53 protein-coding genes, 3 tRNA genes and 1 pseudogene (2 of these 57 running past the window's edge) are annotated in these 56,114 nt (G+C 70.0%); 21 read left to right on the top strand and 36 right to left on the bottom strand.

From position 1 onward, the window contains the following. A protein-coding gene (locus AC1DX8_RS08055; RefSeq protein ID WP_477629391.1) for a TIGR03619 family F420-dependent LLM class oxidoreductase crosses the window boundary here: on the bottom strand, positions 1-514 show its 5' portion. The gene continues 449 nt to the left of window position 1, outside the view; the window shows 514 of its 963 coding nt (coding positions 1-514); the start codon lies at positions 512-514; the stop codon falls past the left edge of the window. Positions 515-627: 113 nt separating this feature from the next. Here AC1DX8_RS08055 and AC1DX8_RS08050 point away from each other — a divergent pair, with 113 nt between their 5' ends. From AC1DX8_RS08050 to cofC, 3 genes are read left to right on the top strand one after another with little or no spacing between them, the layout of a single operon-like run. Beyond that, positions 628-1,362: a response regulator gene (locus AC1DX8_RS08050; protein ID WP_477629390.1), complete on the top strand. Its 735-nt coding sequence runs from the start codon at positions 628-630 to the stop codon at positions 1,360-1,362. Further along, complete coding sequence (locus AC1DX8_RS08045; RefSeq protein WP_477629389.1) at positions 1,359-3,080, top strand: sensor histidine kinase; 1,722 nt, start codon at positions 1,359-1,361, stop codon at positions 3,078-3,080. The genes AC1DX8_RS08050 and AC1DX8_RS08045 overlap by 4 nt, the downstream gene beginning before the upstream one ends. 47 nt (positions 3,081-3,127) lie before the next feature. Then, the gene (cofC, locus tag AC1DX8_RS08040) at positions 3,128-3,754 is read left to right on the top strand and encodes a 2-phospho-L-lactate guanylyltransferase (protein WP_477629388.1); all 627 of its coding nucleotides are present in this window, start codon (positions 3,128-3,130) and stop codon (positions 3,752-3,754) included. A gap of 9 nt (positions 3,755-3,763) precedes the next feature. On the opposite strand, the gene AC1DX8_RS08035 is transcribed toward cofC, so the two are convergent. Then, entirely contained in the window at positions 3,764-4,195 is a 432-nt protein-coding gene (locus AC1DX8_RS08035) for a PNPOx family protein (RefSeq protein WP_477629387.1), read from the bottom strand. A gap of 134 nt (positions 4,196-4,329) precedes the next feature. Between AC1DX8_RS08035 and AC1DX8_RS08030 the strand changes: the two genes are divergently transcribed. From AC1DX8_RS08030 to fgd, 4 genes are all read left to right on the top strand, one after another. Then, positions 4,330-5,877, top strand: coding sequence for an AMP-binding protein (locus AC1DX8_RS08030; protein WP_477629386.1), 1,548 nt, complete (start codon positions 4,330-4,332; stop codon positions 5,875-5,877). Between the two features lie 132 nt (positions 5,878-6,009). Continuing rightward, positions 6,010-6,996, top strand: a complete 987-nt coding sequence (locus tag AC1DX8_RS08025) for an LLM class flavin-dependent oxidoreductase (protein WP_477629385.1) — start codon at positions 6,010-6,012, stop codon at positions 6,994-6,996. 53 nt (positions 6,997-7,049) lie between these two features. Beyond that, entirely contained in the window at positions 7,050-8,012 is a 963-nt protein-coding gene (locus AC1DX8_RS08020; protein WP_477629384.1) for a DMT family transporter, read from the top strand. 35 nt (positions 8,013-8,047) lie between these two features. Next, the gene (gene fgd, locus AC1DX8_RS08015) at positions 8,048-9,100 is read left to right on the top strand and encodes a glucose-6-phosphate dehydrogenase (coenzyme-F420) (protein ID WP_477629383.1); all 1,053 of its coding nucleotides are present in this window, start codon (positions 8,048-8,050) and stop codon (positions 9,098-9,100) included. A 467-nt stretch (positions 9,101-9,567) separates the two neighbouring features. On the opposite strand, the gene AC1DX8_RS08010 is transcribed toward fgd, so the two are convergent. The 5 genes from AC1DX8_RS08010 to AC1DX8_RS07990 form a co-directional block, all read right to left on the bottom strand. Continuing rightward, on the bottom strand, positions 9,568-10,074 hold the full coding sequence (locus AC1DX8_RS08010; protein WP_477629382.1) for a DUF4232 domain-containing protein: 507 nt from the start codon (positions 10,072-10,074) through the stop codon (positions 9,568-9,570). Positions 10,075-10,581: 507 nt separating this feature from the next. Next, entirely contained in the window at positions 10,582-10,866 is a 285-nt protein-coding gene (locus AC1DX8_RS08005; protein WP_477629381.1) for a GGDEF domain-containing protein, read from the bottom strand. 115 nt (positions 10,867-10,981) lie between these two features. After that, positions 10,982-11,653 (bottom strand): hypothetical protein, encoded by a 672-nt coding sequence (locus tag AC1DX8_RS08000; RefSeq protein WP_477629380.1) that lies wholly within the window; start codon positions 11,651-11,653, stop codon positions 10,982-10,984. A gap of 310 nt (positions 11,654-11,963) precedes the next feature. Next, entirely contained in the window at positions 11,964-12,470 is a 507-nt protein-coding gene (locus tag AC1DX8_RS07995; protein ID WP_477629379.1) for a hypothetical protein, read from the bottom strand. A 372-nt stretch (positions 12,471-12,842) separates the two neighbouring features. Beyond that, a complete protein-coding gene (locus tag AC1DX8_RS07990; protein WP_477629378.1) occupies positions 12,843-17,042 on the bottom strand; it encodes an nSTAND1 domain-containing NTPase in 4,200 nt (1,399 codons plus the stop codon). Positions 17,043-17,224: 182 nt separating this feature from the next. Here AC1DX8_RS07990 and AC1DX8_RS07985 point away from each other — a divergent pair, with 182 nt between their 5' ends. From AC1DX8_RS07985 to AC1DX8_RS07975, 3 genes are all read left to right on the top strand, one after another. Then, on the top strand, positions 17,225-17,593 hold the full coding sequence (locus tag AC1DX8_RS07985; protein WP_477629377.1) for a hypothetical protein: 369 nt from the start codon (positions 17,225-17,227) through the stop codon (positions 17,591-17,593). Positions 17,594-17,972: 379 nt separating this feature from the next. Further along, on the top strand, positions 17,973-18,473 hold the full coding sequence (locus tag AC1DX8_RS07980; protein WP_477629376.1) for a hypothetical protein: 501 nt from the start codon (positions 17,973-17,975) through the stop codon (positions 18,471-18,473). Between the two features lie 87 nt (positions 18,474-18,560). Then, entirely contained in the window at positions 18,561-19,526 is a 966-nt protein-coding gene (locus AC1DX8_RS07975) for a proline iminopeptidase-family hydrolase (RefSeq protein ID WP_477629375.1), read from the top strand. A 92-nt stretch (positions 19,527-19,618) separates the two neighbouring features. Here the strand turns inward: AC1DX8_RS07975 and AC1DX8_RS07970 are convergent, their stop codons facing one another. The 10 genes from AC1DX8_RS07970 to AC1DX8_RS07925 form a co-directional block, all read right to left on the bottom strand. Continuing rightward, the gene (locus AC1DX8_RS07970; protein ID WP_477629374.1) at positions 19,619-20,164 is read right to left on the bottom strand and encodes a transposase; all 546 of its coding nucleotides are present in this window, start codon (positions 20,162-20,164) and stop codon (positions 19,619-19,621) included. Positions 20,165-20,173: 9 nt separating this feature from the next. Continuing rightward, positions 20,174-20,932 carry a hypothetical protein gene (locus AC1DX8_RS07965; protein ID WP_477629373.1) on the bottom strand — a complete coding sequence of 253 codons (759 nt, stop codon included), beginning with the start codon at positions 20,930-20,932 and terminating at the stop codon, positions 20,174-20,176. Next, positions 20,929-21,672 carry a hypothetical protein gene (locus tag AC1DX8_RS07960; RefSeq protein ID WP_477629372.1) on the bottom strand — a complete coding sequence of 248 codons (744 nt, stop codon included), beginning with the start codon at positions 21,670-21,672 and terminating at the stop codon, positions 20,929-20,931. The genes AC1DX8_RS07965 and AC1DX8_RS07960 overlap by 4 nt, the downstream gene beginning before the upstream one ends. Further along, positions 21,669-22,529 carry an ABC transporter ATP-binding protein gene (locus AC1DX8_RS07955; protein ID WP_477629371.1) on the bottom strand — a complete coding sequence of 287 codons (861 nt, stop codon included), beginning with the start codon at positions 22,527-22,529 and terminating at the stop codon, positions 21,669-21,671. Before AC1DX8_RS07955 ends, AC1DX8_RS07960 begins: the two co-directional genes overlap by 4 nt. After that, positions 22,526-23,116, bottom strand: a complete 591-nt coding sequence (locus AC1DX8_RS07950; protein ID WP_477629370.1) for a hypothetical protein — start codon at positions 23,114-23,116, stop codon at positions 22,526-22,528. Before AC1DX8_RS07950 ends, AC1DX8_RS07955 begins: the two co-directional genes overlap by 4 nt. Before the next feature lie 224 nt (positions 23,117-23,340). After that, entirely contained in the window at positions 23,341-23,877 is a 537-nt protein-coding gene (locus AC1DX8_RS07945; protein ID WP_477629369.1) for an RNA polymerase sigma factor, read from the bottom strand. A 304-nt stretch (positions 23,878-24,181) separates the two neighbouring features. Continuing rightward, a tRNA-Val gene (locus AC1DX8_RS07940) sits at positions 24,182-24,256 on the bottom strand. Between the two features lie 31 nt (positions 24,257-24,287). After that, positions 24,288-24,358: transfer RNA gene (locus AC1DX8_RS07935), tRNA-Cys, on the bottom strand. Positions 24,359-24,380: 22 nt separating this feature from the next. Further along, positions 24,381-24,453 (bottom strand) — tRNA-Gly (locus tag AC1DX8_RS07930). A 32-nt stretch (positions 24,454-24,485) separates the two neighbouring features. Continuing rightward, entirely contained in the window at positions 24,486-25,655 is a 1,170-nt protein-coding gene (locus tag AC1DX8_RS07925; RefSeq protein WP_477629368.1) for a YihY/virulence factor BrkB family protein, read from the bottom strand. A gap of 32 nt (positions 25,656-25,687) precedes the next feature. On the opposite strand from AC1DX8_RS07925, the gene AC1DX8_RS07920 reads away from it, so the two are divergent. Further along, complete coding sequence (locus tag AC1DX8_RS07920; protein WP_477629367.1) at positions 25,688-27,334, top strand: acyl-CoA dehydrogenase family protein; 1,647 nt, start codon at positions 25,688-25,690, stop codon at positions 27,332-27,334. A gap of 6 nt (positions 27,335-27,340) precedes the next feature. Here AC1DX8_RS07920 and AC1DX8_RS07915 read toward each other — a convergent pair whose 3' ends face one another. The 3 genes from AC1DX8_RS07915 to zapE all read right to left on the bottom strand — a co-directional run bounded on the left by AC1DX8_RS07915 (position 27,341) and on the right by zapE (position 29,772). Beyond that, a complete protein-coding gene (locus AC1DX8_RS07915) occupies positions 27,341-27,721 on the bottom strand; it encodes a VOC family protein (protein WP_477629366.1) in 381 nt (126 codons plus the stop codon). A gap of 77 nt (positions 27,722-27,798) precedes the next feature. Further along, the gene (locus tag AC1DX8_RS07910; RefSeq protein ID WP_477629365.1) at positions 27,799-28,755 is read right to left on the bottom strand and encodes a polyphosphate kinase 2 family protein; all 957 of its coding nucleotides are present in this window, start codon (positions 28,753-28,755) and stop codon (positions 27,799-27,801) included. 12 nt (positions 28,756-28,767) lie between these two features. Beyond that, positions 28,768-29,772 (bottom strand): cell division protein ZapE, encoded by a 1,005-nt coding sequence (gene zapE / locus AC1DX8_RS07905; RefSeq protein ID WP_477629364.1) that lies wholly within the window; start codon positions 29,770-29,772, stop codon positions 28,768-28,770. Positions 29,773-29,822: 50 nt separating this feature from the next. Between zapE and AC1DX8_RS07900 the strand changes: the two genes are divergently transcribed. Continuing rightward, a complete protein-coding gene (locus AC1DX8_RS07900; RefSeq protein WP_477629363.1) occupies positions 29,823-30,539 on the top strand; it encodes a dihydrofolate reductase family protein in 717 nt (238 codons plus the stop codon). Positions 30,540-30,563: 24 nt separating this feature from the next. On the opposite strand, the gene AC1DX8_RS07895 is transcribed toward AC1DX8_RS07900, so the two are convergent. Continuing rightward, on the bottom strand, positions 30,564-31,733 hold the full coding sequence (locus tag AC1DX8_RS07895) for an alpha/beta hydrolase family protein (RefSeq protein WP_477629362.1): 1,170 nt from the start codon (positions 31,731-31,733) through the stop codon (positions 30,564-30,566). Then, positions 31,733-33,913 (bottom strand): ATP-dependent DNA ligase, encoded by a 2,181-nt coding sequence (locus AC1DX8_RS07890; protein WP_477629361.1) that lies wholly within the window; start codon positions 33,911-33,913, stop codon positions 31,733-31,735. Before AC1DX8_RS07890 ends, AC1DX8_RS07895 begins: the two co-directional genes overlap by 1 nt. Positions 33,914-34,052: 139 nt before the next feature. Between AC1DX8_RS07890 and msrB the strand changes: the two genes are divergently transcribed. Continuing rightward, positions 34,053-34,475, top strand: a complete 423-nt coding sequence (gene msrB, locus AC1DX8_RS07885) for a peptide-methionine (R)-S-oxide reductase MsrB (RefSeq protein ID WP_477629407.1) — start codon at positions 34,053-34,055, stop codon at positions 34,473-34,475. An 89-nt stretch (positions 34,476-34,564) separates the two neighbouring features. Here msrB and AC1DX8_RS07880 read toward each other — a convergent pair whose 3' ends face one another. From AC1DX8_RS07880 to hemG, 3 genes are all read right to left on the bottom strand, one after another. Next, the gene (locus AC1DX8_RS07880; RefSeq protein ID WP_477629360.1) at positions 34,565-35,503 is read right to left on the bottom strand and encodes a cytochrome c oxidase assembly protein; all 939 of its coding nucleotides are present in this window, start codon (positions 35,501-35,503) and stop codon (positions 34,565-34,567) included. Between the two features lie 93 nt (positions 35,504-35,596). Then, a complete protein-coding gene (gene hemQ, locus AC1DX8_RS07875) occupies positions 35,597-36,310 on the bottom strand; it encodes a hydrogen peroxide-dependent heme synthase (RefSeq protein WP_477629359.1) in 714 nt (237 codons plus the stop codon). Positions 36,311-36,314: 4 nt separating this feature from the next. Further along, positions 36,315-37,802, bottom strand: a complete 1,488-nt coding sequence (gene hemG, locus AC1DX8_RS07870) for a protoporphyrinogen oxidase (protein WP_477629358.1) — start codon at positions 37,800-37,802, stop codon at positions 36,315-36,317. Positions 37,803-37,962: 160 nt separating this feature from the next. Between hemG and AC1DX8_RS07865 the strand changes: the two genes are divergently transcribed. Next, a complete protein-coding gene (locus AC1DX8_RS07865) occupies positions 37,963-38,952 on the top strand; it encodes a DUF4349 domain-containing protein (protein WP_477629357.1) in 990 nt (329 codons plus the stop codon). Positions 38,953-38,994: 42 nt separating this feature from the next. Here the strand turns inward: AC1DX8_RS07865 and hemE are convergent, their stop codons facing one another. Then, entirely contained in the window at positions 38,995-40,041 is a 1,047-nt protein-coding gene (hemE, locus tag AC1DX8_RS07860; protein ID WP_477629356.1) for a uroporphyrinogen decarboxylase, read from the bottom strand. 18 nt (positions 40,042-40,059) lie between these two features. Next, entirely contained in the window at positions 40,060-40,884 is an 825-nt protein-coding gene (locus AC1DX8_RS07855; protein ID WP_477629355.1) for an EamA family transporter, read from the bottom strand. 79 nt (positions 40,885-40,963) lie between these two features. Here AC1DX8_RS07855 and AC1DX8_RS07850 point away from each other — a divergent pair, with 79 nt between their 5' ends. Next, positions 40,964-41,551, top strand: coding sequence for a DUF3000 domain-containing protein (locus AC1DX8_RS07850; protein ID WP_425564830.1), 588 nt, complete (start codon positions 40,964-40,966; stop codon positions 41,549-41,551). 57 nt (positions 41,552-41,608) lie between these two features. After that, positions 41,609-42,859, top strand: a complete 1,251-nt coding sequence (locus AC1DX8_RS07845; RefSeq protein ID WP_477629354.1) for an HRDC domain-containing protein — start codon at positions 41,609-41,611, stop codon at positions 42,857-42,859. 10 nt (positions 42,860-42,869) lie between these two features. Here the strand turns inward: AC1DX8_RS07845 and AC1DX8_RS07840 are convergent, their stop codons facing one another. Continuing rightward, complete coding sequence (locus AC1DX8_RS07840; RefSeq protein ID WP_477629353.1) at positions 42,870-44,330, bottom strand: MFS transporter; 1,461 nt, start codon at positions 44,328-44,330, stop codon at positions 42,870-42,872. Positions 44,331-44,574: 244 nt separating this feature from the next. Between AC1DX8_RS07840 and AC1DX8_RS07835 the strand changes: the two genes are divergently transcribed. Further along, on the top strand, positions 44,575-45,678 hold the full coding sequence (locus tag AC1DX8_RS07835) for a flavin-containing monooxygenase (protein ID WP_477629352.1): 1,104 nt from the start codon (positions 44,575-44,577) through the stop codon (positions 45,676-45,678). 137 nt (positions 45,679-45,815) lie between these two features. On the opposite strand, the gene AC1DX8_RS07830 is transcribed toward AC1DX8_RS07835, so the two are convergent. The 3 genes from AC1DX8_RS07830 to AC1DX8_RS07820 all read right to left on the bottom strand — a co-directional run bounded on the left by AC1DX8_RS07830 (position 45,816) and on the right by AC1DX8_RS07820 (position 48,461). Further along, positions 45,816-46,016 (bottom strand): hypothetical protein, encoded by a 201-nt coding sequence (locus tag AC1DX8_RS07830; RefSeq protein ID WP_477629351.1) that lies wholly within the window; start codon positions 46,014-46,016, stop codon positions 45,816-45,818. A gap of 52 nt (positions 46,017-46,068) precedes the next feature. Beyond that, complete coding sequence (locus tag AC1DX8_RS07825; RefSeq protein ID WP_477629350.1) at positions 46,069-46,728, bottom strand: hypothetical protein; 660 nt, start codon at positions 46,726-46,728, stop codon at positions 46,069-46,071. Positions 46,729-47,090: 362 nt separating this feature from the next. After that, positions 47,091-48,461 carry an alpha/beta fold hydrolase gene (locus AC1DX8_RS07820; RefSeq protein ID WP_477629349.1) on the bottom strand — a complete coding sequence of 457 codons (1,371 nt, stop codon included), beginning with the start codon at positions 48,459-48,461 and terminating at the stop codon, positions 47,091-47,093. 342 nt (positions 48,462-48,803) lie between these two features. Here AC1DX8_RS07820 and AC1DX8_RS07815 point away from each other — a divergent pair, with 342 nt between their 5' ends. The 4 genes from AC1DX8_RS07815 (at position 48,804) to AC1DX8_RS07800 (ending at position 52,972) form a co-directional block, all read left to right on the top strand. After that, positions 48,804-49,568: an HD domain-containing protein gene (locus AC1DX8_RS07815; protein ID WP_477629348.1), complete on the top strand. Its 765-nt coding sequence runs from the start codon at positions 48,804-48,806 to the stop codon at positions 49,566-49,568. Positions 49,569-49,666: 98 nt separating this feature from the next. Continuing rightward, positions 49,667-50,632: an NAD(P)-dependent alcohol dehydrogenase gene (locus AC1DX8_RS07810; RefSeq protein ID WP_477629347.1), complete on the top strand. Its 966-nt coding sequence runs from the start codon at positions 49,667-49,669 to the stop codon at positions 50,630-50,632. Positions 50,633-50,853: 221 nt separating this feature from the next. Then, positions 50,854-51,720 (top strand): CPBP family intramembrane glutamic endopeptidase, encoded by an 867-nt coding sequence (locus AC1DX8_RS07805; RefSeq protein WP_477629346.1) that lies wholly within the window; start codon positions 50,854-50,856, stop codon positions 51,718-51,720. Positions 51,721-51,823: 103 nt separating this feature from the next. Continuing rightward, the gene (locus AC1DX8_RS07800; protein WP_477629345.1) at positions 51,824-52,972 is read left to right on the top strand and encodes an MFS transporter; all 1,149 of its coding nucleotides are present in this window, start codon (positions 51,824-51,826) and stop codon (positions 52,970-52,972) included. A gap of 174 nt (positions 52,973-53,146) precedes the next feature. Here AC1DX8_RS07800 and AC1DX8_RS07795 read toward each other — a convergent pair whose 3' ends face one another. The 5 genes and pseudogenes from AC1DX8_RS07795 to AC1DX8_RS07775 form a co-directional block, all read right to left on the bottom strand. Next, the gene (locus AC1DX8_RS07795; RefSeq protein WP_477629406.1) at positions 53,147-53,668 is read right to left on the bottom strand and encodes a cold-shock protein; all 522 of its coding nucleotides are present in this window, start codon (positions 53,666-53,668) and stop codon (positions 53,147-53,149) included. 283 nt (positions 53,669-53,951) lie between these two features. Continuing rightward, positions 53,952-54,092: pseudogene (locus AC1DX8_RS07790) on the bottom strand (cold-shock protein); the annotation flags it as partial. Positions 54,093-54,582: 490 nt separating this feature from the next. Beyond that, complete coding sequence (locus AC1DX8_RS07785) at positions 54,583-54,837, bottom strand: hypothetical protein (RefSeq protein ID WP_477629344.1); 255 nt, start codon at positions 54,835-54,837, stop codon at positions 54,583-54,585. A 192-nt stretch (positions 54,838-55,029) separates the two neighbouring features. After that, positions 55,030-55,530, bottom strand: a complete 501-nt coding sequence (locus AC1DX8_RS07780; RefSeq protein WP_477629343.1) for a hypothetical protein — start codon at positions 55,528-55,530, stop codon at positions 55,030-55,032. Positions 55,531-55,757: 227 nt separating this feature from the next. Continuing rightward, positions 55,758-56,114, bottom strand: partial view of an HNH endonuclease signature motif containing protein gene (locus AC1DX8_RS07775; protein ID WP_477629342.1) — the 3' portion only. 1,140 nt of this gene lie beyond the right edge of the window; 357 of the gene's 1,497 nt are visible here — the last part of the coding sequence; its start codon lies beyond the right edge, outside the window — the gene reads right to left on this strand; the stop codon is at positions 55,758-55,760.

The following is a 56,114-nucleotide window of genomic DNA, read 5'->3' as shown; positions in this document are numbered from 1 at the left end:
GGACCGGGCGCGGCCCGACATACGACCGCGGCACCGTGTAGAACTCGCCGCTGAACGCGACCGGCTCCTGGGTCCACAGCGCGTGGAGGCAGTGGAGGTACTCCTCGAACCGGGCGCCTCGACGCTCCATCGGCACCCCGGCGGCGAGGTGCTCCTCCGGGAGCCACCCCATACCGATGCCGACGGTCAGCCGCCCGCGGGAGACGACGTCGAGTGAAGCCATCGCGGTGGCGAGGAGCGCAGGTGCGGTGAAGGGCGCGCAGATGGTGGCGGTGCCCAGCCCGATGCGTTGCGTGTGACCGGCCGCCAGCGTCAAGGCGACGACCGGGTCGAGGACACTGCGGTGGGACGGTCCGAGTCGACCGTCTGCCGGCCAGAGCGTCCGCTGGAAGGCCCAGAGTGAGTCGTAGCCGAGCTCCTCGGCCCGGACGGCGAGGTGCACCAGCGTGTCCGGCGTCGCCCAGCTGCCTGACACCGGCAAGCCGAACCCGAGCAAGGGCATCGAACCGGTCACCGCCCCACTGTTGCACTGGCGGTATGCCGGCGGCTGCCCGCTGTCCTCAACGGTGCCTCAACGCCGGTGAGCGACAGGTGACGAGCGCCCGCTCCGTGTGGTAGCCATCGACGATGGACCAGACCCTGGCACGGCGGCCCGCCGACGCCAAGGCCCCGATCGTGCTTGTCGTCGACGACGACGAGGCGATCCGCACCGTCGTGCGCTGGCAGCTCGACGACGACGGTTTCCGGGTGGTGGAGGCGGACGACGGCCCCTCGGCGGTGCGACGGATGCGCGACGACAACCCCGCCCTCGTCGTCCTCGACCTGTCGTTGCCCGGGCTCGGCGGGCTCGACCTCCTGCGAAAGGTGCGCGGCGGGGAGATCGGTCGCTCCGACACCCCCATCATCGTGCTGTCGGGGCGGAGCGGGGAGACGGACCGCATCATCGGCCTCGACCTCGGCGCCGACGACTACCTGGTCAAACCCTTCTCCCCCGGTGAGCTCGCCGCACGGGTGCGGACGGTGCTGCGCCGCACCAGCCCCGAGCTGTCCGGTGAGGCGATCGTCATCGGTCGCGTGCAGATCGAGCCCGCCGCCCGCCGCGTCGTGGTCGACGGCGCGGAGGTCGACCTGACCCCCAAGGAGTTCGACCTCCTCGCCTTCCTGGCGACGCACCCCCGCCAGGTGTTCACCCGCAGCCATCTCCTCGACCGGGTGTGGAACTCGTCGTCCGCGTGGCTGGGCGAGGCGACCGTGACCGAACACGTGCACCGGCTGCGGCTCAAGCTGGAGCGCGACCCGGCGCAGCCGGCGATGTTGCTCACGGTGCGTGGCATCGGCTACCAGCTGAGCGACCGCGGATGAGCGCCGCCGAGGCCCGAGACCGCGAGCCCGACACCCGCGAAGCCGAGCACGCACTGCGGCTCGACGACGCACGAGAGCTGCTCGACCGGCAGACGGAGGTGCTGGAGCTCATCGCCGGAGCAGCGCCGTTGGCCGAGGTGCTGACGCGGATCCTCGCCTCGCTGGAGCGCCTCATGCCCGACGCCCGGTGCTCCGTGCTCCTGCTGGACCGCGACCACGGGACCCTCCACCACGGCGCCGCTCCGAGCCTGCCACCACGCTACGTCGGGGAGATCGACGGCATGGCGATCGGCGACGGTGCGGGATCCTGCGGCACGGCTGCCGCCCTCGACAAGCCGGTCGTCGCGGTCGACGTGCGCACCGACCCACGGTGGGTGGACTTCCGGGACGCCGCCGACGCGGCGGGGCTGCGCAGCTGCTGGTCGACGCCGATCGAGGGACGTCACGGTATGCCGGTCGGCACCTTCGCGGTGTACCACCCCTACCCACATCGCCCGAGCGGTCGCGAGCAGCTGCTCGTCGACCGGTTCACCCACCTGGCCTCGGTCGCCATCGACCACACCGGTCTCATCGGTGACCTGGTCGAGAGCGAGGAGCGCTTCCGGCGATCGTTCGACGCGAACTCGCTGGGGATGGCGATCGTGGGCCCCGACCGGGCGATCGCCACGAGCAACCGTGCCCTGACGACGCTGGCTGGTGGCCGGAGTGAGGTGGTCGGCCGCAAGGTCGCCGACCTCGTTTCGCCCAAGGTCGGTTCCCTGGAGGCGAGGCTCGACGCCCTGGACCGTGACGACGAGGCCACCATCGTCTTCGAGGCACGGCTCCAGCGCGAGCCCCTTCCCGAGGTCGAGGTCGAGGTGTCGGTTTCCCGGCTCCATGCCCGTGACGGATCCCCTGCCCGCTACATCGTCAACGTCCTCGATCTCACCGAGCGGCGAGCAGCGGAGCAGCACCGTCGAGCTCGGCTTGAGGCGGAGACAGCCCGCCGCACCGCGGAGCAGCTGTCCCACGCCAAGTCCGAGCTGCTCGCTGCGCTGGGACACGAGGCGCGCACCCCCATCCAGGCCATCGTCGGGTTCACCGAGCTGCTCGGCACCATGGAGCTGGACGAGTCCCGCCGCAGGGAGGCGCTCGCCCACATCGACGCCGCCGCCGGGCACGTGATGGATCTCCTTACCGACGTGCTCGACCTGAGCCGGCTCGAGGCCGGCGCCCTGCCCCTGGTGCTCGAAGCAGTCCGGGTCCGCGCGGTCGTGGACGAGGTGTTCGGCCTCCTGTCGGCAGCTGCGGCGCGCCGGCAGGTCGCGCTGTCCCAGGCACTGGACGACGACGTCGTCCGGGCCGACCGGCGCCGCCTCCGGCAGGTGCTCCTCAACCTCGTGGGCAACTCCATCCGACACGGGGTCGTGGGTGGCCGCGTCGAGATCCGCTCCCGCTCCTCGAACCGTCAGGACTCGGTGCTCGTGTCCGTGGACGACGACGGCCCCGGCATCCCGCCAGACTTCCTGCCGAGGGTCTTCACGGCCTTCGCCAGGCCGGAGGCAGCGGCTCGACCGCCCACTCCGGTCGAGGACCTCACTGAGGAGAGCATCGGCCTCGGTCTGGGCCTCGCCCACGGTTTGATGGATGCCATGGACGGCGAGCTGTCCGTGGGTGCGTCCTCGCCGACGGGCACCTCCATGCTCATCCGGATGACGCGCGCGGCCCCGAACCCGTGACCCGGCAGCGGCGGCCCCCCCGAGCCCCGGGCCAGCAGGTGACGGCCGTGGTGCCGGTCAAGGCCCTCGCGCGCGCGAAGTCGCGCCTCTCGCTGCCCGACCGCCAACGGCAGGCGCTTGCCCTCGCCATCGCCCTCGACACGGTGACGGCGCTGCACTCGTGCCCCGAGGTGGCTGCGGTAGTCGTCGTGACCGCGGACCCGACGGTGGCCTCCGTCGCACGCCGGCTCCCGGTCCAGGTCGTCCCAGACGACACCGACGGCCTGGACGCTGCTGTGGCCGCCGGCGTCGCGGTCGCCACGACGCAGCGACCGGGCGACGGCGTGCTCGTCGTCCCCGCCGACCTGCCCTGCCTGCGCGCGGTGGACGTGACCGAGGTGCTCGCCCTCGCGTATGGCGCGTCCAGCGGCGCCTTCGTGCCGGACCGCCCGGGGACGGGCACCACCATGGTGGTCCAGGGGGCGGGCGGGCACGCGATCACTCGCTACGGCCCGGGATCCGCCGCTCGCCACGCCGACCTGGGGATGCGGGCCCTCCACGACGCACCCCTTCGGGCACGACACGACGTGGACACCGTGGACGACCTCCATCGCGCCACCGCGCTGGGCCTCGGGGCGAGCACCACCGCAGTGGTCGCGGCCGGGGGTGGGTGGTCGGGGTGGCTGGCTGGATGACAAGCGCCGTCACCCGTGGTCAGCGGCTGCCCACCCGGTGACGCCGACGATGCGACACACCAACACCCGGTGGAAGGGCTTGTCGGCGTACTGCGGCACGGTGCGAGCCAACCGGTCGGCGAGCTCCTCGGTCAGCGCGGCCGGCGGGTCCGGCACGTGCTCCAGCTGAGCACGCACCCACCACAACCTCGACCAGTCCTCGGTCTCCCAGTGCTCGACGAGGAGCGACCCACGCGGGTCGGCCGCCAGGTTGGCCTCGCGTTGCAGGCGCGAGGAGGTCTTGGGCTTGACCCGGTCGATCGGCACGCCGACGTGCCCGTCGGCGCTCACGGCATACACGACCGGCTGGGGGTCGGGTCCCCGTTCCTGGTGAAGGGTGCACAGCACGCCGTGCACCTGCGCCTCCAGGCGGGTGCGGGCCTCGTCCTCGCTCAGTCTCATCGCGGTCTCCCAGCGTCTGGCGGGCGGTGGTCGCTCGCGCCTCGGCCGGTCATGCTAGGCGGCGTCGATCATGGTGCGCTCAACGCGGACGGCACTGCCTTGACTCCCCGTCCGTCGACGGAGAAGTTGGCGGCATGAACCTCGCGACCTGGGTCGAGCGCAACGGACGACGGCTGAGGGGTCGACCGGCCCCGGCTGTGGGCCACGACGTGCGGACCAGCTGGGACCAGCTCGCCCTGCGCGTCGCGTCACTGGCGGCGGGCCTGCGCGACCAGCTCGCGCTCACGCCGGGAGACCGCGTGGCCATCGTCATGAGCAACCGACCGGAGTACCTAGAGGCCCAGTTCGCGGCCTGGCACGCCGGGCTGGTCGCCGTACCCGTCAATGCTCGGCTGCACCGCGAGGAGGTGGCGTACGTCCTGGAGCACAGCGGAACCTCGGTGGTGGTCACCGACGACGAGCACGCAGAGGTCGTCGGTCCCCTCGTCGACCGGGTGCAAGGTCTTCGGACGATGGTCGTCGCGCCCGGACCCGAGTGGGATCGGCTCGGGTCGACGAGCCCCATGCCCTTGGTCGACAGGGCGGCCCACGACCCCGCCTGGCTGTTCTACACGAGCGGGACGACGGGCCGGCCCAAGGGCGCGACCCTGACCCAGGGGAACCTGCTCATGGCCTCCCTCAGCTACTTCGCGGACATCGCGTCGGTGTCCGCGCAGGACAGCGTGCTCCACGCCGCCCCGCTCTCGCACGGGTCCGGTCTCTACGGCCTCCCCCATGTGGCCAAGGGAGCTGTCAGCGTCTTCCCGGCCTCCGGCGCCCTCGACGGACCCGAGCTCGTCTCGCTCCTGGCGCAGTGGCCCGGGATGTCGTTCTTCGCCGCGCCCATCATGGTCAAGCGGCTCGCCAGCGACCCTGCCCTCGCCGGCGCCGACCTCGCCGGCCTGAAGACCATCATCTACGGCGGGGCGCCGATGTACCTGCCGGACCTCGAGCAGGCCCTGGCCACCTTCGGACCACGACTCGCGCAGATCTACGGGCAGGGCGAGACGCCGATGACCATCACGGCGCTGAGCACCGCCGACCACGCGGAGCGAGACCACCCCCGGTGGCGGGCCCGCATGCAGGGGGTCGGCTTCCCCCGCACCGACGTCGAGGTGCGGGTGGTGGACGACGACGACCGGGTGCTGCCTCCGGGCGAACCGGGCGAGGTCGTGGTGCGCGGAGGTGTGGTCATGGCCGGCTACTGGAAGCAGCCGGCCGAGACACACGAGACGCTGYGCGGCGGGTGGCTGCACACCGGTGACGTCGGCAGCTTCGACGAGGACGGCTACCTGACGCTGCACGACCGGTCCAAGGACCTCATCATCAGCGGGGGCATGAACATCTACCCGCGCGAGGTCGAGGAGGCGCTGATGACCCATCCCGGCGTCCAGTCCGTCGCGGTGGTGGGGCGGCCGGACCCCGAATGGGGCGAGTCCGTGGTCGCCTTCGTCGTCCTGGCCGAGGGTGCCGACGTGCCGGTGGCCGAGCTGGACCGCACGTGCCTGGAGAGGATCGCCAGGTTCAAGCGGCCCAAGGAGTACCACGTCGTCCAGACGCTCCCGACGAACAACTACGGCAAGGTCCTCAAACGCGAGCTGCGCGGACAGCTGACTGACGGGACCCTTCCCGCACAGCGTTGAGCAAACCATGAGGAGGGCAGCTCTTGTCCGCGGCGGGGCCACCTTGTTGGGTGTTCCCAACGGCCGGATCGGAACTCGCACAAGGGTTTCCGTCAGACCGGGCCACGACCGACCCGAGGAGATGTGTGACCGATGAAGCTCGCCCTCTACCTGCCCACCTTCCGCAACCACGTCACGGTCCAGGAGCTCGCTGACCTCACCGACCTGGCCGAGGAGCTGGACTTCGACTCCGTGTGGACGCTGGACCGCGTCGTCGTCCCCGAGGCGTCCGACCGCGGGGAGCTGCAGTACTCCTTCGGCATGATGAAGGAGTTCCCCACCCAGCTCCCGGTCGAGGCGCGCGGAAAGTGGTTCCAGGGGTGGCCGGTGCTGCCGTGGCTCGCAGCGCGGACCGAGAAGGTGCGGATCGGGATGAGCATCACCAACACCCCGTTCCGCGGCCCGGGCGTGTTCGCGGCGGAGTGCGCGACCATCGACCAGCTCTCGAACGGGCGGCTCAACGTGGGCATCGGGTCGGGCTGGATGCCGGAGGAGTTCGCGGCGGCGAGTGCCGCAGACAAGTTCCCTCGACGACACGCCCACGTGCGCGAGACGATCGAGATCTGCAAGGGGATCTGGACGAACGAGCTCTTCGAGTACCACGGTGAGTTCGCCGACTTCGAGCCGTGTGGCTTCGGGCACAAGCCGGTGCAGGACCCGCACCCGCCGATCTACTTCAGCGGCCTGCGGGACCCCAAGCGCTCAGCGAACCGCGTCGCCAAGTACGGCTTGGCCGGCTGGATCGGCATCCAGGACACGCCGCGCGAGTTCACCGAGTGGCGCACGGCGATCGCGCGTGAGCTCGAGGAGCTGGGCAAGTCGATCGACGACCTCGACATGTGCAGCATGATCTGGTTCACGATCACCGACAGCGAGGTCGACCAGAGCGACAACGGCAAGGTGTCGAACATCCTCGTGGGTACGGCAGACCAGATCACCGACATGCTGAAGCGCTACAAGGAGGCCGGCCTGACGATGCCCCTCCTGTGGCCGCCGTTCGCGGACGTGCCGGTCTCGAAGACCCTGGACGACCTCAAGCGCCTCAAGGAGGAGATCATGCCCAAGGTCGAGGCCGCCTGACCGGACCGCGCTGGCACCGACGCCCGAACGACCCCCTGAGGAGTCAGGACACCATGACCACCCCTTCCACCCGAGACGGTGACCGCACCTGGCTCGTCGCCCTCGCCGCGTCCCTGTGGGGCATCTCGTCGCTGTGGCGCGGACCGCTCGCCCGGGAGTACCCGTCCCTGACGATCGTGTTCTGGGAGCACCTCGTGCTGACGCTGCTGACCCTGTGGTGGCTGGTGCCAGCCCTGCGACGCCTCGCCGCCTCGTCGGTGCGCACGCAGGCGAGTGTCCTCGTCATCGGCGCAGGCTCGTCGGCTCTCGCCACGGTGATGTTCACGGCCGCGTTCCGGCTCGGCGACCCCATCACCCCCCAGGTGCTGCAGAAGCTCCAGCCGCTGATCGCCATCGCGCTGGCCGCGGCCCTGCTCGGGGAACGCCTGCGACGCAGCTACCTCTGGTTCGCCCTGCCGGCGCTGGTCGGGGCCTGGCTGCTCGCGTTCGCGGATCCGCTGTCGGTCAGCGTCTCGAGCGCCCAGGCCGCGCTCTTGGCACTCGGGGCGGCGGCCCTGTGGGCCGCGGGGACGGTGCTGGGCCGGGCCGCCAGCGCAGAGCTGCGCTTCTCGGACCTCACCTCGCTGCGTTTTGCGGTGGGCTTCGTGACGCTGTCGGTGACCGCGATGGTCACCTCCACTCCCCTCGCGATCGGGGGCGACGCTGCCCTGAACATCCTCCTGCTGGCGCTCTTTCCCGGCCTCATCGCGCTGGCCCTCTACTACCGCGCGCTCGGCCGCACGCCTGCGTCCCGGGCGACGCTGGCGGAGCTCGCGTTCCCCCTGTCGGCAGTCGTCGTGGGGATCGCAGCCCTCGGCGCACGCCCCACCAGCTCCCAGTGGGTCGGCTTCGTCCTCGTGCTGGCCGCCGTGCTCGGCCTGGCGCTGCACGAGCACCGCAGCCCGCGACCGGCCGTCGCGGTTCCGAATGATGCCCGCCGGGCCCTCGAGGGTGCGCCAGCTGCCGCAGGTTCCTGAGGCTGCCGCAGGGCCCTGAGAGCGAGGAGCAGGTCGTGACGGAGTCGGGGTCGCCGAGAGGGCTACGGGTCGGGTACAAGGCATCAGCCGAGCAGTTCGCGCCCGGGGAGCTCGCGGGCTATGCGGTGCTGGCCGAGGAGTTCGGGCTCGACTCGGTCACGATCTCCGACCACTTCCAGCCGTGGCGACTCGAGGGCGGGCACGCACCGAACTCGCTCGCCTGGATGTCGTGGGTGCTGGCTCGCACCGAGCGGGTGCTGGTCGGCACCTCGGTGATGACGCCGACCTTCCGCTACAACCCGGCGGTCGTGGCCCAGACCTTCGCCACGATGGCGTGCCTCGCCCCAGGTCGGGTCCTGCTCGGCGTCGGGACCGGTGAGGCCCTCAACGAGGTGGCCGTCGGTTCGGTCAACGACGGCGACTGGCCCGACTTCAAGGAGAGGTTCGGCCGGCTGCGTGAAGCGGTCAGCCTGATGCGCGAGCTGTGGACCCACGACCGGGTGACCTTCGAGGGCGAGTTCTACCGCACCGAGGACGCCGCGATCTACGACCGCCCCGACCACCCGGTGCCGGTCTACGTTGCCGCGGGGGGGCCGGTGGTCGCCCGGTATGCCGGCCGCGTGGCTGACGGCTTCATCTGCACCTCGGGGAAGGGTCGCGAGCTCTACGCCGACCAGCTCGTGCCAGCGGTCGCCGAGGGACTGGACAAGGCGGGCCGCCGCCACGACGAGATCGACCGGATGATCGAGATCAAGCTCTCGTGGGACCCCGACCCCGCACTCGCGCTGGAGAACACCCGGTTCTGGGCGCCACTGTCACTGACCGCCGAGCAGAAGCACTCGATCCACAGCCCGGCCGAGATGGAGAAAGCCGCTGACGAGCTGCCGATCGAGCAGGTCGCACGACGCTGGGTCGTGGCGTCACGCCCCGAGCAGGTGGTCGAGGCGCTGCGCGTCTACACCGACCTGGGCTTCGACCACCTGGTCGTCCACGGCCCCGGCGCCGACCAGGAGCGGTTCCTCAGCACGTTTGCGGAGCAGGTGCTCCCCGGCCTGCGCGAGCTCACCCCCGCGGCCCCGAGCACCTAGACCACCGTGGGCCGCTCCCTGCGCAGGGCCCTCGCGGGGCGAGCAGACCTGGCGCCCCACAGAGACAGGCGCCGCCCACCCAGACAGGCGCCGCCACAGACAGACCGGCCCTGGCCCGCGTTCAGCGGGTCAGGGCCGGTCTACCGAGGGTGGGCGATACTGGGTTTGAACCAAGTGACATTTCCGTGTCAAGCCTTCCCAGACCATCCGTTGACGTGCCCGGACGTCCATCTGAGCACGAAACCAATCCCCCGACGTTCGCCCGCATCCACCCGGACACGCCCCCGTTGTCAAGCAGTGCGTCAAGCATGCCCACTCCCCCACCAGGACGCTTGATCTGTCCGCGCCCGAGGATGTTGCCTGGCTCGATAATACCGTCGCCCTGGCTCACGACCCCCGCGTCCAACGCCGCATACGCCATGGCCGGGGCGGTCGATCGACGGTCGCCGCCACTTCCCACTGCGCTGCTAGCGAGCCAGCGGGCTGACGAAGATCGTCGTAACGTTCGTGGCGCGGCAGCCGGTCGTGCGGAACGGGATGAACTTGGCGAGCCGGGAGCCGGGCACGTAGACGCGCAGCCCGTCCACTGGCGTGGGGCGGCACACTGAGGCGGGGTAGTTCTGGACGTTGACCATGCGGATCGGTGCGTCCGCGTGCTGCTTGGGCGCAAGGTTGATCGCCCTGACCGAGCCGGCGATCCAGGTGGCGGCATGCCCGATCTGGGTGCCGTTGCCAAAGCCGACATAGGAGACACCTGGGTGGCCACGAGTCCAACAGGAGCCTCGGGAGGTGTTCGTCAGGCGCAGGTCGCCGATCCGGCTGCCGGCGGTGCCTTGGAGATTGACGAGGCTGGCCGCCAGCATTGAGTTGGTGCAGTGCGGCACGGAGGCCAGTGCCGACTCCGATGTTGCGGCCAGTGTGGCGACTGCCAGTCCGGCGGCACACGTCAGAGTGAGGATCGATTTCCTGGTCATGTGAGTGACCCCCTTGTCGGTTGCGGTGGGCAGCAGCCCGCCACCCTTTGTGACGCTGGAGACGGGGACAGGGTTGTATCGTCGCTAGCCAGCCCTCAGGCGCCTGGATGCAGAGCCCCGAAGCCGTCACCGCCAGGTGCGTCCTAGCGCCACCTTTCTGCCTCATTAAGCCCCCGGCCCACTCCTCGGTTCCGAGTTGCCCGAGGCGCAGGGCCAAGCCGGCAGTGGTCAGACTGTGGATCGGATCGTCACGAACCCAATTGCTCGACCGAGTTGCCGCCGAGTTCTTTCGCCCTCATGCACGCTGAGTCAGCCCGTTGGATCATGGCGTCTGGCCCGTCATTGCTTTGACCCAAGTCGGTCACACCGCAACTGATCGTTAGGCGTTCGCGCGCCGGCGCGGTCCGATCCACGAGGAACTGCCAGTCATCTACTTCCCTTTGGAGCGGCGAGCAAAGGCCTACCCGTTAGACAGGACGCCTTCGGGTTGCCCGAGCTTCGTCACGATCAGAAACTCATCGCCCCCAAATCTAAAGAGCAGGTCATGGGGGAACGCGGTCGGATGACTTCGCCGAACTGCGTAAGAACGAAGTCGCCGGTCTCGTGGCCATGCGTGTCGTAGATCCGCTTGAACTTGTCAATATCAATGAAGATCACCGACAGGCTCTGGTTCGACTTGTGCGCCTCAACGCAGCGGTCGGCGAGGACGCGATCGATCTCCGCCTTTCGGGGTGCCTTGGTCAGAGGGTCTATGCGCGTGTCCTGCTGCAGGTTGACGACCTTCTGCCTCAAGCGCCGCAGGGATGATGCTTGGAGGTGGTGGAGGGCGCTCCGGGCATGACGACATCGTCCATGGATCGTCGGCCCACGAGCGGGACGTCCCGGACGCGTCCGCGGGCGCGGCGCGTCACGTCGGGGGCACCTCGCCTGGGGACCCTTTGCCTAAGGGATGCCCCGGAGCGACTGGTTCAGACCGGGTATCGATGATTGCTTTGGCGATCACGAAGACCAGCTCGACGTTCCTCACCGGTTCCCACCCTCGCGTCGTCGCCGACAGTGTTGCGAACATGACAATGATGTACAGGGCGAGAAATGCGACCCCGAAAGCCAGAATGGTTCGATACATCCCGTAGCCGGTCCATTGCATGGTCGCGAAGACGTCTTCGTTGAAAAACTGCCCTGCAAAGGCAGCTACCGCAATCACCGCCGCGACGTTGCGTCGCCAGGAACTCTCTTGATGCCGGTCCCAATGAAGCCTGTGGATCTCAGCGAGGGCCTGGACGTCGGGGGTTCGCAGCCACGGATGGTCCGAGACGAATGAAGAGGCGAGAGATTCGTAGGGATGGCCGGACACGAGCGCTCCGAAGAACGGGTTTGCTCGATCTTTCTCAGTGGAAATTCGGCGGTACGCGTCAATAAGCGGCTGCGGTCGCGAGAACGGAGAACGCAACTCTCGAATATTTGCGATTCCACCTGATGTGGCCAGCTTGACCACCGACCGTGCTCCGAACGATGCTGCGAATTTCTCGTACCCGCGAACGAGTTCCACAAGATCGTCGTAGTCCCTCGTCAGCCCCATGGCGACTGTCTAGACGTTGGGCGCGGGTGGGTCAAGCACCTGAATTCCTGCGATGGTGTTGCGCGGCGTTCACGGCAGTCCGACCCACGACTTCCTTCGGCGATGCGGTGGCGATCTCGCTGGCGCGGAATACGGAATCACCGCGTAGAACCGTGAGCTGCGGAGTCCGGATCTGCCGCGATCCGCTCGCTGCGGCTTTCCGCCGCCAGTCGGCTGACCTAATCGGACCGACGGTAGCCCGACCCGAGGAACACGGTAGGTGTGATCACACAAGCAACACAGCAGGCGTGATCACACCCCGCCCATGTAGCTACCCAAGCTGAACGATCCCCGTTGTCGTTCCAGCGCCGACGCCGGTGCCCAAGTCCGTGCCTCCGCTGGTGAAGCCGTGCCCCGTGATCCCCGCATAGGCTCCGGTGCCCCCAAGGATCTCCTCCGGGCCGGAATCGGTGAAGCCGGTTTCATTGAACGTGAGTGACAGGTGCTTGAGCATGAAGAACGAGCCGCTGCCGTCGTCACAAGTCAACGTCGTCCTTATGAGGATGATGCCCCCGGCGGTGGGGTTGGCGTGATCGGACACCGGGAACAACCCCAGCTTCACGTCATCCACGAACGTTCCAGAGGAGCACAGGGGCCCCGTGGTGGTGAAGGTGTAGACCCCCGTGACGTTGTTGACATAGTCAGTCAGCGTGAAGGGCGCAGGGGCCGCGGCGTTGGCCGGGCTGGCGATCCCCAGCGCGCAGAGCGCGCTGGCACCCGCCAGCATCGCCCTGGTGGTCGTCCTCCTGCGAGTGGGTGCTGTGGTCTTTGCGGACATGGCATTCTCCTTCCCTTTGTCCCTTCGATGGAGTTGCCTCGTGTGCGGCGAGGTGCGGGCCTCCGCTGGTGGCGTCTGCACCGGACGAGCGGGAAGACGCAACCGTTCGTCGCTACGTCCGACGCGTCGACTTGGGACAGCCTTGACCGGGTCCGCTGCTATCGGGACCCCCCCCGCTAGATCCCAACACTCGAGGTCGCCCTGCCGAGTGGAGTCCTGCCAGACTTGCCCGATTCCCTGGATCCGTCCTCATGCGTTTGACCTACGTCTTAGCGCCGCCTTACGGCTGCGCCAATACATTTCCCCAATGCGGCTGAGCGGACATTCGCCATCTGCGCATAGCGGGAAGTGTGGCTTCTTGCGCTCCGCACGTCAGGAGCTTGCCGGGCACACGCGTTGAGGACTGCGTGCGGGCAGGACGGTGGTCCACTCTGGCGCGGTCAGGTCGCGCCCGGCGATGGCGCACGCAGCCTGGATCCACGAGTCGGGGCGCAGGTTCCACGTTCGGACGGATCCGTCGATACCGGCGATGACGAGGGTGGAGTCGTCCGTGGTGAACCCGACGGCGACGGAGCCGATGGCGGGGACGCTGCCGACGAACGTTCCTGTTCGGGCGTTCCACAGGGCGACTTGGCCGTTCCGACTGCTGGCGAACCAAGTGCTGTTGTGCGAGTAAGCGGAGGCGCCGCCACCGTAGGCCTGCGAGGGGTCGGGGGTGGTGTTCCACCTGGTGCCGCGGTCGGATTGGAACCCGACGGCGCCGTTGTTATCGACCACGGCGTTGGTCGACCCGTCGGGGGCGAAGAACGTCAGGTACGGCAGGGTGCGGAGCGGGTGCATGGTTCGGTAGTCCACAAGGACTCGTTGCGTGTTTCCTTCGAGGGCGACGGCGTGTTCGGCGGGGTCGAGGGCAAGGGTGAGGATGCGTTCGTTGATCAACGGCTTCAGGACGCCGGACTTGAAGTTCAGGGACGTCGCGTCGAGCACCTGCATGGTTCCCTGGTTGGTAACGACGATGAGCTGGCCGTCGTTGGTGTACAGAGCGGCTGACACGCCGTCACCGAAGCCATGGCGCTCCAGGAGGGCGCCGGTGTCGGGATCGCGAACCTGCACGCTGTAGTCGCCGGACGCCTCGAGGACCGCACGCCCGTCGGGGCGCCACGATATCTGTCCTCCGAAGACGTTGCTGCCCTCCGGCAGGGTGCCTGTGGTCAGGCGTCCGGTGGCGATGTCGCGCACGTCGATGCGGGCGTCGATGTTGGCCAGATAGGCAACCTTCGTCCCGTCCTGGGAGACCTGGACCGCGACGGCGTCGTTGCGCAGCGCACTCCCGGGTCGGGTCGTGACGAACCCGTGGGAGCCGGTCAGGTCCCAGCTGAGCATGAGGCCGTTGGTGCTGGCGGAGTAGACCATGTCCCCGGTCGGGCTGAGCGCGGCTACCTCACCGCCCCAGGTCTGGCTGCGGAACACCTCGACCGGGCGCGGGTCGTCGCTGTCGGGTGAGGGGAAGACGTGGACGGGTCGCTTGCCGACCAGGTCCCACACGCTCACCTGGCCGTCGGTAAGCGCGAGGCGTTTGTTGTCGGCTGAGAACGCCATGCTGGTGATGCGCCCGTGGGCCGTGATGCGCGCCTTCRGTGTGAGCGTGGCAGCGTCCAGGAGCGCCAGTTCGGTCTCGCTCGTCACGGCGAGGGTGGTGCCATCGGGGCTCATCACGACTTGGGGGGTCCAGGCCTGGTCGTGGAATGGCAACGGTCCGAGCCCCAGCTGTGACCCGGTACGGGTCATTCGTAGCCTGCCTGTGGTCACGTCGAACACGCGAAGGAAGTAGTCGCCCCCGGTGAACATGGTGCGCCCGTCGGCACTGAGGGCAACCGCCGTCATGTGCGCGTTGTCAGGGTGGAGGACTGTGACGGGCGTGCTGGGGTCGTCCACGTCCCACACGGGCAGCTCGACCTGACCTGCCGAAGTCCCGGGCAGCACGGCGGTGAATCGTCGCCCATGCGGGCTGAACGCCAACGACCAGAATGAGCGAGACGCTGGCCGGATGCCTCCCAGCTGCGCCGGCCACGACTTCCCGGTGGGGCTGAGCAGGTGGATCGGTTGGGGGTCTGGCGCCAGGCTGACGTCGTGGGGGGTGTCGTTGGCCGCCAGGAGCCGCCCGTCGGGGCTGTACTCGATGGCGTAGCCACCGCCTTGCGTGGCGTGCCCGACCTCTCGCAGGGTCTTGCCGTCGTACAGGTTGACCCCACCTCCGGTGAGGGAGACGGCGACTTGGCCTGTTGTGGGGCTGACTGCGATCGCGCCCGCTGCCGGCGTTCGGGTGACGTGCGCCAACAGCGGTGACCGGTCAAGAGCTGCTGCGAGGTTGCCTTTGGCGGCGTCGGAGTTGTGCTCCAGCCGCATCCCCGCGGCGGCGAGCAGCAGGGAGGTGTCTGGCATGGGCGCGGTGAGCGCCTCGGTGCCCACGCGTCGGGCGTCGGCGGTCACGGCCTGGGTTTCGGCCCGTCGGGCGGACGTGGACGCGACCAAGCCCAGTACCGCGGCGACGAGGGCGAAGGCGACAGCGGCGGTGAGCAGCACCCGAAGCCGGCGGTTCGTCAGCTTCTGCCGGTGGGCGTCCTCCTGCGACTTCTGGCGGTCGGCGTCGGCGGCGGCCTGTGACGCGTCGAGGAACGCCGTCTCGATGGTCGACAGGGCAGGAGCGTTGCCCGTGCGCCACTCCAGCGCGCGGTCCAGGCGAACGCCGCGGTACAACTCACTGCTCGGGCGCCCCATGCCATCCCAGGTGTCGGCGGCGACAGCCAGGTGCCGCAAGATCAGCTGGCCCTCGACGTCCTCATCGAGCCACGCTCGCAAGCGGGGCCATTCGCGGGCCAGGGCCTCATGTGCGATCTCGACCGATTGCTCGTCGGCCGAGACGAGGCGGGCGGCGACCAGCTGCTCGACCAGCGCCTCGCGGTTGCGGTCAGCGGCGAGTAAGGAGCGCCGCAGTCGAGCCCGCATCGGTTCCCCGTCAGGAGCGAGGGCGACCAGACGCAGCATCAGGTCGCGCAGCAGCGCACGTTGCGGGCCGTCGAGTCGGTCGTACAGCCCGTCGGCGGACTGCGCTACAGCTTGTCGCACGCCCCCGGAGGCTTGGTATCCCTGGACGGTCAGCGTGGCGCCTTCGCGTCGCAGCCAGGTCTGGCGCATCACGTGCGACAACAGCGGCAGAGCTCCTGGTTCGCCCCGCACGTCACGGACCACCAGGTCCGTCAGTCCCGGCTCCAGCCGTAGCCGTGCCTGCGCAGCGGGGCCCTCGATGGCGGCACGCAGGTCCGGCTCTGTCATGGCGCCGAGCAGGTAGAGACCTCGCTCCACGAGCCGTGACAGGCCGGGGTATGCCGCCAACGCACCGACCCGATCCGACCGCAGGCCCAGCACCAGGGCGCCGCCGCGCGCCGCGTGCTCCAGGAGGCCGCCAACCCACGAGTCCCGGTCCTGGCGGTCAACGTGCTCGCTCAGCCCTTCCTCGAACTGGTCGACGACGAGTACGACTCGGTCAGCCGGCGGGCTGGACGGCTCGCCGTCCGAGATGTCCCCAAGATGGAGTCCAGGAGTCATCACGACGACCCGGCGGCCTTCGCGACGCAGCCGTGCGGCCACACCGGCGCGGACCAGGGACGACTTGCCGCACCCCGACGGACCCACCACGGCCAGTACCTGCGTGGTGTCCAACAGGTCCAGGCACGCGGCTACGTCGCTCTCACGGCCAAAGAAGGTGGCCTCGTCCTCGACACCGAACGCCAACAGACCGGGGTAGGGGCACTGGGAGCTGGGGTCGGCGGCGGCCGGGGCAGTGATCAGGGCCGGGTCCTGGTTGAGGACTGCCCGTTCAAGCTCGGCGAGGTCCGGTCCCGGGTCGAGTCCGAGCTCGGTGGCCAGGACGACCTTGGCCCGCCGTAACGTCCGGAGGGCGTCACCCTGCCGGCCGCAGCGGTACTGCGCGAGAACGGCCAGCTCCCACCGTCGCTCCCGCAACGGCGCCTGTTCCGCCCGCAACAGTGCCTCGCCCAGGACCTCGCGGTGCCGGCCCAGCTCCAACGCGGCGTGCGTCTGGATGTCCTGCGCGTCCAGGCGGAGCTCGGTCAGCCGTTCCCCCTGCAGTCGTCCCGGTTGCCACTCCTCCAGGTCGGCCAGCGGGTCCCCACGCCACAGCGCCAGCGCCTGGTCGACCAGGTACGCGGCTCGGTCCGGCTCGCCGTCGCCGAGGCGGTCGCGCGCTTGGGAGACCAGTCGTTCGAACCTGGCACTGTCCAAGGCGTCGGCGTGCAGTCGCAGGACGTACCCGGACTCGGTCGTCTCGATGGCGGCCGGCCCGAGAGTCCTGCGCAGTCGCAGCACGCACCCCTGCACGACCTTCGGGGCGGACTCGGGCACCTCCTCACCCCATAGTGCGTCCGCCAACGCGTCCCTGCTCAGAGGCTGGCCTGCGTGCGTCGCCAGGGCGGCGAGTACCACCCTGTCGCGGTGTGCCAGCCCAGCCGGCTCGCCGTTCACCAAAAGAGGACCCAGGACAGCAATGTCCATGGCCCCCACTATCAGCCCGCGCCACCTCGGGGTCCTCCCTCATCAAACGTAGGTGGTCGCAGGTGAACGCCCGCTGATACCGCGGTGATACCGCCGCGAACCCGAACCGATACCCCGCCGCGGGGCACTGGGGTCATCGACCGCCGCGCCGCCCCGGCGCCCCACTCACAAGGAGGCCCCACATGAACACCGCGACAGCCATCCGCAAAGCGACCATCGCTGGCGCTACCCGCCGCCCCCGCGGCCGACTGGCCCTCGCCGCAGCCGCCGGCATCACCGGTCTCGTCCTGACATGCACGGCGGCGGGGGTCGCATCCGCCCGCCCCGACTCAGGCATCGACACAAGCCCTACCAGCGTGTCGGCGACCGTCCCGGCCGTCGGTCGCATCGGTGCCCAGATCGTCCGCTGCGACACCGGCGAAGGCAACCTCTCCGGAGCCGGCGCCCTTGCACCGCGCACCCTGCCCGACATCACCACCTGCAGCCCCGCCACCCCGACCCCGCCCTCTGCTGCGCAGGCGAGGCAGCTCGAGCACGACCCGTTGCGGTGACCCCGATGCCTGACACCGATGCCCGCGAGCGCCGCTCCGCTCCCGATGCAGGTTTCTCTGCTCCGGAGGCGGCTGCGCAGCCCGCAGCCGACACCACCTGGCCGTCAGCCCGCGGGCACCGCGGATGCCTCACCTCCTTGGCGGTACTGGTGGCCGCCGGGGTGCGGGGAGGGGGTGCGGTCGCGACAGGGGCTTTCGCGACCGCACCCCCGTTAGCCGATTAGCACCACACCACCTGGCGAAGACAACACCGACGCACGCCCTCCGGGGAAACCGGGTCAGGCTCCAAACGCTTCAACCACATCCTGCTCGAGGAGTGAGCCAACTCCCAGCCAAGACTGGCCCTACCGGGGCCACTTCAAGAAGGAGGAGGAACGCCATGTTCCGCACGACCACACCATCACCCCGCAAGATGACCGTCCGAGCCATCGTGGCCGCCGTGACCGTCCTGACCACTATGGGGCTCGCGGGACCGGCCAGCGCCGCAGCTCTCCAACGGTTCACGATGACCGACCACGTCGACAACAACACTGGCATTTTCACGTTCGCCACCACCGGGCCCCTCTGCTCCTCGGGCACGTTCGTCGACGACGTGAAGGTGGCAGCCATAGCTCAGTCCGCGCACGCTCGGTCCGGCATCGCCGTAGTGCTGATCATGAGCACGTACACCTGCGCCGACGGAAGCGGCACCTTTCAGGAGTTCAAGCACCTGAACCTCACGTTCAACGACACCGGGTTCACCGACTCCGGGCCCGTGGAGATCCTGGGCGGCACCGGCGTCTACGCAGGAGCCACGGGGCACGGCTTCACCACCGGAGCGACGAATGCGGACGCTGGTGTCGGTGGTGGAACGACAACCGGAGTCGTCCAGCTGCATTAGCCCAGCAACCATGAGTGATTCAAACGACGGCTCCGGCAAGTACTCAAGGGCGAGCACACATGGTGATCGCGTGGGAGAGTGATCGGCGTGGGGGGTTACCTCGACTACAGCGGACTCGCGGATCGCATCGCTGGCGGCGTGCGAATGATTCCTGTTCGGACATCGGCCGGGGACTTCCGGGTGTGGACCAAACGGGTCGGCAAGAATCCGCACATCAAAGTGCTGCTCCTGCACGGCGGGCCAGGCGCAACCCACGAGTACTTGGAGTCGTTCGATGGCTGGATGCCCCACGCGGGCGTCGAGTACTACTACTACGACCAGCTCGGCTCGCACTACAGCGACCAGCCCGACGACTCCTCGTTGTGGGAGGTGGAGCGCTTCGTCGAGGAGGTCGAACAGGTCCGAGCCGCACTTGAGCTGGGCCCCGACAACTTCTTCCTTTACGGCCATTCCTGGGGCGGGCTGTTGGCGCTCGAGTACGCGTTGGCCCACCAGGAGCAGCTGAAGGGTTTGATCATCTCCAACATGATGGCCAGCACCCCGGCTTACAACACGTACGCCGAACGAGTTCTAATGCCGGCGATGGACCAGGATGCGTTGAGGGGGATCAAGCATCTTGAATCGACTGGCCAGACTGATGATCCCGCCTATGAGGCGCTCCTGATGGAGCATTTCTACGTCCACTACATCTGTCGGTTGCCGCTCGACGCGTGGCCCGAACCGCTGATGCGCTCGTTCGCTCACCTCAACCAGCCGGTGTATGCGCTGATGCAGGGACCGAGCGAGCTCGGAGCGAGCGGCAAGCTCGCCCAATGGGACCGTACTGGCGAGCTGCCCCGGGTCAAGGTGCCGACCCTGGTGATTGGAGCTGAGCACGACACCATGGACGCCCACCACCTCGAGTGGATGGCCTCCCAGTTCCCCAACGGGACCTACCACCACTGCCCCGACGGCAGCCACATGTGCTTCGTGGACGATGCTGAAACGTACTTCGCGGGACTGGCAGCGTTCCTCCACCGGGTCGACGCTCAGGCCCGCGGAACGAGATCTTGATCATGGGCTCGATCGCCCGACAACTCGCACGGGGACCTAAGCCGTAACCCTAGGCATTCGCGTCGGCGTGTCATTCCGGCTCCCTTCTGTTGTCAACGGGCGTGTCTGAGGGACCTTCGCGTTGTGGTCTTCCAGCCTGGGTCGGTGCGGCGTAGCGTCGGTGTTGCGGGTCCGGGAAGTGGCTGATCCGAAGTGTCGATGTGCGGGGGCAGGTCGACCGCGCTGGATTGAAGTGACGCCACGCAGTGCCCTCCCGTGCCCGCCTCAAGTGCCATCGCTCGTGCTGGCTGGGCGGCGCGGCGGGCGTCGGCGACCAGCTGGCGGTACACGGCGTCGGAGATTCGTCGCTTCAGGCAGGGCATGGCTTCCATCGGCGTCTTGCCCGCGGCGCGCTTGCGTCGGCAATAGGCCCGGCCGGGTGTGTCGAGCCGGATCTGGCTGGCCGCGGCGATGTGCAGCATGTGGTTGACCTTGCGGTTGCCGGCGCTTGAGAGGCGGTGACGGATCTGCTCACCGGAAGAGGCGTCCAGCGGTGCGGTGCCGGTCCAGGACGCGAAACGGTTCCGGTCCGCGAATCGGGCGATGTCACCGACGTCGGCCAGGATCCGGGCTGCTACGACTGGGCCGACGCCGGGCAAGTCTCACGGTCATCGACGACCTCGATGGTCGCCGACAGCTTGTGGGGGTCGACCCCGATGAACACCCTCGCCACACCCAACACCTCGCTTCGTCGCAACAACGGAGGAACGCGAGGTGGGCATGGCTATTACGAGCAGGGCAGTCCCTTCTTGAGCCACGCCTCGATCGGCGGAGGCGAGCCGGAGCGCCACGAGCCCGATGAGCGCCGCGACGGCCCAGCGTGCGCAGATCACCGGAAAGCCGCCGGGGACGTCACCCGTGGGGAGGGGTCGCCACGCTGGTGGCAAGGTCGAGGACAGGATGACGGTCACGACGAGCGACGGGCCGGCAATAGTCCCGCCTAGAGTCCACCCGGCTACTCGGCACCCGGCGGCGGCGGCGCCGAGTCCGAGCCCTAGGAAGCCCGCCGAGGTCGCCGTTAACGCGAGGCCATCACCCACGCTTTCCGGTGGGTCGGCGAGCAGTGCGAGGAACCACATGATCCCGGTGACGGGCACGACGACAGCCAGCCGGACGACTCGTCTGGACCAGAGGCTGCGCGGGGACACCGCCAGACTTTCGCCGGCTGGATCGTCGACGGCGAAGGCAGCGGCCGCCCCGAGGAGGAAGGCCGTCATCTGCAACGGCAGGGTCGAGGCGCCGCGGCCGAGCGCCGTGATCAGCACGCTGCTCGCCGCGACTGCACCCCCCATCGGGCCCCAGCGGACGGCCCTGGCCGTGTGCCGCCACTCGGCAGCAGCCGCCGAATCGGCCAGCGTCGTCCTCATGCGACCAGCACCACGGCGGCGGCGCTGGTGACGGCCGCTCCGATCAGTGCCCCGACCACTGCTCCGACGCGTGGGTGGGACCTGGCACCGGCAAGAGCCGCGAAGAGAACCGCAAGTCCGAGCAGGTACACGGCGTGCCAGCCGACGGTCCGAGCATCGTCGCCCGGGTTGAGCGGCATCAGGGCCTGCCAGGGCGTCTGGGGATCGGATGGCACCCAGAAGTACAGGCCGAGGGCAAGCGCCGGCGCCACGAATGGGCTGGGCGCCCACCGGGCGACGGCGACCCCCAACGCTCCGAGCGTGAGCATCAGTGGCAGGACGGAAAGCAGTACGGCGACTTCTGTGCCGGGCACAGGTGCGCGAGAGGAGGCATAGGCGATCACCAGTGACAGGGACACGAGTGTGACGCCAAGCGGCGCGACGAGCCCCACGAGCACTCCTGCGTCACGGCGGGTCGGGGTGGTCGGCACCGCGTCGTGCTGCTCGGTGAGGCCGTACCTGCGGTCCCTCGTTGCGATTCGGTTGGCGGCAACCATCACCAGGTCCGCCAGCAGGGCGAAGGCGGAGTAGATCACCCATCCGTGGTCTGTCAGGCCTCGGGTGTCCGATCGCGAGCCGTCGGCGACGATGGCGCAGCCGAGGGCGGCGATGCCGAAGCCGGCCAACGATGCCGGGTGGATGACCAGACGTCGGCCCTCGATCCGGGCAAGTTCTCGGACCAACGGCACGGCCCGGCTCATGGGACGCCCCTGCCGACGTGGGCGCCCGCCATGAGGAGGTAGGCGTCGTCGACCGTGGGGCTGGTGGTCTGTGATCCCGCCGGCGGATCTCCTATGTGGCGGTAGATCCCGTCGGCGGTCCGCCAGGACAGGACCGCGGCTGGGTTCTGGTCTTCATCGACCCAGACACGTCCGTCGGCCTGTGCGGCGAGCTGGGCGGGCGCGCCGTCGAAGCGGACAGCGCCGTCGAGCAGGACGACGACACGTTGGCACAATGCTGCGACGTCGTCGGTCTGGTGCGTCGACAGCAGGATCGTCGGCCGGTTCGCCAAGGTCGAGACGACCTCTCGGAAGCGAAGCCGCTGCTCCGGGTCCAGACCGGCAGTCGGTTCGTCGAGGACGAGCAGCTCGGGGCCGCCGAGCAGGGCCTGGGCCAGGGCAAGTCGGCGCCGCATGCCTCCCGACAGTGCCTTGACCCGGTGGTGTGCGACGTCGTCGAGGCCGACGAGTCCGAGGACGCGGCTCACCTCCTCATGGCGGGCGTGGCGGTCGGTGAGGTCCTTGAGTACGGCCACGTAGTCGACGAAGTCGAAGGCCGTGAAGTGCCGATAGAAGCCCGGCTCCTGTGGGAGGTAGCCGAGGCGGCGACGGATCTCCACACGGTCAGTGGTCTTGCGGGGGTCCCGGCCGAGGATCCTCACCTGTCCGGAGTCAGGGGCAAGGATCGTCGCCGCCATCCGCATGATGGTCGTCTTCCCTGCCCCGTTGGGGCCGAGCAGGGCCGTGACCGACGGCTCCACGCAGAGCGTCACGTCTCGCACAGCCCGGGTCCGACCGTAGCTCTTGGCCACGCAACCCAGCTGGAGCGTGGTGCTCACCAGACACCTCCGCGGCCGTCGACGGAGTCGCGCCGGGCCATCAGGACGACGCTTCCCGCGATGAGGACGGAGCCCGAGAGGAGCTGGCCGACGGCGCCGAACGCCACGCCGGGGTCGGCCGTGATCCAGCCCGACCAGGCAACCGCTGCAACCCAGGCGATGCAGACCGCGCTCGAGACCAGGGGCAACGCCGCCCTGGAGGTGGACAGGGCCAAGGTCAGTGCCGTCAGGGCCAGGGAGGGGAGCAGCCAGCCGACCGCAAGCAGCCCTGGCTCGAAGGCGAGGGAGAGCGCGGCGCCAACACCGGTGGAGACCGAGAGCACCGTGGCGGCGCGCACCAGCAGCAGCGGCAGTCCGCCGAAGGGAGTTGCCTGCGCGACCTCCCACGCGGGATCCCCGCCCCGTCCGTAGCACAGGGCCACGCCCAGAACCGGGACCGTCGGGGCGAGCAGCACGAAGGTCAGGTGTCCGTATGCAAGGACTTGTGACGCAGCCATCGCACCGATGAGCGTGGTGAGCACGGCCGCGAGCCATCCCGCATGACCGGACGCTGTCGCAGCGGCGAGCCGCGCCACCTGTGCGTCCACGCCGCATCGGGTGAGCAAGCGCTCAGTCCGGGGCACGCGGGCGTCGCTGACCAGCTGACTGACACCGGCCCAGACGCTTCGGAGCCGGTCCGGGTCGACCTCAGTGGCCAAGCCCAGACGACACTGCCCACACGCGACGAGATGGGCCTCCGCGGAGTATGCCCAGCTGCCACCGAGCCGCCCCGCCGCATACCGGCGCAAGAGTTCCCCGTCGAGATGGGTCGTCATGCCAACGCCTCCCTGAGTTCTCGACGAGCCCGCATCAGCCTCGTCTTCACCGTCCCTTGCGGTATACCGAGCAACCGGCCAGCCTCCCTCGTGGTCAGACCGTCGAGCGCGGTGGCCTGTAAGACGGCCCGCAACTCGGGAGACATCCGTTCCAGCGCTCCGCTGAGGTCACCGTGCTCGATGCCCAGCAGGACCAGGTCCTCAGCGGACGGCTCAACTTGAGCGGCCCCCTGCAAGACGAACCGCCTGTTGCGGCGCCGGAGGTGGTCGACGAGTCGCCGGATGCCGATCCCCCAGATCCACGCGGGCACCTCACCTCGTCCCGCGAAACCCCCCGCACCACGCCACACAGCAAGAAATGTGTCCTGGACGACCTCGTCAACAACACCTGGGTCACCGAAGCGACGGGAAAGGCGCGCCATAAGCCATGGCGCATGCCGTTCATAGAGGACCCGAAGGGCGGGCTCACATCCGTCGGCAACCGCGGCGAGGAGCTCCTCGTCGGACCGGTCACCAAGCGTCTCACCGCCCATATCCATACTGTCGCATCGCGCTCGCTCAGCGGTTCACGACATCGGAAGATCGGAGCCATCGGTGCACGCCTCCAGCCGCCACTCGGGATCCGGTGTCACCGCGCCCAACAGGTGACTTCTTCCCTGAATGGGAAGTGACTGGCCCTGCTTCGGACGTCCACGCACGTCACGGGACGTGCAGGGAGCGACACCCGGGTCGAAGCGCGACTCCTTGGTCACGCAGCTAGTCACGCAGGCGTCCCGGACACGACCCAACGACGAAGCCCCTGATCTGCGTTTCCGCAGGTCAGGGGCCATACATCGATGGTGGGCGATACTGGGTTTGAACCAGTGACCTCTTCCGTGTCAAGGAAGCGCGCTACCACTGCGCCAATCGCCCGGGGTGGTGCTTTTCGGGTTCGTACGTGTCGAGGTGGAGACGGGATTTGAACCCGTGTACGCGGCTTTGCAGGCCGCTGCCTCGCCTCTCGGCCACTCCACCGTGAAGGCGGTCAAACCCTCCGAGCGGATGACCGGGCTCGAACCGGCGACCTCAACCTTGGCAAGGTTGCGCTCTACCAACTGAGCTACATCCGCATACACGCGCTATTGGTGTTGAACGGGGTGTTTCACCCGCTGCGCGTGCGTGCAGACATTATCCGATCATCGGCGTCGTCTCCAAATTGGGTGTCGTCCGTGTCGGTTCCGGGCGTCCGCGGCATGGGGGTCAGCGGCTTTCGGGCCTCGTCGCGCAGAGCCTGGACCGACGACGAGAGCTCCTCGTCGGCCTCGTCCGCACCCGGGGAGCCGGTGCGGTCGGAGGACTCAGGACCGTTCAGAGGCCCCCCTACGGCCTTGCGGCGCTTCACCCAGCTCTTGACCCACTCGACGCCCTTGGCCCGCAGGGAGAGCCGGTCCTCGACCGGCCACATGGTGCGGATGGCCGCGTTCAGGGCCGCACCGATGAGCACCGCGATGGCCAGCGCGTAGAGAAAGATCAGCAGCACGATCGGCGTCGAGAGCGGGCCGTAGATCGACGTGCCCCCGCTCACGGACGCGGTGAGGGTGCCCCGCAGGATGAACGACGCGAGCACCCAGATCACCAGTGTCAGGACGGCGCCCGGCACGTCGCGCAGCCAGGGCGAACGCCTGGGGGTGGAGATGTGGAACAGCGTCGCGATGCTCGCCACGGCCAGCACACTCACCACCGGCCAGTAGAGGTAGGTGAGGAAGTGCACCTCCGCAGGCAGCAGGTCGCCGAGCCACGACGGTCCGATCACGACCAGCGGGATCACGACGATGCCGACGAGCAGCGACAGGAAGTAGAGCGTCAGGGACAGGGCGCGGGTGCGGACGATCCCGCGCTCCCCCGACTGGCCGTACATGATCGAGATGGTGTCGACGAAGACGTTGAGGGCGCGCGACCCCGACCAGATCGACAGCACGAAGCCGAGCGAGATGAGGTCGCCGCGGCCGTTCTTCAACACGTCGTTCGCAGTCGGCAGGATGATCTGGTCGACGACGTTCGCCACGAGGAACTCCGACGAGAAGTTCTGGATCCCCTTGATGAGGTCCTCGACGATGTTGTTGCCGAGCCACCCGCCGACGTAGCCCACGCCACCGAACAGCCCCAGCACGAGGGGCGGCAGCGACAGCAGCATGAAGAACCCTGCCTCCGAGGCGAGACCGGTCACTCGATAGCGCAGGCAGACCCTGATCGTCTCCACCGTGAGCCTCGCCACGGGCATGGCTCCGGGCACGCGGAGCAGCGCGCGTCGTACCCGGGCCTTGGGAGTCACCCCGTCACGGTATCCCGGCATAGTGTGCCCCCGTGCCCACCCACGCCGTGACCAACCAGGTACCCCCACTGCCCGACGTCAACACCGTGACGTCCCAGCCCGCCCTCGAGGAGGGGTTGCGACGCTGGGCCGGCCCGGCGGCATACGACGAGGTCTGCGCCCTGGGCGCCCGCGCGGGCAGCGCACAGGCCCGCCAATGGGCCGTGCAGGCCAACGAGAACGAACCGGTCCTGCGCACCCACTCCCCCACCGGCGAACGCCTCGACGAGGTGGACTTCCACCCCGCCTGGCACGAGCTGATGACCGTCGCCGTGGGCGCCGGGCTCACCGCGGAGCCGTGGACCCAGCCGTCCGGCAGCGGCGCCCACGTGCGCCGGGCTGCGGGGTTCATCGCGTGGTCCGAGAACGAGCAGGGGCACCTGTGCCCCATCTCCATGACGTATGCCGCCGCGCCGGCGCTCGCGGCCAACCCCGCCCTCGCCCAGCGCTGGCTTCCCCAGCTCGCCTCCCGCACCTACGACTTCGGTCTCCGGCCGCTCGACCAGAAGCGCGGCGCACTGGTGGGCATGGGGATGACGGAGAAGCAGGGCGGCTCCGACGTCCGCGCCAACACCACCCGCGCGGTCCCCACGCCAGGCGGTCCGGTCGCGGGCGGTGAGACCTACCGGTTGACCGGTCACAAGTGGTTCTGCTCGGCACCGATGAGCGACGGGTTCCTCGTGCTCGCCCAGACCGAGGCCGGCGTGGGCTGCTTCCTCGTCCCCCGCGCCCTTGACGACGGGACCCGCAATCCCTTTGCGCTGCAACGACTCAAGGACAAGCTGGGCAACCGGTCCAACGCCTCGTCGGAGGTCGAGCTCGACGGCACCTGGGGAGTGCGGGTCGGCGACGACGGGCGTGGCATCCGCACGATCCTCGACATGGTCGCGGCCACCCGGCTCGACTGCATCCTCGGGTCGGCCTCCACCATGCGCGCGGCCCTGGTGCGGGCGATCCACCACGCCCGTCACCGTTCGGCCTTCGGTGCGCTGCTCGTCGACCAGCCCTTGATGCAGAACGTCCTGGCCGACCTCGCGCTCGAGGTCGAGGCCGCCACGACCCTCGCGCTGCGCCTGGCGCACGCCGTCGACGAGGGCGACACCGCCCTGTCGCGGCTCGGCGTGGCCGTGGGCAAGTACTGGGTCTGCAAGCGCACCTCGCCCATGGTCGCCGAGGCCCTGGAGTGCCTGGGGGGCAACGGGTACGTCGAGGAGAACGGCCTGGCCCGCCTCTACCGCGAGGCCCCCCTGAACTCGATCTGGGAGGGCTCGGGCAACGTCAACGCCCTCGATGTCCTGCGCGCCATCACGCGTGAGCCCGTGTCGGTGGAGGCGTTCCGCAAGGAGCTCGCGCTCGCCCACGGGCACAGCGCCGTCCTCGACGACGCCATCGCGCGCGTCGACGACGTCGTGCGGTATGCCGCGGAGCCGGGGGCCGGCGCCGGCGCCCGCCAGGTCGTGGAGCACCTCGCGGTGACCCTGCAGGCTGCCCTGCTCGCGCGGCACGCCCCCACCGAGGTGACCGACGCGTTCGTCGCGAGCCGGCTCGGCGGCCAGCACGGCGTGACGTTCGGGACCCTCGACGCCGGCCTGTCGGCGACCCATGCCCGGGCGATCATCGACCGGGCCTTCAGCGGGTAGCGCTCGTCAGCCGGCGTCCTCGATCACCGCCATGACGTTGCCTGCCGGGTCGGTGAACCACGCGATGAGCGGGCCGCCCTTGCGGAAGATCCCCTTCGCGTCGGTCTCCATCTGGGTGCCCTCGTACTTCTCGAACACCACGCCCCGAGAAGTCAGCTCGTCGACGGTCGCCTCGATGTCGGGGACCGGGAAGTTCAGGATCGTGAAGCCGGCCGGCTCGTGGTTCGGCTTGGGGTAGGCGATGGCGTGGTGCCCGCCACCGAGCTGGATCTGCAGGATGCCGTGGTCCTCGGTCACCTCGAGGCCGAGCTGGTCGGTGTAGAACGCGCGGGCCGCCTCGGTGTCGGGCACCGAGAATCCGCTGAAGGCCTTGGACTCGCTGAGCATCGCTGCTTCCTTCCGTGTGGGTCGTGCATCAACACAGGTACGGACCGGCCGAGCCCGCCAAAGTCATCGCGCCGGGGTCACGACTTGGCGAGTCGCTCCTGCTCGGCCGGCACGTCGAAGTCCGCCGGCGGCCACTGGGGGTCCATCCGCTCGAGGTGCTCGAGGACAAGGTTCTGGACGGCCAGCCGGGCGTACCACTTGCGGTCAGCCGGCACGACGTACCACGGAGCCGCCTCGGTGGAGGTCTTCTCGAACACCGCCTGGTAGGCAGCCTGGTACTCCGGCCAGCGCATCCGCTCGTCCACGTCACCGGGGTTGTACTTCCAGTGCTTGTCCTCGCGCTCGAGCCGCTCGGTCAGTCGCGCCTTCTGCTCGTCGGACGAGATGTTGAGCATGACCTTGACGATGGTCGTGCCGTCAGCCACTGCCTTCGCCTCGAAGTCGTTGATCTGCGAGTAGCGCCGCGACCACGTCGCGCGCGGCACCAGCTCGTGGACGCGGACGATGAGGACGTCCTCGTAGTGCGACCGGTCGAAGACGCCGACCTGGCCGGGAGCCGGCAGCGCGTTGCGGATGCGCCAGAGGAACGGGTGCGCCCGCTCCTCCCGCGAGGGCGCCTTGAACGAGGTGTACTTGACGCCCTGCGGATCCATCTGGCCCACCACGTGACGCATGATGCCGCCCTTGCCCGAGGTGTCCATGCCCTGCACCACGAGGAGGAGGGAACGCTTCACCTCACCCTTGGACTCGGCATACAGGCGCTCCTGGAACTGGCTGATCTGTCCCGCACGGGCGGCCAGGGCCTCCTCGCCGGCGGCCTTGTCACCGTCGAACCCCGGTGTCGAGCGGGGGTCGCAGTCGGCGAGGATGAACCCCTCACCCACCCTCAGCGCGTCGGCGAAGCTGGAGGGTGCGGGAACCCCCTTGTCCGACGCCTTCGTCGCATCCAGCCCTGCGACCTTCGACTTCTTGGTCTTGTCGCCCTTGGAGGTGGAATCCTTCTTGCCCTTGCCCTTGCCTGCACCTTTGCCCATCCGTGCATCCTGTCAGTGCAGGTCATGCCGCGCGAGGGCAGTGAGCCGCGAGATCGCCCGGTAGTACTTCTTGCGGTAGCCGCCGGCCAGCATCTCGGCGGAGAACAGCTCAGCCAGCGGCAGTCCGCTCGCGTAGACCGGGATGTCCTCGTCGTAGAGGCGGTCAGCCAGCACGACGAGCCTGAGCGCCACCGCCTGGTCGGTCACCGCGCGGACGTGCGTCCACCCGACGGCGGTGACCCCGTCGAGCAGCGCGCGGTAACGGCTGGGGTGCACCTGGGCGAGGTGCCTGGTCACGTCGACGAAGTGGTCGAGCACCCCACCCTCGCGGTCGACGCCGGCACGCACCTCGTCCTCGGTGGACGGCGGCGGGCTCTCCAGTCTCTCGCGGTGGCGGTAGTCCGGGCCGTCCACGGTGAGCACCTCGAAGCGGGCCGAGAGTGCCTGGATCTCGCGCAGGAAGTCCTCGGCGGCGAACCGGCCCTGGCCGAGGGCGTCCGGGAGCGTGTTCGAGGTGGCGGCCAGTGAGACCCCCGCACCGGCCAACCGGGACAGGAGCGTGGCCATCAACACGGTGTCGCCGGGGTCGTCGAGCTCGAACTCGTCGATGCACACCAGCTGGTGCCCGCTGAGGGCCTCGACCGTGGGCTGGAAGCCCAGGGCGCCCACCAGGTTGGTGTACTCCACGAACGTCCCGAACGCCTTCTCGCCGTTGGCCTCGTGCCACAGCGACGCGAGCAGGTGGGTCTTGCCCACCCCGAACCCACCGTCGAGGTAGATGCCGCGCCCATCGTCCGCCGCTGGCTTCCGGCGCCCGAACCACCCGGCACCGGCGCGCTGGCCCAGCCCCGCGGCATACCGCTCCAGCCGGGTGACCGCAGCGGCCTGGGACGGTTCGGCGGGATCGGGACGGTAGGTCGTGAAGCGCTCGGCGGCGAAGTGGGGCGGCGGCACGAGCTCACGCACCAGCCGGCCACGGTCGAGCTGCGGGAATCGGTCCACGAGCGAGCCAGGCACGAGCGCAGCCTAGTGAGAGGACGCAGGTGATAAATGCAACACTGGTCGACATGCGCCTGCTGCTCGACTCGTCCAGCACCCATGCCCCCGGCCAGAACGTCGATGCCACCACCCTCGCGGACCTCTACGTCGCGCCGGCTCGCCGGTGGCTCCGCGCCAACTTCGTGGCCAGCCTCGACGGCGCCGCGAACGGAGCCGACGACCGCTCGGGGAGCATCAACACCGCGGCCGACCACGTCGTCTTCGACCTGCTCCGCCGACTGACCGACGTCGTCGTGGTCGGTGCGGGCACGGTGCGCTCGGAGGGCTACCCGTCGCTGCGGGCTGAGGACCCCCGTGCGCCCGTGCTGATGGTGGTCAGCCACCATGGCCAGGTGCCGCCGAGCGTGCTCGACGGGCCCTTCGGCTCGGTCTACCTGATCACCCGCGAGGGCGCCGACCCCGCCGCGCTGGACTCGTCGCGAGAGCTCCTCGGCGAGGAGTTCGTCCTGACCTGTGGCAAGGACTCCGTCGACTTCGTCAAGATGCGGAACATGTTGGAGGACAAGGGTTTTCGCCAGATCCTGTGCGAGGGTGGCCCGAGCCTGCTGAACAGCATGCTCGCGGCGGGAGTCGTCGACGAGCTCGACCTCACCTGGTCGCCGATCCTCGTCGGCGGGGAGCACCCCACCATCGCGCGTGGTCCCCACCTCAACCTGCCGGCCTCCCCGACGTTGCTGCTCGAGGAAGACGGCACCATCCTCGGCCGCTGGTTCGTCAACCGCTGAGCAGACCCGTGCGGCCCGGATGGGTCAGGTGCTGACGTACTCCGCCACCGAGCGCTCCCACCGCTCGGGGTCGACGTTCCACTCCTTGGTGTGCCGAGCGCGGTCCCACCGCTCCATGGTCACCAGGTCGGGGCGTGCGCCGGCCAGGGCCAGTGACGGCCCGACCGGCACGAACTCGTCGTCCACCGAGTGGATCAGCAGGATGCGGTGCTGCAGCTCGCCCGCGCGAGACACCCAGTTGGTCTTCGCCACGTCCACCGGGTCGTGCACGCCCACGAGCCGGCGCGCGGAGCGACGCCCCATCAGCGCGCGGCTGAGGCCACCGATCGGAGCCGGTATGCCGTTGGCCCGGGCATGGTGCGCGATCACGTCTCCCCAGTCGATGACAGGGGCATCGAGGACGACATGGGTGACGTGGTCGGCGAGCCACGACCGGGCCAGGGTCTGCAGCACGATCGCTCCACCCATCGACCACCCCACCAGGACCAGCTCCCGCGCACCCCGGTGCACGGCCAGCAACCCAGCATCCTCGATGTCGCGCCATTCCGACAGGCCGAGGTTGTAGCGACCGTCGGGGCCGCTGCGGGCGCCGAGGTCGTTGCGGTAGCTGGGGATGATGACGTTGATGCCGGCCTCGTGCAGCGGGCGCACCGCGCGCAGGCCTTCCTGGCGTCGAGCGCCACGACCGTGGACGAGGATCGCCCACCGCTCCGACCGAGCGGGAGCGGGCACGACCCACGCAGGCATGGTGCCGAGCTCCGTGTCGACGTCGACGTACTCACTGCGCAGCCCCAGGGACCGGTCCGGAGGACTGGCGAAGTAGTACTGGTTCCACCGTCCGAAGCCACTCGTCAGGTGACCGAAGTCGACCCCCAGCAGCTCACGCCGCACACGACCCGACCCCTCGTCGAGGTCGAGCACCTCACCGACTCGCGCGTGTCCACGGTCGCCGTCGAGCCACAGCCCGTACCGGCCGGGCGAGAGGGTGTCGGGGTTGACCCCCAGCGTCACCGAGTCGGCGTCGACCGCGAGGATCTGGGTGTCGTCCGGGCGCTGCCGGTCGGGCGTCAGCACCCGACGGGCGAAGTACGTCGCCGCCCCCACGGTGCTCAGGGCTCCTGCCGCGACGAGCGAGCCCGCCGTGACGGCGCCCGCGACGGCCGCCTTGCGGGCGGGCGTCGACGCGGGCGGCACTACCCCTCCCCCGTCACGTGCTGGGCGATGGCCTTGTCGCCCAGGACATCGGCGAGGTCGAAGCTGACCGGTTCCTCGAGCTGCTCGTAGGTGCACGACTCCGGGGTCCGGTCGTCGCGCCAGCGCACGAACTGCGCCGTGTGCCGGAACCGCAGGCCCTCCATGTGGTCGTACCTCACCTCCACGACGCGCTGGGGCCGCAGCGGCGTGAAGGACAGGTCCTTGCCGGAGTTCCAGCGTGAGGTGGCGCCGCTCGTCGGCGTACGGCTCCCCATCTCCTGCGCGGCCCACGCCCACGGGTGGTGCTCGAAGTCCGTGACGAGGAGCTGGAGCTCCTCGAAGAGCTCCTTGCGCCTCGCCATGGGGAAGGCCCCGATCACGCCGACGCTCTGCAGCGACCCGTCCTCGGTGTACAGGCCCAGCAGCAGGGAGCCGATTGCGTCGTCCCCGCTCTTGTGGGTGCGGTAGCCGGCCACGACGCAGTCAGCGGTGCGCTCGTGCTTGATCTTGAGCATCAGCCGCTTGTCCGGCACGTAGGCGATGTCGAGCGGCTTGGCGATCACCCCGTCGAGCCCTGCGCCCTCGAACTGCTCGAACCACTCCTGTGCGACCGCCGGGTCGTCGGTGGCCCGGGTCAGGTGGATCGGTGGCTGCGCATCGGCCAGCGCCTCCTCGAGGCGGGCCCGCCGCTGGGCGAACGGCTGGTCGGTGAGGTCTTCGTCACCGATGGCGAGCAGGTCGAAGGCGACGAAGCTCGCCGGGGTCTCGGCAGCCAGCTTCTTGACCCGGCTGGCCGCCGGGTGGATCCGCTGCTGCAGCGCGTCGAAGTCCAGCCGGTCGCCCGTTCCCCCGATGAGGACGATCTCGCCGTCGACCACGCACTTCTCCGGGAAGCTGGCCAGCACGGCCTCCACCACCTCGGGGAAGTACCGGGTCATCGGCTTCTCGTTGCGGCTGCCGATCTCGACCTGGTCGCCGGACCTGAAGATGATCGACCGGAAGCCGTCCCACTTGGGCTCGAACAGGTAGTCGCCTGTGGGGATCCCCTTGACCGGCTTGGCGAGCATCGGGGCCACCGGGGGCACGACCGGACCCCAGACCGTGCGCAGGTCGGCGTCCCGCTCGGCCTTCGGCGGCATGTAGTCCTCGTCGGACTTGTCCTTGCGGCGCTTGCTGGGCTGCACCCGGGGCGGCTCCCCCGGCATCTTCGGGTAGTCCGGCGGGAAGTTGAGCTCGCCGAGACCACGCTCCTCGATGTCCTTGTCCCACAACGCGATCGCCGCGGCCACGTCACCCACGGCCTCGTCCATCCCCGCCCACGCGTCGCCGTCGGCCGCCAGGATGCCGGGCACGGTCCGCACGGTGAAGTCGCTGGGGGTGACGCCGGGCAGGTCAGCCCAGCTCACCGGCATACTCACCGGCGCTCCGGGCAGCGGGCGCGGGCTGTAGGCCGACGCGATCGTGCGGTCACGACAGGCTTGGTTGAAGTCGACGAAGACGCGCTCGCCGCGCTCCTCCTTCCACCACGAGGTCGTGACGAGGTCGGGGAGGCGTCGCTCGAGCTCGCGGGCGATCCCGATCACCCCGTGCCGCACGTCGAGGAACTCGTGGGTCGGCGCGACACGGACGAACACGTGGACCCCGCGGTTGCCGGAGGTCTTGGCCCACCCGGTGAGGCCGAGCTCGGTCAGGAGCTCGCGCAGGACCAGCGCCGCCTCGACCGAGTCCTTGAAGTCGCGTCCGGGCTGAGGGTCGAGGTCGATGCGCAGCTCGTCGGGGTTGTCGACGTTGCTGGTGCGGACCGGCCAGGGGTGGAACGTCACGGTGTTCATCTGCATGGCCCACACGACGGCGGCCGGTTCGTCGACCACCACCTGGAGGTGCTTGCGGCCGGACGGGTAGGTGCACATGACGGGGGTGATGAAGTCGGGCATGCCCTTGGGCGGGTTCTTGGTCCAGAACTCCTCCCCCGTGATGCCCTCGGGGAACCGCTGCAGGGTCACCGGGCGGTTGCGCAGGGCGCGCATGAAGCCCTCCGAGGCATCTACGGCGTACTGCGCGAGGTCGAGCTTGGTGATCCCGTCGTCGGGCCAGATCAGCCGGTCAGGGCTCGAGATGCGGACCAGCCGCGACCCCTCAGGACCCCCCGGGACTTCCAGCTCGGTTGCTTTGGCCGCCATGGCGCGAGCCTATCCGGGTGTCGTGCGTCACGGCCGTGGGAGGCGTGGGACCAGAATCGGGGTCGATTGCGTTGTGATGGGTGTGAACTGGTTCAGACGAAACACCGTCACCGTCCCGCGAAGGAGTCGCAGCGTGAGCATGGAGCAGACCGACCGCACGTATGCCGTGGCCAAGACCGACGAGGAGTGGCGCGCCGAGCTCAGCCCGGCCGAGTACCAGGTGCTCCGCCAGGCGGGCACCGAGCGTCCCTTTGTCGGGGAGTACACCGACACGAAGACCGAGGGTGTGTACGCCTGCCGGGCCTGTGGCGCGGAGCTGTTCACCTCGGACACCAAGTTCGACAGCCACTGCGGCTGGCCGTCCTTCTACTCGCCGCTCGCGGGTGACTCGGTGGAGTACATCGAGGACGTCTCGATGGGCATGAAGCGGGTCGAGGTCCGCTGCGCCACCTGCGGCAGCCACCTCGGGCACGTCTTCGAGGGCGAGGGTTACGGCACCCCCACCGACCAGCGCTACTGCATCAACTCGATCTCGATGACCCTGCGCCCCAGGACGGAGTGACCCTGCGCCCCACGACGGAGTGACGCTGCGTCCCCGGACAGAGGTCACCGGTGGCCCGCCTCCCTGGGGCCGACCCCGGGGAGTCCGACCTATGGAGCCCGGCGGGTGAACCGCGGGTCCGTCTCCCACCAGGGGCGGTCCCGCCCACCGTCGGGCGCGCCGTCCCCGGTGGCCTCCTGACGCAGCTGCTCCGCGCGGTCGAGTCGGGCGTCGGCCAGGGCCGCCTCGCGGGCGTCCGACCGGACCCACGCCAGGACGGTCGCAGCCAGCAGCGGGAGCCCCACGACCTCGGCCACCCCGAACATCGCGCCCCCACCCAGCCGCTGCTCCCACAACGGGTCCTGCGCGGCCAGGTAGGCCGCGACCGGGGCACCGAGCAGCCCGGGTGAGGCCATCACCACGACCCCCGGCACCGCATCGAGCAGGCCGTCGGCGAAGGCGATGAGGACCCGCACCCCGTCGGTGCACCAGACCGGCACCAGCGCCTCGCCCAGCAGCGGAAGGACGAACACCAACCYGCTGACCAGCAGCACGGCATACGTCAGCTCGCGCACCCAGGCGCTCGCGACCGACGCCGCCAGCCACGGGGTCGTGAAGAGCAGCAGGTGCAGCGCGGTCGCGACGACCGAGGCGACCAGGGGAAAGAACACGACGCGCGCCACCCGGCTGCCCACCACCCGGTCGAGGCCACGCGTCGCTCCCGCGCCGAGCGCTCGGCGCGCCAGCCCCAAGGGGTCGCCCAGCGCGATCCCCACAGGCGTCACGGCCGCCAGGACCGCCGACTGCGCCGCTGCGGCCACGAACGACGTCCCTCGGGAGGCCGCGAGACCACCGTCGGTCGCCAGCAGCAACGACCCCACGCCCACGACGTAGTAGACCGTCGGGCGGAGCACGGGCACTCGTGCACCTGACCGGTGCAGCGCCAGGAGCCCGGCGGCATAGGGCACGCCGAGCAACACGGCCAAGGCCGTTCCGAAGGGGGACACCACCCAGTGGGTGACCAGGTCGGCCGGGGCGAACGCAGGCACGGTCCGGAGCCTGCCCCACGGTCCTGTGAGGGCCCTGAGAGCCGCAGGGACCTCGAGCCGTTGGTGAGTCGGACCTCGAGCAGCCGACCCGCGTCAGCGCAGGGAGGCGAGCAGCTCGCCGACCTCCACGCGTCGGCCGGTGTGGAACGGCAGCTCCTCGCGCACGTGCATCCGCGCCCGCGACGCCCGCAGCTCGCGCATCAGGTCGACGATCCGGTGCAGCTCGTCGGCCTCGAAGGCCAGGATCCACTCGTAGTCGTTCAGCGCGAAGGACGCGATGGTGTTGGCCCGCACGTCGGGGAAGTCACGCGCCTGCTGACCGTGCTCGCGCAGCATGTCGCGCCGCTCGGCGTCGGGGAGCAGGTACCACTCGTACGACCGGACGAACGGGTAGACGCAGATGAAGTCCTTGGGGGCCTCGTCGGCGAGGAACGCCGGGATGTGGCTCTTGTTGAACTCCGCCGGCCGGTGCAGCGCCGCGGCCGACCAGGTCGGCTCGAGCAGGTGCCCGAAGTCGGTGCGCAGGAGCGCACGGTAGGCACCCTGCACGTCCTCGATGCGCTCGGCGTGCCACCACACCATGAAGTCACAGTCGGCGCGCAGCCCACCGATGTCGTAGACGCCCCGGGTGACCACCCCGTCGGCCTCCAGGGCGACGAAGAGCTCCTCGACCTCCTTGGCCATCACCTCGCGGTCGTCGCGCAAGGGCGCGCTGACCGAGAAGACCGACCACATCGCGTAGCGGATCGACTCGTTGATCTCGCGGATCCGGGCGGCGTGGGGGTTGGAGGGGTGCGGCTCGCTCATGCCCCTATCCTCCCCCGGCCGCCGCGCGCGTCCGCAGGTGGGTGGCCACCGCCCGCGCCGCCGCGCGTCCGCTCGCGATGCAGGCCGGGATGCCGACGCCGCCGTATGCCGCGCCGGCCAGCTCCAGCCCCGCCACCGTCTCGGTGGCGGCCCGGATCCGCGCGACGCGGTCGAGGTGCCCGACGGTGTACTGCGGCAGGGCGCCGCCCCAGCGCTGCACGTGCGTGTCGACGATGCGGGGCAGCTGGTGTCCCAAGGCCTCGCTGACCTCCGCCACCGCGATGGCGACCAGCTCGTCGTCGGGGCGTTGGAGGTCCGACGTCTCGCCGAACCGGCCGACCGACGCCCGCAGGAACGACAGGTCCCCCGCCGCGTCGGCAGTCCACTGCCACTTCGTCGACGAGAACGTGCTCGCCTTGATCGTGCGCCCCTCGACGGCAGGGACGAGGAACCCCGAGCCCGGGAGCGGAAGGGTCTCGGGGCCGTCGGCACCGACCGCGAGCGTGATGATCGCCATCGACGCGTACTCGATCTCGCGCAGCGCCCTCGCTGCCTCAGACTGGTGCGGTGCGAGCAGCTTGCTCGTCGGTCCAGCGGGGGTCGCGAGCACCACGGCATCGGCGAACAGTCGCTCGGGTCTGGGTTGCGGGCCCACGACGACCGACCACGCGGCACCCTGCCCGCTCGGGTCCGCGTCCGCGGTGGTCGTCTCACGGTGCAGCTCGCGGACGATCGTCCCGCTGCGCACGGTGACCCCACGTCCCCGCAACGACTCGGTCAGCACCTCGGCCAGCCGCCCCACCCCGCCGTCGAGCCCTGCGAACACCGGCGCGGGCTCCACCGCGTCGGCGACCCCGACCGGAGCCGCGGCACTCGCAGCAGCGCTCGCTGCGGCACTGGCCGCAGCGGTCAGGGAAGCGCCGCGCGCAGCGGCGTCGAAGACCTGGGGCAGACAGGCGTGCAGCGACAGCAGCCTGGCCTGACCGGCATACACCCCGCCCAGCAGTGGCTCGACGAGCCGGTCGACGACCGCGTCACCCCACCGCGCCGCCACGTAGTCACCGACCGACACGTCCTCGAGCTCGCCCGCGGCCCACGGCTCCTCTGCCTCAGCGCGGGCCACCTCCTCGGGCGTGAGGATGCCGAGCGCCGACGAGGCCGGCGACGGGATGCCCATCAGCGTCCCCTTGGGCAGGGGGTGGAGGTTGCCGCGCGACCAGATCGAGGCCGAGGTCGTCGCCGGGTGGACGACGTCGGGGTCGAGCCCGACCTCCGTGATGAGGTCGAGTGCCTCGGGGCGCCGGGCGAGCATCGACTCGGCTCCGACGTCGAGCGCCACCCCAGCGACCGGCTCCCGGCGCAGCTTGCCCCCTGGGCGGTCGGCCGCATCGAGCAGGGTGATGGTCGCGTCGGGAAGCGCATGCGACAGCTCCCAAGCACAGGCAAGCCCAGAGATGCCTCCTCCGACGATGAGGATTCGTGATCCGACCATGCCCACACCCTTTCAAGATCGTGACGCTTTCGACACCACCGGGTGGGAACGTCGACCCCACGGCACGAGTCGCACCGGTATCCGCACAGCTGCCCGACCAACCGCACGTCAGTTGCACCGCCCAGCTGCACCGCTCAGCTCCACTCACCAGGGAGTCGCCATGTTCCGCATTCGTCCGCACCGCACCACCGCCGCCCTCGGCGCCGTCCTCCTCGCCACCGTCGCCCTCGCCGCCTGTGGCGGCGGAGGAGGCGACTCCTCCTCGTCGCCGGCCGCGGTCGCCTCGTCGAGTGGGTCGGCCGGGCGCGGCGCCGACTCCTCGGGTGGAGTGGCTCCCTCCCCCGAAGGCAGTCCGGACAGTCCTGCCAAGGCGGGCGCCAGCGGTTCGACCGCCGACCCGGTGACCACCGCGAACCTCACCGCCAGCCAGGACTCCTTGGCACGACGCGCCTCGATCGCGTTGCAGGTCAAGAACATCGGTCAGGCCGTGGCCAAGGTGCGGGCCACCACGGCGACCGCGCAGGGCATCGTGCTGTCGGAGAACATCGGGACCGCGGCGGGTGACGTGCCGCTGGCCGAGACGGCCAAGGTCACCGCCACGACCTACGCCGAGATCACCATCTCGGTGCCCTCCAGCGAGCTCGACCGGGTCATCTCCGAGCTCGGTGCGGTCGGCACCGTCATCCGCTCGACGAGCTCCAGCGAGAACGTCGGTGGGCAGATCGTCGACACCACCTCACGCCTGCAGACCATGCGGGTCAGTGTGGAGCGGGTGCGGGCCTTCCTGGAGGACGCCAAGGACCTCAACCAGATCGTCGCCCTGGAGGCCGAGCTGACCCGTCGCCAGTCGGACCTCGAGGCGCTCGAGGCGCAGCTCGCCTCCCTCAAGGGCAGCGTCGCCCGCTCCCCCGTCCAGATCAGCCTCACCACCGAGCCTGGCGCGATCGTGAAGGAGCCCGACCAAGCCGGGTTCCTCGTCGGGCTGAAGGGTGGCTGGGACGCCTTCACCGGATCACTGAGCGTGCTGCTCACCGTCGTCGGCGCCCTGCTCCCGTTTCTCGTCCTGTTCGCCCTGCTGGGTCTTCCGGTGTGGTGGTACCTGCGTCGGCGGCGTCCGGTGAACCCGCCGCCGGCTGTCCTCCCGCAGTAAGCCCGGCAGGGGCATGCCGAGGTCGGTCAGCGCCTGAGTGCGTCAGCGCTGACCGACCTCGTGCACCAGCTCGACGACCCGCGTCAGCACGTCAGGGTCGGTGTCCGGCAGCACGCCGTGACCGAGGTTGAAGATGTGGCCCGGTGCGGCGCGACCCTCGTCGACGATCGAGCGGACCTTGGCCTCCAGGGCCTCCCATGGCGCGAACAGCAGTGCGGGGTCGAGGTTGCCCTGCACGGCATACCTGCCATCGAGCCTGGCCAGTGCGTCGGTGAGGGAGACGCGGTAGTCGACGCCCACGACGTCGGCGCCGACGGCGCCCATCGAGGCGAGGAGCTCACCGGTGCCGACGCCGAAGTGGATGGTCGGTATGCCGCGCCCGGAGACCGCTGCGAGCGCTGCCGTCGAGTGCGGTGCCACGAAGCGCTCGTAGTCGGCGCGCGGCAGGGCCCCCACCCACGAGTCGAACAGCTGCACGGCTGAAGCGCCCGCGGCAGCCTGGACGTCGAGGAAGGCCCCCGAGATCTGCGCCAGCCTGGCGCACAGGTCGTGCCAGAGCCGGGGGTCGCCGTACATCAGCGCCTTGGTGTGCTCGTGGTTCTTGCTGGGGCCGCCTTCGACGAGGTAGCTGGCCAGGGTGAAGGGGGCGCCCGCGAACCCGATGAGCGGCGTCGACCCCAGCTCGGCCGTCAGCAGCCTGACGGCCTCGGTGATGTACGGGACGTGGTCGGGAGTGAGCTCGGGGAGCCGGTCGAGGTCCGCCCGGCTGCGGATCGGCTTGGCGACCACCGGGCCCACGCCGGCGACGATGTCGAGGTCGACGCCGACCGCCGCCAGCGGCACCACGATGTCGGAGAAGAAGATGGCCGCGTCGACCCCGTGGCGGCGCACCGGCTGGAGGGTGATCTCGGTGACGAGGTCGGGCCGTCGGCACGAGTCGAGCATGCCGATGCCCTCACGCACCGCGCGGTACTCCGGCAGGGACCGGCCCGCCTGGCGCATGAACCACACCGGGGTGTGGGTCACGGGCTCGCGGCGGGCGGCCCGGACCAGGGCGGAGTCGTGGGGGGAGTTCACCGGGGACGTCACCGGGTGATTCTAGGTGGCTCAGAAGGCGATGATCGCCGCGCCCGCGAGCGAGAGCACCGCCCCCACCTGCTGGATGCGCCGCAGCCTCTCCTTGAGGAGCAGTCTGGCCAGGAGGATGGTGACCACCGGGTAGAGCGAGCCGAGGACGCTGGCGACGCTCACCTGCCCCCGGGACGACGCGATGCCGAAGAGCAGGTTCGCCCCCATGTCGCCGCAGCCGATGAGCAGCAGGGCCGGCACCTCCCGCACGACCACGCCGCCGCGGCTGCGCACGACCAGGGCCAGGGTCACGAAGACCACGAACGACACCCCGCGCATCCCCCACAGGGTCATCAGCGTGGAGGACCGGGCCCCTCGGTCGATGCAGAAGAGAGCCATCCCGAAGCCGACCGCCGCGACCGCCGCCAGCACGACCGGCCGCGGGGACACCCCACCGCTCAGCTCGGGGCCAGAGGCCAACGTCACCCCGACCACGGCGACGAGGATCCCGACCCAGGTCCAGGAGGACGGCTCGTCGCCGGTGGCCACGCCCAGCAGCACGGGCACGGCCACCCCGAGCGCGGCGATGGGTGCGACGACACCGATGGTGCCGGTCGCGAGCGCGGTGTAGAAGCAGAGCAGCCCGGCCACGCCGGACACCGCGGCGCCCACCGACCACAGCGGCCAGCCGGTCCAGGTGACGTCGTCCCAGCGCACCGCGACGACCGCGCACAGCACGAGGAAGGCCAGCGACTGGGTCCACCCCACCACGGCCACGGCCGGCCTCCGGCGGGAGAACAGCCCCGCGAAGAAGTCGGAGGTGCCCCAGCACGCGCTGGATGCGAGCGCGAGCAGGGAGAGCATGCGCGCACGCTACCCGTCGGCGCGACACGACGCGGACGGCAACCTCCCTGTGATATCTGACCCCGCGGCATACCCTCTGATGGTGGGCAGCCGAACGGTCCCTGGCGACCAATCCCCCGAGTTCACGCAGGCGCTGAGCGACCTGCGGGGCGCGCGGTTGCGCCCCGAGATCCGCCTCACCGAAGTGCCCGCTCCCCAGCGCATCGCGCCGTATGCCGTGGCCCTCACCGCCGAGGTGGTGGGGGCCGCCGCCGACGAGGACGAGCTCGCCTCCGGGCGCTTCGTCCTGCTGCACGACCCGTCCGTGCCGGACCCGTGGGACGGAGCCTGGCGTGCGGTCACCTTCGCCCGGGCCGAGCTCGAGCCGGAGCTCGCCAACGACCCGATGCTCGGCGCCGTGGGCTGGTCGTGGCTGACCGACGCGCTGGAGAGCCACCACCTCGGCTACACCGCCGAGGCAGGCACGGTCACGCGGGTCGTGTCGGAGAGCTTCGCCGGGCTGTCCGACCGCCCGGCCAGCGTCGAGATGGAGGTCCGCGCCTCGTGGACCCCGGTCGCCGGCAACGTCGGCGCGCACCTCGTGGCCTGGTCCGACCTGCTGTGCACCATTGCCGGCCTGCCGCCGCTGCCCGAGGGCGTCATCGCCCTGCCCGGGCCACGTCGTTGAGGGTGGAGTGCTGAGCACAGGCGGGTGCTGGGACGCGCTGGCCGGTAGGTTGACCCGGTGACCGACATCGACGCCGACGCCGACCAGGCGGTGGAGCCCGAGCCGGAGCCAGCCTCGCCGCTGACTCCCCTCGACATGCCCGTTGACGGCGTGCCTCCGGTGGTCGAGTCGGAGCGGGCGCTGATGGACGCCGCACGGGCGATCGCCGCGGGTGAGGGCCCGGTGGCCCTCGATGCCGAGCGCGCGAGCGGCTACCGCTACGGGCAACGCGCCTACCTCGTGCAGCTCCGCCGTGAGGGTTCGGGCACCTGGCTGATCGACCCGATCGCCTGCCCCGACCTGTCCCCGGTCAACGACGCCATCGGCAGCGCCGAGTGGATCCTCCACGCGGCCACCCAGGACCTCGCCTGCCTCGCCGAGGTGGGACTGCGACCGCAGCAGCTGTTCGACACCGAGCTCGCGGGGCGGCTCCTGGGACTCCCCCGGGTCGGGCTCGCCGCGGTCGTGGAGCACTACCTCGGGCTCTCGTTGGCCAAGGAGCACTCGGCGGTCGACTGGTCGACCAGGCCGCTGCCGGAGCCCTGGCTGCGCTACGCCGCGCTCGACGTCGAGGTGCTGGTCGACGTCCGCAACCTGATGGGGGTCGACCTCGCCCGCCAGGGCAAGGACGGCTGGGCGCGTGAGGAGTTCGAGGCCCTGCTCGACTTCACCGGGCCGGCGCAGCGGGTCGACCCGTGGCGCCGCACGAGTGGGATGCACCGGGTGCGCCACCGCCGGATCGCGGCCGTGGTGCGGGAGCTGTGGGAGACCCGCGACCAGATCGCGCAGGACCGGGACGTGTCGCCCGGCCGGGTACTCCCCGACGCCGTGCTCGTCGAGGTCGCCATGGAGTCCCCCGGCAACACCGGCGCGCTGCCCAGTGGCCACCGCTCGGTGCGTCGCTACCAGCGCCAGTGGCTCGACGCCGTCAACCGGGCCAACGCGATCCCCGAAGCCGACCTGCCGCCGATGACGCTGCGGTCCGACGGTCCGCCGCCACAGCGTTCGTGGGCCGAGCGCAACCCCGTCGCCGCGGCCCGCCTCACGGCCACCCGCGAGGCACTGACGGCGTTCGCGGCGGAGCACGTGATCCCGGTCGAGAACGTCCTCTCCCCCGAACCCCTGCGCCGGGTGATCTGGTCGCCGCCGGAGGAGCACACGGCCGCTGCCTTCGCCGCGGCGCTGTCGGCGCTGGGGGCCAGGCCCTGGCAGACCGCCGTGGTCGCGCCGATGATCGAGGCGGCCTTCGCGGCCAACCCCGACGCCTGAGCCACCCGGGTCAGGCGCGGCGTCGGGCGATGGTGGTGCCGAGTGCGGCGGTGGCCAGTGCGACGACGGCGGCTGCGGTGAAGGCGGCTGAGAAGCCGCCGGCGCCGAGGTGGCCGGAGGTGGGGGCTCCCATGGAGACGCCCACGGCGGTGAAGGTGGCGGTACCGAGGGCGGCACCGACCTGGGTGGCTGAGCCGGCGAGGCCGGATGCGAGTCCGGTGTGGGTGGCGGGGGCTGCTGCGGCGATGACCATGGTGGTGGGGGTGAAGCTGAGGGCCACACCGATGGCGACGAGCAAGAGCCCGGGCAGGACGGCCACGACGTAGCCGCGTCCTTGCTGCGCGTTCGCGAGCCACAGGTGGCCGGCGGCGAGGACGACGAGGCCGGCGACGAGGGTTCGCTGCGGTCCGAGGGCGCGCAGGATGCGCGGCAGCAGGGCGAGGGAGAAGGCGAAGCCGGTCAGGGAGGTGGGAACCATGGCCAGACCTGCGTCCTGGGGAGCCATGCGGAGGGCTTGCTGGAGGTAGAGGGCGACGAGCACGAACGTGGATGCCCGGGCGGCGCCGCCGAAGATGGCGAGGGTCACCCCGGTGCTCATGGTTCGGGATGCGAAGAGCTCAAGGGGCACGAGGGGGTCGGCGGTGCGGCGTTCGACGGCGATGAAGACGGCGAGGAAGGCGGCGGAGGCGGTCAGGCTCGCAACGACCGTCGGCGAGGTGAGGCCGCGGTCGGCGATGCCGAGGGCGCCGTGGACGAGCGCGACGACGGCTCCGGTGATGGTGGCGGCTCCGGCCCAGTCGAAGCGGCGGCGGGCGCCGTGGTCTCCTTCGGGCAGAACGCGGCGGGCGAGGGTGACCGCGGCGATGGAGATGGGGACGGTCACGTAGAAGACGGAGGACCAGCCGAAGGTGCCCACGAGGAGTCCTCCGACCATGACCCCGGTGGCTCCGCCGAGGGCTGAGGCGGCACCCCAGATGCTCATGGCGCGGGCTCGTGCTGCGCCTGGGTAGGTGACCAGGAGCAGGGACATGGCGGCGGGGCTGAGGGCGGCTGCGCCGGCGCCTTGGATGATGCGACCGCTCATGAGCAGCGTTGGGTTGGGTGCGAGGGCGGCGAGCAGCGTGCCGACGCTGAACAGGCCGGATCCGGCGATGAACATGCGGCGCCGGCCGAACAAGTCGGCGGCGCGGCCGGACAGGAGCAGGAGGCCGCCGAAAGTGAGGACGTACGCGTTGACGACCCAGGTGATGGCGGTGGCGCTGAGGGCCAGGTCGTGCTGGATGGAGGGCAGGGCGACGTTGACGATGGACGTGTCGAGCATGACGACGAACTGCGCGGAGACGAGGAGTCCGAGGGCCACCCAGCGCCGCTGAGCGGCGCGCCGGTCGGCGACGCCGACAGCCGGGGTGCCGGCGGGGCCTGCGCCGGTGGGGCCTGCCGGGCGGGTGGTGCTGGTGAGGGTGGCGGACACGGTGGGCTCCTTGGGTGAGGCACGGGTTGTCGTGCATGTCCAAGGTGGCCTTGAGACCGTGGTGCTCGCGCCGGTGAAATGGCCGGGTTCTGGTCAGGTCGGGTCGCCAGGGGCGAGGTCTCGCCGTGCTGTGCGACGTGAGCGCTAGCTGGTTCGTGTGGGCGATCCCGGCCATTGCGCCGGGGTGATGGGCGCGGCAGTTCCCTACCGTCGGTGAGTACCAGCTCGCAGCCAGGAGGCCGCCATGTACGACACCATCACCCCGTCCGAGCACCTGGATGTCGTCGTGGTCGGCGCCGGTCAGGCAGGACTGGCCATCGGTCACTACCTGGCCCGAGGCGGCCTGAGCTTCGCCCTCCTGGAAGCTGGCGCTGAGATGGGGCTGTCGTGGCGCAACCGGTGGGACTCGTTGCGGCTGTTCAGCCCCGCGCAGTACGACTCCCTGCCCGGTATGCCCTTCCCCGCGCCGGCGGACGCTCACCCGTCCAAGTACGACGTCGCTGACTACTTGGCCGCCTATGCCGAGCAGTTCAACCTTCCCGTGCGGCTGAACTCGCCGGTGCTGCGGATGCGCCGCGAGCAGGACGGTCGCTTCGTGGTGACGACGCCGACCGGTGAGCTGAGCGCCGGTCAGGTCGTGGTGGCCACGGGCCCGTTCCAGACGCCGCGGGTGCCGGCAGCTGCGAGCCAGCTCGACCCGCACGTACAGCAACTGCACAGCGCGTACTACCGCAACCCCGGTCAGGTGCTGGGCGAGCGAGTGCTGGTGGTGGGTGCCGCGAACTCCGGGTTGCAGATTGCGGCGGAGCTCGCATCAACTCGGTCCGTGAGCGTGGCGGTCGGATCGACGCCGCTCGCTCTGCCGCAGCGCGTCGCGGGTCGCGACCTGTTCTTCTGGCTGGCGAAGTCCGGGTTCTTCAAGGTGCCCGCGACCAGTCGGCTGGCTGCCCGGCTACGGGCCCGCGGCGACTTGGTCATTGGGACCCGAAGTGCCGACCTGCGACGGGCCGGCGTCGGTTTTCGGCCGCGCCTGACCGGTTTCACCGAGGGCTTGGCGCAGTTCGCGGACGGCACGTCGATGGGCGTGGACGCGGTCCTGTGGGCCACGGGGTTCACGTCGGACTACCGCTGGCTGGAGGTGCCCGGCGTCGTCGTCGACGGCGACGTCCGGCACCAAGACGGTGTCACCTCGGTCCCTGGGCTGTACTTCCTCGGGCTGCCGTGGCAGTCGAGCCGCGGTTCTGCGTTGCTCGGGTTCGTCGGCGCGGACGCGGCCGCCCTGGCGGCGCGCATCGTGAGCGGCGTGGGTCCGGCGCCGAGGGCGTCAGCCGTACCGGTCTGGTCCTGAAGCGATCGATGGTGCGCGGGGCGCCTCGGCGCAGTCGCTCTCGTCGTCAGCGAGATCGCGCTCCCGGGCGTCGTCACGCCGCCATCGCGTCCTGGTTCGTCGCTGTCCTGCCCCTCCGAGATCCCGGATGCGGGCGCCTACTGCGGCAGGACGACAAGGCCGAAGACTCCGACGACGTAGAGCAGGAGGACTGCAATGCTGTCGATGCCCAGCCGGGCGTGCTGTTTGGCCGGCCGGAAGAGCAGCCCCGCCATGTACACGACGGTCAACAGGCCTGCGAGCCCGGTCAGGTAGATGTCGGCGGCGTGCGCGTTCGGCAGGACCGCCTTCCCGGACACCAAGACGGCGAGCAGAAACAGGACGGGCAGGAACGCGTTACCTCCGAAGATGTCACCGAATGCGAGCTTGTAGTCGCCTTGTCTGGTCGCGGCCAGTCGCGTTGGTGCTGACGCCTCTGCGGGTCGCCTCATCAGACCGGGTCTTCTGCGAGTGCCCACGTGGCGTGGGTTGGCTGTCGGGCGCCTCACCGCTGTTCGACCAGGGCAGCTTGCCCCCAGCGACCTGGGTCAGGGTGAGCCCACCGACCCATACCAGTGCGATGAGCACGACGTCGGGGCTGAGCCGGGCAAAGACCACCTTCTTGGGCAGCTGGGTGCCCGTCACGACGACCACGAGGACCGCCACGACTATGGCCCCCTCGACCACCAAGGTCAGGCTCGCGGCCTGGTAGGTCAACGGGCGCCGTTCGCGCACACCGAACGCGTCAAGGGCGACCAGGACCACGGTCTGGATGGCGATGCCACCCAGGATGTTGCTCACTGCCACATCGAGCTTGCCGCTGGCCGCCGCGCTGTACGTGATGGCGATCTCGGGAAGGTTCGTGGCCACGGCGAGGAGGATGAGGCCGCCGAGGGCCTGCCCGAGGTGGAGCCGGTCGGCCAGGATGTCGGTGTAGTCCGACAGAGGGATGCCAGCGACCCAGATGATCGCGGCAGCGCCGACGAAGACGAGCAGCTCGACCCCGAGGGGTAGGTGTGGCAGCAGGTGCACCGCCCCATGGCAAGGACGGACCAGTCGGCGTGGATGGCGGTGGTGTCCCGGATCGGGACGGAGGCGCCGCCGTTTCAGCGAGCAGCCACATCACCGAAGGCAACTGACGGTCGACCGCCGACCTCGCGCCGTCCGGGCGACACGACTGTGGGTGTGCACGAGGGTCTCGGTTGGGGACGGGTCGACGTGTCGCCTGCGGGGTGGATGCGGGAAGGGGGTCCGGAGCGGCCCGCCAGAGTGGCGGGCCGCTCCCCGGGCCGTCGCCACCTGGCAGGGGGTCGGCGGCGGGGCCTCGGCGGTCACCCGGGAAGGGGGTTGAGGTGACCGGGAGCTTGGTGCTGCGCGAATGCTGACGACGAGCGTCAGCGGGTGGGCAGCGGGCTGTGGGTGCGGTTGGCGGTGACGACGTCGGCGATGGCGGTGACGGTCTGGGCGGCGCCGGTCGGGTCAGTCAGGAGACCGACGTGGGACTGGTTCTCGACGGTGTGCCGCGAGTTGCTGGACAGGGCGGCCATCTGGTCCTGCGCCGTGGCCCAGCCCGGCTTGCCGTCGACGTTGTCCTTGGCCGTGAGGACAACCAGGGGGATGTCCCCGAGAGTGGTCAGCGCCTGCGCCTGCCGGAACGCGACCGGGAGCGCAGCCTGGTCGGCGCGCGTGTTCGCCCAGCCGCGGGTGCTGTTCGAGAACGCGGCGACCTGCGCACCGGCACCACCGGGCAGGTCAGGGGTACCAAGGGTGGTGAGGGCGTGACCGACCCCGAACCTGAACAGGGTCGGCGCCAGGGCGAGGCCGCGGCGCATCACCTGGTACTCACCCTCGAACGTTGGGACGAGCTCGACCTGCCGGGGGCTGGCGCTGTCGAGCAGGACGACCCCGGCGACCTCGCCGCCATACAGGTGGGCGTAGGCCAGCGCATGGACGCCGCCGCTGGAGTGCCCGGCCAAGACGAACGGTCCGCTCTCCCCGGCTGCCGTCAGGAGCTTGTGCAGGTCGGTCGCCGCGGTGGTGGCATCTGCCGGGTTCGGGGAGTCGTCGCTCCAGCCCTGACCGGCACGGTCGTACGTGCAGACCCGGGAGGTGGTGGCAACGGCCGGCTGGACACGGGCCCACAGCGGTGAGGTCTCACCCAGGCCGTTGAGCAGGACGACGGTCGGAGAGCCGGCGCCGGTGCAGTTCAGGTGGAGCCGGTACCCACCGACGTCGACGAGCTTGCCGGGCATGCGACCGGCCACGGCGGTCGGGGACGCCGTGCTGGCCTGGTACAGGCCGCCGAGACCGGCCAGCACCATGACGGTGGTGACCGGGTAGACGAACAGCCTGCCCCGTCCCGGCATCGTGCTCCGTGCCTGTCGCCAGATCCAGCCACCGAGAGCCACCAGCGCGGGTGCCCACACCCACGACAGGCGGGTCATGGTGGGCTCGCCAGGGTTGGCGGCCGTCAGGGCAAGGCCTGTGATCGCCATAGCGGCCGCCGGGACGTACGCCCACCTCTGCGGCCGGCTGGTTCGGCGAGTGGTGAGGAACCCGAGCATGGCCCACCCGGTCGCGAACGCGACGAGGACGGCGCCGATGACGCGGGCTTCGGACGCGTCAGGGACGACCCCGATGACCAGGCCGACGGCGAGCAGCGCACCGGTGGCCATGGACGCGAACGTGATCCGACCCATCGGGCCGGCCAGGGTGCTGGGCGAGCTCGTCGCGATGGAGCGATGGGCGGCAGTTGAGGTGGTCATGACGGTTTCCCCTTTCCTGGCCGTCCGCGGTGGACGGCCACAGGCACCACGGTCGTCGAGAGCGGGTCTGCTCGCCCCGGTCACATGGCCGGGATCGTGCCTCCTTCGCTGGTGCACCACCCACCCTGTGGTCGGCGGGTTTCCGACCCCTCTCCAGCGCCTGTCCCCGGCTGCGGCCCCGCGGCGGCACGGCTTCGTTCGGCTCCCTCCCAAGGGCGAGGGACAGGGCAGACCCCAGAACCCGGTCAGTTGACCGGGGCGAACCACCTGCCGCTGGAGTCACTCTCGAGGTGGACCCGCGGCCACCACTGCAGCGGGACACTGCTGACCAAGGAGAACCCGATGAACCCCGACTCCACCGTCGGAACGCACGCCTGGTCGCTGCGCACCGGCGGACACCTCCAGCCGCCAGAATCGCGCCGGCTACTGGTCGGCCTCGCTCGCGCCCACGCCAGCAACACCGCCGGACGGCTCGCCCTCCTGACGCACCTGCACCCGGGCCGCAACGCCTGGGTGGACCCGACACGGCTCGTCCCACCCACGTCGGCCCTGACCCGTGCAGCCACCGACGCTGCCACCAAGGTCCTCACCGTCCCGCTGCTGAACCACAGCTTGCGCACCTACAGGTTCGGCCGCGCCATCGGTGAGCTGGAAGAAGTCGACGTCGACGCCGAGCTCTTGTTCGCCGCTGCCCTTCTCCACGACACCGGTCTGGTCATCGCCACCGGACGTGACGACTTCACCCTCACCTCGGCCCGCATCGCGCGCGACGTGGCTGAACAGGTCGGCCTGTCCACTGCAGCCACCGACACGCTGCAGACCGCCATCACCATGCACCACAACCCCCGAGTCACCCTCGACGCCGGACCCGTCGCCTACCTGCTCGCCGCGGGAGCAGGGGTCGACGTCGCCGGCATCCGCACCTGGCAGCTGCCACCCAGCGTCCTGACCACCACCGTTCGCGACCACCCCCGCGACGGTTTCAAGAAGTACTTCACCAGCGCCTGGGCGGACGAGGCAGCTCGCGTCCCCCACGGCCGCGCTCGGCTCCTACGCCGGTACGGCGCATTCACCGCGGCCATCGCACTGGCGCCGTTCGACGACTGAACCCCTGGCAACACACGCCCCACGCAACACAGCCGCACAGCGACACACGTCGCGCAAGACGCCCGCCACACCCACCTCCCCGCAAAGGAACCCCGAAGATGAAAGCCATCGTGCAAGACCACTACGGAAACGCCACCTCGCTCCGGTTCGACGACATCGACCGCCCCGAGGTGCCCGACGACAAGGTGCTCGTCCAGGTCGTCGCCGCCGGCGTCGACCGCGGCGCCCTCCACTTCATGACCGGTCAGCCGTACCTGATGCGCCTCGGCACCGGGCTGCGCAGCCCCAAGATCCGTGTCCCGGGTGTCAGCTACGCCGGACGCGTCGAAGCCGTCGGGGCAAAGGTGACCGGGTTCGCCGTCGGTGACGAGGTCTACGGGGCAGCGCGCGGGACGTATGCCGAGTACGTGGTCGCGTCCCAGACCAAGATGGCCCGCAAGCCTGCGCAGCTCACCTTCGAGCAGGCGGCGGTGCTCCCCTACGCCACGTTCGCAGCCCTGCAGGCAGTGCGCGACCACGCGAAGGCGCGACCCGGCGAACGCGTCCTGGTCGTAGGCGCCACCGGGGCGGTCGGCTCCATCGCCCTCCAAGCGGCCAAGGCGGCCGGCGCTGTCGTCACCGCAGTGGCCGGACCCCGCCACCAGGACCACGCCAAGTCCCTTGGCGCAGACCACACCATCGACTACAGCCGCGACGACTTCACCGACGGCACCCGCACCTACGACGTCATCATCGACGTCTTCGGACGCACCTCCACCCGGCGGCTGCGCCGCGCCCTGACACCCAGGGGCCGACTCGTCATCGTCGGCGGCGAAGGCGACCGATGGGTCGGCGGCATCCAACGACAGCTCGGCGCCGCGCTGCTCAGCCCGTTCATCGGCCAGACGCTGCGCATGTTCGTCGCCCAGGAGAACAACGCCACCCTGGAGTCCATGAACGACCTCATCGCCCAAGGCAAGGTCCAGCCGCCCGCCATCGCGGTCCACCCCCTGGTCGACGCCGCCCTTGCCGTCGAGGCCGTGGAGTCGGGGGCAACCTCGGACCGTCTCGTCCTGTCCACCTGACAGACGCGTCACGCTCAGCGACCCGGATGCGGTACCTGACAACGCTCTCGGGCCGGCACTTCGGTGGCCGGCCCGAGACGCTGTCTGACTGGCGGACAACGTGGCCCGCACACAGGGCCGCCCAATCCCGGCCGTTGTGCCGGGGCGAGCCCAGCCGCCGGGGAGAACCGTGGTGGACACCACCGATCACGCTCGATCACCACCAGATGGAGGCCACGCCCATGTCGGTCAACACCAGTCCCCGCGTGAACCTCACCAAGCGCGCCAGCGGACAGCGACCGGGCACGTCCCAGCGAAAGCGCGCCCTCGGAGCGGTCGCGTTCGTGGCCGTCTGGATGAGCGCCGGGTACCTCTTGGGACTCAGCAGCAACGCGTACCTGCTGCTCGGCATCCCGCTGACCGCCGCGTTCCAACTGGTCGTGCGTCGCCGCCCCCTGCGTGAGCTGTTCGCCGGCGGCACGAGTCGCTTCGCGTTGGACCGCAAGGGTTACGCCATCGCGACAGTGCTGGCCATCACCCCCGGGTACTACGCGGTCGCCGCGTTCACGGCCGGCGACTGGACCACGTTCGGCTGGTACGTGGCTGCCATGACCGGCGCCGTCGCTGCCGCGTTCTCACTGCGCGCCAGCTCCATCGCCGCCACCTTGCGCTCAGCGGTCGTGCCGGTGGCCGTCGGTGCCACCGGCATGGCCGCCGTCTTCGGGGCAGTGCACGTCGCGACCGGTACCGCGCTACCCGCCCTGGCTGCCCTCGGCGCCCTTGCCAAGTACACCGCCCTGTACTACCCGGCCACGTTCCTTCTCGAGGAGGTCGCATTCCGAGGAGCCATCGACGCGCACGTGCACCACGCCGGTGACCCCCGCGGCTGGCAGTCCGCCGTGTTCGTGTCCGCGTTGTGGGGGCTGTGGCACCTGCCGGTCTCCTCCGGCTTCCCGCTGCCATGGATGGTCCTCGAGCTGGTCGTCGTGCATGTCGCCCTCGGGGTCTGGCTGTCGTTCTCCTGGCGACGCACGAACAACCTCGGCGGCCCCGCCCTGGCGCACGCCATCAACGACGCCGTCCGCAACGCCACCATGCTCGGCCTCTGACGCGGCATACCCCTGAGCAAGAGAGAGAGAGAGCGCCACCGTGCCCGGCACCGCCCCAGCCACGCAGCCCCCAGCCCCGGCTTCCGTCGGCATGAGCAGGACGATGACCCTGCTGTTCGCCGTTGCGGGCGGCGCCGCAGTCGCCAACACGTATTGGGCCCAACCCCTCCTACCTGACATCGCCGAGACGATCGACGTGTCCACTGGCGCCACCGGCCTCCTCGTCACCGTGACCCAGATCGGCTACGCCCTGGGCGTCTTCCTGCTGGTTCCGCTCGGCGACCGGTTCAACCCTCGACGTCTCACCCCAGCGGTGATGACTGCCTGCGCTGCCGCCCTCGCGGCCGCGGGTCTGGCCCCGACCTACCCAGTCCTGCTCGTGATGTTGGCCCTGGTCGGTTTCACGACCGTGGCCGCCCAGCTGCTCATCCCGCTCGCCGCCGACCTCGCCAGCGACGACCAGCGCGGCGCAGTCGTCGGAACCATCGTGTCCGGTCTGCTCACCGGCATCCTGCTCTCCCGCACCATCAGCGGCATCCTCGCTGACGCCTTCGGCTGGCGCGCCATCTACCTTCTTGCTGCCGGCGTCACGGCCAGCCTTGCGCTACTCCTCGCCAGGCTCCTCCCTGATACTGCGGCCCGAGCGTCCACCAGCTACGCCGCCCTGCTGCGGTCGGTGTTCGCGGAAGTGCGCCGCCACCGAGTCGTGCAGCTGTCCCTTCTGCTTGGCGCGCTGAATGTCGGCGTGTTCTCACTGTTCTGGACCGCGTTGACGTTCCTGCTGAGCACCAAGCCGTACTCGTACAGTGCGGCCCAGATCGGGCTCGTTGGGTTGGTCGGACTCGTTGGGGCTCTCGCGGCGCACCAGGTCGGCCGCGTCCACGACATGGGCAAGTCCACCCCAGTGACCGGTGCCGCCATCGGCTTGGGCATCCTCGCCCTCACCATCAGTACCGCGGGGCCAGACAGCCTTCTTGTCGTCCTGGTCGCCGTGCTGCTGCTGGACGTCGGAGTCCAAGCGGGCAATGTGCTCCACCAGACGCGACTGGTCAACGTCGACGCCGAAGCTCGGGGCCGCATCAACACGGCGTTCGTGACCAGCGGCCTGACCGGCGGCGCAGGCGGCTCCGCACTGGCCAGCGTGCTGTGGTCGGCCGGCGGATGGAGTGCCGTCACGACCGTGGGCCTGGTGCTGCTCACGCTCGAACTGGTGCTCTGGTGGAGTGGGCGTCACACGCTCCGCGCGCCCTGACCGTACCCGTCGAGTGCGGGCTGGGCCGAGGACCATCGGCCACCGCCAGACCACGGCCGCGCCCCAGGCCAGAGTCCACACGCCTACTCCGCCCCCGTGCACCTCATCGCGGCATCAGCGTGCGACCCGATCGGGACACGACAAGCACTAGCTGCGCCTGGACCGTCTTTCCGCTCAAACCCGTTCAACGCGGTCGGCCTGTGGTCCTCGATCGCTCTGCCGCACCTGGTAGCGGACTCGATCRCCCTGGTACAGCGCCTCGGCGCCCCTGAGGACCGACACGTGCACGAACAGGTCCGCGCCTCCCGCGTCCGGGGTGATGAACCCGAACCCCCGCTCCGCGTCGTAGCGCGCAACCACTCCCTCGCCGCCGCGCRCCGGGGCGTCGGATGCCTCCCGGTGTCCCGACCGRGCGCGRGTCGTCGACGTCGCGGGTGCYCCCCGCGGTGTCGAGYTGCGCGCGAGGCGCACGTCGCGAGCCTGTGGGCCCTTCTCGCTCACGACGATGTCGTACGTCACCCGGTCGCCCTCACCGAGCTCGGGKAGCCCGTCGGCCAGTTCCCGGACGTGGACGAAGACRTCGGGGCCGCCTGACTCGGGGGTGATGAAYCCGAAGCCCTTGTCCRCGTCGTACCAAGACACGGTGCCGTCCGCCCCGTCGGATGCCACGACCTGCTGGGCGGCCTGGGCYCTCAAGGGGAGCAGATGRTCRGCCTGCAATCCCTTCTCCCCGTCRACGACGAGGAACGCCACCCGCTGCCCCTCCCAGACCACGCCGCCCCCCACGATSGCCGAACTGTGCACGAAGATCTCGCCACCACCGCCGTSGGGCGTGATGAAGCCGTACCCCCTTGGCAGGCTCGTACCAGGACACGGTGCCAAGCACCCCCAGCGGTGTATCGGCGGCTTGGTCGGCCGTGACCCGGACGCGGCGTGCCTGCGGGCCGCGGTCCCCCTCGCCAATCTCGAACTCGACCACCTGGCCCTGCCGGAGCAGCTTCATCGCGTCGTCGCTGACGATCTCGGACGCATGCACGTATAGGTCCTCTGCCTCCTGCCCGAGGGCGATGAAGCCGAACCCCCTGTCGGCGTCGAACCAGCGGACGGTTCCCTCAGTCACGGCGGACTCCTTGTCCAAGCTACGGTCGGTGTTCCCCCAGTGTCCCCGACGGGACTGCGCCAAGCCGCCCGGCGCCAGACGGTGCTCGCACCGTCGTGACAAGTGCCCGACGGCGACATCCACGGCACCCGGCGCCGTGCCGACAGCGGCAGATGAGGACGTTCCGCTCCGAGCGACGCATCGGCACGGTTACGCTCCCCGCGTGAAGGAAGAGTGGATCGGTCGGGCTCGGGCCACGCCTTCGGGTACCCGAGTCGTGCTGGTTGTCCTCGCCCTCCTCGTGGTCTCCACCGTGGGCAGGGCTATCACCGAATGGGACCAGATCACCCACAGTTCCTCAGCCGCCGCGGGCGCACTCCTCAGCGTGGTAGTCCCGTTCGCGGCGCTGCTCTGGGGCGTACGTTCGGCCGCGAGGGCAGCCGATGTTCCACGAGAGTCGGTCTCGCGTCGCTGAGCGCGTTACGGCGCGCTTCGCGGCATGACCGGATGGTCAGCCGGAGGTGTGGTGCCCAGTAATAGCTCCGGGCGTTTGCCTGTGCAGGATCAACTGGGCCACCAGAAGCGGCAAGCCGATCCAAGGCACCAGGAGGACAAGCAGGAACCACCAGACGGGCTTGAGCCCGATCCAAGGCCGCATCCAACCGCCAGCCACGTGCCTGGAATACAGCGCGACCGCGATCGCCGGCGCGAGAAAGATGGGGACGCTGACCCAATTGATCCAAAGACTCAGCCCAGTGTTCTCCACGCCGGCAGAGTACCCAGCCGCGCCACTGTCCGCGGCGTGACAGGGTGTTTCGCGGCCCGGAGCCGGGGGGAGCGGGAGATTCGCTGCTCAGCCACGTAGGTGAAGCGCTGGCGCTCGTACATCGTGCGGGAGCCGTTGTAGAGGAACGACGAGTTCTCCCTCCGTACCCCACCGATGTACGCGCGAGCGCGGTCAACGCGGCACGAGCGTGCGGGCTGGTGTACCAAGCTCGCCCCGACGCTGGGGCCCGGCTCGGCGCTCGGCTCGCAGGAGCAGCACGAACGTAACGAGCATCAGCGGCGCCCAGACCCACATCACGCCACCGAACGCCAACTGCCCCAGGTGGAAGCCGATGAGAGCCATCAGCCCAGCCTGTGTCCATCGTCCTCCGATGAGGAGGAGTACGCCCGCAATCGCCTCGGCGATGATCAAGAGCGAGATGAAGAACCCTTGGTGGGGCAGTACGAGCGACTCCCAGGTGTCCCTGACGAACTTGAACGGGGAGGGCTGCGCGAAGTCCTTGTAGTACGCAGAATCCGCCGCCAGGTAGAAGACGTTCACGGCCGCCCCGAACAGAATGAAGAGAACCGCAAGAGCCCAGCGTCCGATGTACATCGCGCGCGGGCTATGACCCGCCCGCAGCGCTGCGACGAATGCGACGCCTCCCAACACAAGCCACATGATCTTCTCCATGACCAAGACTCCTCTCTTGAGCTCACGCGTCGACCGCGCCACGACGCCCGGCGCTCCGGGACACCACGACTCGGGTAGCCCGTACTCCAAAGGGTTTCTCGCTTGGGCGGTGGCGAATAGGAGCGAAGGTCCCCGGGGACCTTGCGGACTTGATCGCTCACGACCGCACATCGGCAGATCCGGATGACCCAGGGCGTCGGGCGTCAGGGCCGATCGGTGGATCCAGGTCAGGCGGCTTGGTGGCTGTGGCGGTCCATGGGATGGGTGGTGTGGGTGCGGCCGTCGGGGGCGGTCCAGGTGCAGACCCCGAGCTCGTCCATGGTCACGTGCCAGCCGGCGTGGTGTTTGAACCCGTGGTGGGTCGCGCACAGGGTCTGCAGGTTGGTGACGGTGGTGGGCCCGTCGGGGTGGCGGATGACGTGGTCGAGCTGGCACCGTCTTGCTGCGGTGTTGCAGCCGGGGAAGCGGCAGGTGCCGTCGCGGGACCGGACGGCGCGCGCCGTCCGCGCGCCGGGGCGGTAGGTGCGGGGGTCCTGCCAGCGGATCGCGCCGGTGACCGAGTCGCTGCGCGCGAGCCGGATCGT

This window comes from Pedococcus sp. P2_A3 (assembly GCF_056405035.1).
This window is presented reverse-complemented; position numbering and strand designations above follow the sequence as displayed.

What these genes read in the sequence shown, in the direction of transcription:
- AC1DX8_RS08050 (WP_477629390.1), top strand. Translation starts at nt 628, where the DNA reads ATGGACCAGACCCTGGCACGGCGGCCCGCCGACGCCAAGGCCCCGATC.
- AC1DX8_RS08045 (WP_477629389.1), top strand. Translation starts at nt 1,359, where the DNA reads ATGAGCGCCGCCGAGGCCCGAGACCGCGAGCCCGACACCCGCGAAGCC.
- AC1DX8_RS08035 (WP_477629387.1), bottom strand. Translation starts at nt 4,195, where the DNA reads ATGAGACTGAGCGAGGACGAGGCCCGCACCCGCCTGGAGGCGCAGGTG.
- AC1DX8_RS08025 (WP_477629385.1), top strand. Translation starts at nt 6,010, where the DNA reads ATGAAGCTCGCCCTCTACCTGCCCACCTTCCGCAACCACGTCACGGTC.
- AC1DX8_RS08020 (WP_477629384.1), top strand. Translation starts at nt 7,050, where the DNA reads ATGACCACCCCTTCCACCCGAGACGGTGACCGCACCTGGCTCGTCGCC.
- AC1DX8_RS08010 (WP_477629382.1), bottom strand. Translation starts at nt 10,074, where the DNA reads ATGACCAGGAAATCGATCCTCACTCTGACGTGTGCCGCCGGACTGGCA.
- AC1DX8_RS08000 (WP_477629380.1), bottom strand. Translation starts at nt 11,653, where the DNA reads ATGGGGCTGACGAGGGACTACGACGATCTTGTGGAACTCGTTCGCGGG.
- AC1DX8_RS07995 (WP_477629379.1), bottom strand. Translation starts at nt 12,470, where the DNA reads ATGTCCGCAAAGACCACAGCACCCACTCGCAGGAGGACGACCACCAGG.
- AC1DX8_RS07985 (WP_477629377.1), top strand. Translation starts at nt 17,225, where the DNA reads ATGAACACCGCGACAGCCATCCGCAAAGCGACCATCGCTGGCGCTACC.
- AC1DX8_RS07980 (WP_477629376.1), top strand. Translation starts at nt 17,973, where the DNA reads ATGTTCCGCACGACCACACCATCACCCCGCAAGATGACCGTCCGAGCC.
- AC1DX8_RS07965 (WP_477629373.1), bottom strand. Translation starts at nt 20,932, where the DNA reads ATGAGGACGACGCTGGCCGATTCGGCGGCTGCTGCCGAGTGGCGGCAC.
- AC1DX8_RS07960 (WP_477629372.1), bottom strand. Translation starts at nt 21,672, where the DNA reads ATGAGCCGGGCCGTGCCGTTGGTCCGAGAACTTGCCCGGATCGAGGGC.
- AC1DX8_RS07945 (WP_477629369.1), bottom strand. Translation starts at nt 23,877, where the DNA reads ATGGGCGGTGAGACGCTTGGTGACCGGTCCGACGAGGAGCTCCTCGCC.
- AC1DX8_RS07915 (WP_477629366.1), bottom strand. Translation starts at nt 27,721, where the DNA reads ATGCTCAGCGAGTCCAAGGCCTTCAGCGGATTCTCGGTGCCCGACACC.
- AC1DX8_RS07910 (WP_477629365.1), bottom strand. Translation starts at nt 28,755, where the DNA reads ATGGGCAAAGGTGCAGGCAAGGGCAAGGGCAAGAAGGATTCCACCTCC.
- AC1DX8_RS07900 (WP_477629363.1), top strand. Translation starts at nt 29,823, where the DNA reads ATGCGCCTGCTGCTCGACTCGTCCAGCACCCATGCCCCCGGCCAGAAC.
- AC1DX8_RS07890 (WP_477629361.1), bottom strand. Translation starts at nt 33,913, where the DNA reads ATGGCGGCCAAAGCAACCGAGCTGGAAGTCCCGGGGGGTCCTGAGGGG.
- msrB (WP_477629407.1), top strand. Translation starts at nt 34,053, where the DNA reads ATGGAGCAGACCGACCGCACGTATGCCGTGGCCAAGACCGACGAGGAG.
- hemQ (WP_477629359.1), bottom strand. Translation starts at nt 36,310, where the DNA reads ATGAGCGAGCCGCACCCCTCCAACCCCCACGCCGCCCGGATCCGCGAG.
- hemG (WP_477629358.1), bottom strand. Translation starts at nt 37,802, where the DNA reads ATGGTCGGATCACGAATCCTCATCGTCGGAGGAGGCATCTCTGGGCTT.
- AC1DX8_RS07865 (WP_477629357.1), top strand. Translation starts at nt 37,963, where the DNA reads ATGTTCCGCATTCGTCCGCACCGCACCACCGCCGCCCTCGGCGCCGTC.
- AC1DX8_RS07855 (WP_477629355.1), bottom strand. Translation starts at nt 40,884, where the DNA reads ATGCTCTCCCTGCTCGCGCTCGCATCCAGCGCGTGCTGGGGCACCTCC.
- AC1DX8_RS07850 (WP_425564830.1), top strand. Translation starts at nt 40,964, where the DNA reads ATGGTGGGCAGCCGAACGGTCCCTGGCGACCAATCCCCCGAGTTCACG.
- AC1DX8_RS07835 (WP_477629352.1), top strand. Translation starts at nt 44,575, where the DNA reads ATGTACGACACCATCACCCCGTCCGAGCACCTGGATGTCGTCGTGGTC.
- AC1DX8_RS07820 (WP_477629349.1), bottom strand. Translation starts at nt 48,461, where the DNA reads ATGACCACCTCAACTGCCGCCCATCGCTCCATCGCGACGAGCTCGCCC.
- AC1DX8_RS07815 (WP_477629348.1), top strand. Translation starts at nt 48,804, where the DNA reads ATGAACCCCGACTCCACCGTCGGAACGCACGCCTGGTCGCTGCGCACC.
- AC1DX8_RS07810 (WP_477629347.1), top strand. Translation starts at nt 49,667, where the DNA reads ATGAAAGCCATCGTGCAAGACCACTACGGAAACGCCACCTCGCTCCGG.
- AC1DX8_RS07805 (WP_477629346.1), top strand. Translation starts at nt 50,854, where the DNA reads ATGTCGGTCAACACCAGTCCCCGCGTGAACCTCACCAAGCGCGCCAGC.
- AC1DX8_RS07800 (WP_477629345.1), top strand. Translation starts at nt 51,824, where the DNA reads ATGACCCTGCTGTTCGCCGTTGCGGGCGGCGCCGCAGTCGCCAACACG.
- AC1DX8_RS07780 (WP_477629343.1), bottom strand. Translation starts at nt 55,530, where the DNA reads ATGGAGAAGATCATGTGGCTTGTGTTGGGAGGCGTCGCATTCGTCGCA.